Source organism: Klebsiella sp. GW_Kp181 (assembly GCF_040062315.1).
Lineage (GTDB): Bacteria > Pseudomonadota > Gammaproteobacteria > Enterobacterales > Enterobacteriaceae > Klebsiella > Klebsiella oxytoca.
Genome location: NZ_JBEAFR010000065.1, coordinates 1 through 55,104 on the forward strand (window position 1 = coordinate 1; position 55,104 = coordinate 55,104).

Sequence of the window (55,104 nt, forward strand, 5' to 3'; positions counted from 1 at the left end):
CAATACCGGACGCTGCCCATTATTACTAACCTGAACGGTAATTTCTTTTTCATCGCCGGGATAGATAACCCGTGTACCATTAATTACCACGCCAGCCTGAACCGGAAAAGTACACAGCGCACTCATCAGATAACTCAGCGCAGCAGGCAAGAAAATAGTTTTCCTTACATCCATGTGATGTCTCCAGAAATTAATTGGGAAGAGAAAGTGTTCTCTCCCCGCAGAAGCATTACTTATAGATGAGGCTATAGGTCACCTGGGAAGCGACAGTACCGGCTACGACGGCGCCTTCAGCGTAATACTCAACATAGTACGGAAGTGAAGCCGTACCGGAAGATATATCAACATAACCAATAGCTGCGGAATCAAATTGTGCAGCATCGCCAACATTAATAACGCTATTGTTCTGACCATCGCGTAATTGTAGAGAAACATTCTCTGCACCGGACGTCTCTGTATTTATCAGACGTCCGGTCGCGTTATTTACTGTATTACCACCTTCAAAGAAGGCTTTCGCCTGAGTTAATGCACCGGTACAACCGCTCAATTCAAGACTGAAACGAGTTTTACCATTTGTTTTAGTCGCGCCATCAAGTGTATTCGCGCTGACGGTTGGCAGCACTACGGCCGCGTTTGCGCCTGCACCACCGATGTTGACATCACAGGTGGCACCGGTAATCAGGCCGCTGAAACTCACGGTACCGGTCTCAGCCGCCATAACACTGCCAGACATTAATGCAGAAGAAATTGCAGCGGAAAGAATTACGCGTTTAATGTTCATAAATAAACTCCATTTATTAATAATGTGGGGTATTAATAGGGCAGCAAGCCCACACAACACTTTCAGGACATCTCCCGAGGAAATATAAAATATTTATATATCTCACCATGACCGACGGGGTAAATGTACGGTGTTAACTTACACGCCATACAAATTTCAAAAAAAAGTTTAATTTCATCTTCTAATGAAATATCGCGGTAAATAATTTTTTTAGCGCAAATGAGATTAACTAATTATTTGTACTGCCGGTGAAATACGTGCAAAACGATACCTACATCGAAACCAACGATCAATACAAAATATTTAATTGCTATCGCTTATCAATAAATATTAAATCGATCGCTGAAACCGATCCATTCAGCAACAGCAGCGATATATCCATATGATTTACATGGATATGCTTTTTTTATTTGTTTCAAAAGCGCCCTTGCTTATCTTTCGAAATATTGCATCGCATGAGAAAAATCCTAGAAAACGCCAGACCCTCGTTTAAGATGTGTTTAAGTTAAGGACAAAAAATGCCGCAATTATTTAATTAGCCACAATAATAATTAGCACACTTTTTATATTGGCTATCGCTAATTGGCACAGTAAGAGCCATCAAATGGCTGGCCGTCTGAGGGATGACGTTTATGCAAAAGAAAGCTTTCCACGACAAACGATCGGCGTAAAAACGGATACAGTCACCCGACCACCTTTTATTAATACAGGTTCTTATGACTCTTAACGCTATGCGCATCGCCCGGCCGGTCACCGACCTTTCTTTGAGCAGCAGCATGTACTGCACGGGCCTTGGGCTGGAGCAGATCGCGCAGTTTGCCGATCACGCTGGCTTCAGCGGCGTCATGATCGGACGCGGCGATCTCGGCTGGCATCTTGAGTTCACCCTCTGCCACCATCACCCGGTGAAGCCCTCCCCGAGCGAGGAAGATTTGCTGGTGCTCTATTATCCACACACCGCCGAATGGCAGGAACGGTGCGAGAGAATGCTGACCGCCGGCTTTACACCGGTCAGCGCGTTTAATCCGTACTGGAATGTGCACGGCAAAACCTTTGTCGACCGCGACGGTTACCGGGTGGTGCTGCAAAACAGAAGCTGGCGGTAGCCGCTACTCCATCAGCCGGACGTCAGGATGGCGCGGGCTTGCGGCTTCATGAAAAATATCGCCCAGCCAGCCGGGAATTTCTGCTTCCGTGAGGTCATCCGGGATGATAACCCCATGCAGCGGCGAATATTTCCGTTCGTTGAGATCGACGCGGAAGAGTAACCATCGCCCGTCCCGACGCTGGACGCCAATGTGGCGTCCGAATACGTCATAAATCAACATTCCATCACCCTGCTGGTCGCCGAAGTTGATGGGCGGCTAATACATTCCATTTGGCTTTCATGCTTTGCCCTCGCGCAGCCACGGGGTTACGGTAATCCCTGCCAGCAGCCCTTCCGGGCTCAGCAACCGCGTGACGGTCTGCCCCCAGGGCTCCACGCGATTATCCACCAGCAGACGATAGCCTCTGGCCTTCAGCGCGTCGGTGGCGGTATCGATATCGCGCACTTCAAACTCCACCCACGCCTGCGGCACCGGCAGATAGTCCGGCCAGAGATCCGAGTCAAAACAGGAGCGCGCCGCCTGAGCCAGCGGCCACAGCGCAAAATGTTTTACCCCATCGAGGGCATGCTGTTCGGTCAGCAAATACTCTTCGTTGCCGGGCATCGGTTTGAGCGGCAGGCCCAGCGCCGCCACATAAAATTCCCTGCTGGCTGGCGTTGATTGGGTGATCGGTCCAAAGCCCGCGACAAAAAGAACATCCATACCGTCTAAATCGTATTCCATACCCTCTCCTGTCAATATCCATGATGCGTTAACAAATTTTATACTCTGCTGCGCACGACTTGCCCAGATTGCTCTTCTCTCATTACTATTTTTAGTGAGTTTGCCTGAATCATTGAAAAAGCGCATGGTCTGCTCGTCGCGCCCGACGACGCTGCGCTATGCTTAGTCTCCCTTTGGTTTCCAGTACTTAGCGTTATGGCCACATCCGTCAGCACCACCCAGCTTAATCTGCGTATTATTTCTATCGTTGTCTTTACCTGTATCTGCTATCTCTCCATCGGTTTGCCGCTCGCCGTGCTGCCCGGCTATATCCATTATCAGCTTGGCTATAGCACCTTTATCGCCGGCGTGGTTATCAGCCTCCAGTACATTTCAACCTTGCTCAGCCGCCCGCATGCGGGCCGCTATACCGATATCTGGGGGCCGAAAAAAGTCGTCAGCCTGGGGATTATTTGCTGTCTGCTCAGCGGGCTCTTCACCCTGCTCGCGGTCTTGCTGCAATCTGCGCCGCCGCTGGCGGTTGCCGCGCTGTTGGTGGGGCGAATTTTCCTCGGCGTCGGGGAAAGCTTCACTGCCACCGGCGCGACCCTGTGGGGGATCAAAACCGTGGGCGCGATCCACACGTCGCGCGTGATCTCCTGGAACGGCGTGGCAACCTACGTGGCGATGGCGGTTGGCGCCCCGCTGGGCGTCATGCTCAACGGCTATTTTGGCATCAGCGGATTTGCCGCCGTCGTGGTGCTGGCTGCGGCGGTTGGCCTGCTCTATGCCCGTACGCGCCAGGACGTCAGCGTGACGGCGGGAATCCGGGCACCGTTTCACGTGGTGGTACGCAAAATCTGGCCCTATGGGATGGGGCTGGCGCTGGGTACCGTCGGTTTTGGGGTTATCGCGACCTTTATTACCCTCTACTTTTCGGCTCATGGCTGGCAAGGCGCGGCGTTTACCCTGTCGCTATTCAGCATCGGTTTTATCTGCATTCGCCTGATTTTAGGTAACACCATTACCCGCTACGGCGGCGTGCCGGTATCGTTAATCTGTTTTGCGATCGAATGTCTCGGCCTGCTGATCATCTGGTATGCCTCCTCGGCATGGATAGCGGGTATTGGCGCCTTTCTCACCGGCTCGGGCTTTTCGCTGATCTTCCCGGCGCTTGGGGTGGAAGCGGTAAAACAGGTTGAAGAGCAGAATCAGGGCACCGCGCTGGGCACCTATTCGGCTTTTCTCGATCTGGCGCTGGGATTAACCGGACCGCTAGCCGGCTGGGTGGCAGGCTACTACGAGCTGGAGACTATTTATTTGTTGGCCGCAGCGGTGGTCGCGCTGGCATTTATCCTGGTTTTGCGCATTTACCTGCTACAACGCGCTGCTCTGCCGCGAACCTGAGGAATACTCTTCGCGCGACCCCAGACGCAAATATGGGTAAAAAAATAATCAATATTTGACTGCAATTCGGCTTCCGTGCCACCATCGCCCCGGCGCCTGGCAAGCGGCGCGATGGTGGCACGGGTGAATATCAGAGACCGCATGTTTAAGGTCCATGCCCGGCCGCAACCTGATTCTGGCGGGAATAAAAGACATGCACCAAAGTTTTAATCAGCGCGTTCATTTCTATTACTGCATTCTGGTGGCGCTGAAAATACACGCAAAATCGAAGAAATCGGGCGGTATCCGCGGGAAAAATAATTTCCTGCTCAAGTGGCTACGCAAAGCGCAGGACAACAATATCTTTCACCCGGATATTACCAGTGAGATCGAATGGCTGCGGGGCAAAATCATTCAGGCCGGCTACGATACCGACCTCGAGCCGATGCTGGACTTTGTCTACGCCACCGCCAAACGCGCGTCCGATCTCAAAAACGCCGACTGATTCACGCCCGAGCCGCCTGGCCCGGGCGTTGCACTTTAGGGTTTGTTGCGGTGCGTCAGAAGATAGACCGCCGGGATCACCAGCATCGACAGCAGCGGCGCGGTGATCATCCCGCCGATCATCGGCGCGGCAATACGCTGCATCACTTCTGAACCTGTACCGCCACCCCACATAATCGGCAGCAGCCCGGCCATAATCGTCGCGACGGTCATTACTTTCGGGCGCACGCGCAGCACGGCTCCTTCGTGTATCGCTTCGTTGAGCGTCCGGTCATTAAGCTCACCGCGCCGCTTCGCGAGCGCCTGGTTTAAATAGAGCACCATAATTACCCCGAACTCCGCGGCCACGCCGGCAAGCGCAATAAAGCCAACGGCGGCGGCCACCGACAGGTTATAGCCCAGCAGCCAGAGCAACCAGACGCCGCCGATCAGCGAAAACGGCAACGTACCCATAATCAACAGCGCATCTTTAACGCGACCGAAGGTGACGTAAAGCAGGATAAAGATAATCATCAGAGTAAACGGCAGTACGATTTTGAGCTTCGCGGTAGCGCGTTCCAGATACTCGTACTGCCCGGACCACGTCAGCGAGATGCCATCCGGCAGCCTGACCTGTTTGCTGACCTCGCGCTGCATTTCATCAACCGCGGATTTCAGATCGCGCCCGCGAATATCGACGTAGATCCAGTCCGACAGACGGGCGTTTTCGCTTTTTAGCATCGGCGGGCCATCGGTGATAGCAATATCCGCCAGCTCGGCGAGCGTCACCTGTGCCCCGCTGCTGGTTACCACCGGCAGATCGCGCAGCTTCTGCAGCGAGTCGCGCATTTCGCGCGGATAGCGCACGTTTATCGGATAGCGTTCACGCCCCTCGATAGTCTCGCCAATGTTATCGCCGCCCACCACGCTGGCGACCACCGACTGCAGCTCCTTCACCGACACGCCGTAGCGGGCGGCTTTCAGCCGATCGATAGCGATATCGATATAGCGACCGCCGTCAAGGCGCTCCGCCAGCGCCGAGGTCACACCCGGGACATGACGCACGATGCGCTCAATCTCCTCAGCGGTTTTTTCGATCTCCGCCAGATTGTTGCCGTTCACTTTGATGCCGACCGGGCTTTTAATGCCGGTCGCCAGCATATCCAGGCGATTGCGAATCGGCGGTACCCAGACGTTGGCGATGCCCGGCACTTTTACCGCACTGTCCAGTTCGCCGATCAGCTTATCCATGGTCATACCGGGCCGCCATTCGCTTTTCGGCTTGAACTGAATGGTGGTTTCCAGCATGGTCAGCGGCGCCGGATCGGTGGCGCTCTCCGCCCGACCGGCCTTGCCGAACACGCTTTGTACTTCAGGAATCGTCTTGATAAGACGGTCGGTCTGCTGCAGCAGGCGGGCGGCTTCGCGGCTGGAGATCCCCGGCAGCGTGGATGGCATGTACAGCAGGTCGCCCTCGTCGATTTGCGGCAGGAATTCGCTGCCGAGCTGCGCCAGCGGCCATAGCGTGGCGACCAGCAGCAGGCCCGCCGCCGCCAGCGTTGCCTTCGGCCACTGCAAGACCTTATCCAGCAGCGGCTCATAGGCGCGTATCAACCAGCGGTTGAGCGGATTAGCGGCCTCATCAGGGATTTTGCCGCGAATAAAGTAGCCCATCAGCACCGGAACCAGGGTGATCCCAAGCCCGGCGGCCACCGCCATCGACCAGGTTTTGGTGAAAGCCAACGGCGAGAACATCTTGCCCTCCTGCGCCTCGAGGGTGAATACCGGAATAAACGACAGGGTAATGATCAGCAGGCTGCAAAACAGCGCGGGCCCCACCTCCGATGCCGCATGTAGGGCAATTTGCCAGTAGTCGGCGGAAGACGGCTGGCGCTCAGGATGCTCATACCGCCACTGCTCCAGCACCTTATGCATATTTTCAATCATTACGATTGCCGCATCGACCATGGCTCCGATGGCGATCGCAATTCCGCCAAGCGACATCATATTGGCGCTGACGCCCTGATAGTGCATCACGATAAATGCGCCGAGGATCCCCAGCGGCAGCGTGATCATCGCCACCAGCGCGCTGCGGAAATGGAACAGAAACAGCGAGCAGACCACCGCCACAACGATAAACTCTTCGATAAGCTTGTGGGTCAGGGTTTCGACTGAATTTTTAATCAGCTGCGAACGGTCATAAACCGGCACTATTTCTACTCCTGCGGGCAGGCTTTTTTGCACCTCAGCCAGTTTCGCCTTCACCGCATTAATGGTGGTCAGGGCATTTTTGCCCGAACGCATAATGATGATTCCCCCGGCCACTTCGCCTTCACCGTTGAGCTCGGCGACGCCGCGCCGGATCGCCGGCCCCCGGCGCACGCTGGCAACGTCGGACAGCAGCACCGGCACGCCGTCACGCGCAGCGATAACGACCTGCTTAAAGTCGTCGATGGACTTCAGATAGCCGGTGGTGCGCACCATATATTCAGCTTCACCCAGTTCCAGTACCGAGCCGCCGCCCTCCTGGTTGGCGCTCTGAATCGCGCTGATAACCTGTTCGTGGGTAACGTTCAGGGCCCGCAGGCGGTCAGGATTAAGGATCACCTGATACTCTTTGACCATTCCGCCGACGCTGGCGACCTCCGATACGTCCGGCACGGTTTTCAGTTCATATTTCAGGATCCAGTCCTGAATCGCCCGCAAATCCCCGAGGCTATGCTGACCGCTTTTATCGGTAAGCACATATTCAAACACCCAGCCAACGCCGGTAGCATCCGGCCCCAGCGAAGCTTTCGCTTCCGGCGGCAGGCTGCTCTGGATCTGGCTCAGGTACTCCAGCACGCGGGAGCGCGCCCAGTACGGATCGGTGCCATCATCAAACAGTACGTAAACGTAAGCATCGCCGAACATGGAAAAACCGCGCACGGTTTTCGCCCCCGGCACCGACAGCATGGTGGTGGTCAGCGGATAGGTCACCTGATCTTCGACAATTTGCGGCGCTTTTCCCGGATAGCTTACGCGAATAATCACCTGGGTATCGGAGAGATCCGGTAGCGCATCCAGCGGCGCCTGCTGTATCGACCAGACGCCCCAGGCGGCCATAATCAGCGACGCAAGCAGTACCAGCAGACGGTTGCGTAACGACCAGCGGATAACGGCGGCAATCATGGCTGCTCCTTAGCGCCGTTCATCGGCATCATCGAGGTGACTCGCGCTCCATCGTCGGTCAGGACGAAGCTAAACATAACCGACTCGCCGGGGCGCATCTGTCCCTGCTGCTGCGGCGTAATGGCAAAATCCATGATCATCGCCGGCCACTTCAGCGCCGGCACCGGCTGGTGAGCGATGGTCACCGCCCCATCGGTTACAGCTTTGATGACCCCCTGCGTGGTATAGCTTTTTTCCTGCAGATCCTCCCCGGCCATTTGCGGCAGCGCGCTGCGCAGGCTCGCTTCGGAGTCAATCAGGAACTGTCCGGAGGTGACCACCTTCTGGCCCTCTTTGAGGCCGGATTTTATCTCGACCAGACCATTTTGCGTGCGCCCGACGATCGCTTCGACCGGACGGAAATGCCCCTCGCCATCGGCAATTAACACCCGATTGCTGCTACCCGTGGCAATCAATGCCTCTTCAGGGATGGTCAGAACGGCGCGCGCCTGATGCGCCTCGGCCAGCTGAACGTTCAGGTACATACCGGGTTTGAGCTGATGCTGCGGATTGTTCAAAACTACCCGGGCCTTTAAGGTGCGGGTGGTCGCTTCCAGATCGGGAAGTAGCTCGCGCACGGAGCCCTGAAAAACGCTCCCGGGCCAACTGCCGGTGGTCGCCGTCACCCGGCTACCCACGCGCAGCAGGCTGGCCTGGCTTTGCGGATAATCAATCACAACCCATACCGGGTCGAGGCGGGCCAGCTCGAACAGCGGCTGGGCTGGGGTGACCTGCGCGCCGGTGCGCACATCCAGCTTGCTGACATAACCATCGTGCGGCGCGCGTACCGTCATCCGGGTTTGCGGTTTCCCGCTGCGCTCAACGCTGCGGATAATCGCTTCCGGCATAAACTGCAGCTGCAGACGATCGCGAGCGGCGGCGGTCAGCCCGCTGTCGCCCAGCCGCCTCACCGCCAGATACTCCTGCTGCGCCGCCGCCCACTGCGGGATCCACAGTTCGGCCAGCGCCTCGTTCTTTTTCACAAACTGCTGAGAGGCGTTAACGTAGAGTTTCTCAATCAAGCCGTTGGCCAGCGCCGGCACCGTCTCGACGCCGCGTTCGTCCACGGCGACGGTAGCAAAAGCGTTAAGCTCCGGCGCCAGTGGCTGACGGGAAACGCTCGCCGTGCGTACGCCAAGATTTTGCTGCTGGCGGGTGCTAATCTTCACCCCTCCCGCATCATCGTCAGCCTCTTCATCGGCATAACGCGGAACCAGGTCCATATCCATAAACGGCGATTTGCCCGGTTTATCAAAACGGGTACCGGGGGCCATCGGGTCGTACCAGTAGAGCACTTTGCGTCCCGCAGCCGTTTCGGTTCCGCCCGGAGTGACAGTCGAGGCGTTCCGCGATCCCAGCCAGTATCCGCCCGCGGCGGCAAGAGCGACGGCCAGCGCCACAAGGGTAAAAGCAGTTTTCAGCTTCATTATTTAACATCCTGTGGAATAAGGTAGCGAACGGCGGCCCACGCGTCAGCGAGCGCTTTCTCGGCGTTGTTGCTGGCGATTTCCCCGTTCAGCAGGTCGCGACGGGCGGCGAGCAGTTCAGGCAGCGCGGAGCTGCCGCCCCGATACTGGGCATTGACGAGACTCACCTTCTTGCGCAGCAGCGGCAGTACCTCGCTTTGCTGGCGATCGTAAATGGCTTTCGCGGCGTTATACTGCGCGATCAGCTGATACTGCTGCGCCTGATGCTCGCGCATCAATAAGGTCAACCGATCGTTGGCTTCATAGGTTCGGGAGACATCCGCAGCGTGGTCTTTATCCTGACGTTTACCCTGAAAAACCGGCAAATCGACGGTAAACATAACGCCGACCATGTCGTCATAGTCATCTCCGCGTCTGGCGTAATAGACCTCAACGCCTACGTCGGGGATCGCCGCCACTTCCGACTGCCCGGATTTTGCTTTAGCCAGATCAGCCTCACGCGCGGCCTGAATCACTTCTGGATGAAGTTTTATCCCCTCGATTAAGGTCGCTTCATCGGCAGGCAGGCGCTCAATGCGCGGCAGCGGGCCGGAAATAACGCGGATATCCTTACCGGTTAGCTGCATCAGACGCGCCTGAGCGATCTCCACATCGCGCCGGGCGTTATCTTGCTCATTTTTCATAGCATTGAGCGCCAGTTCGACGTCGAGCACGCTGCCGGGGGTAGCGCTGGCGCTGCTGACGGCCGCCTTATGCACGCCAATTTGCCGGGAGGTTTCGCTAATCAGCGCCTGTACCGAGCGCAGCGACTTCTGCGCTACCGCCAGCGCCAGCCATGCCTGAGCGGTTTCCCGCTGTAGCCTGGCGCGGATAACATCGGCGTTGGCGGCGGTTCGTCGCGCGTCGGCGGTTATCGAGTCGGCTTTGCGCTCGCGCTTGGTGCTGCTGACGTAGTCCTGCATTACGCCAATCCGCTGCATGGTCATGCCCTCGCGGGTCAGGCGGCTGGCGTTACTTCCCCCCAACGGGACGTTTTCAAGACCAAACTTAAGCTTCGGATCGGGAAGCTCCATGGCGGAATCCGCCATATTCTTCAAAGCGTTAACCTGATGATCGTTGGCGGAGAGCTCGGCAGAGTAGCTTTCCGCCGCCGACAGGGCCTCAGAGAGCGTCGTCGCCCAGCCGCTGGTGGACGTCAGCGACAGCAAGAGCGGCAGCCCGCAGGCCGCCTTAGTTAAGATGTGCATAATGACTCCGGAATTATTGCGCGGTAATCGAAACGAGCGCGTAGCCGGAGTCGGTCTGGCGGAAGGTGAAATCGACCTGCTGTCCCACCGGCAGCTTTTTATCTTGATGTCCATCGAGCGCAAAGCTCATCGTCATCGCCGGCCAGTTCAGCCCGGGAACCGGAGAATGGGCAATCACCACTGCATCGTCGCGCCAGGCTTTAATCACCCCGCTTGCCGAATAAAGCGCGGCGGTATTCTCGGGCTTATTCATCCCCGGCATTTCCGCCATCGCGGACATATTATGCTGATGCATCGCGCCATCTTCCGCGCTGGCGGAAAATGCGGTGAAAGAAAAGGTCAGAACGCTGGTAAAAAGCAGAAAAATAGAGGTCGAACGCATAATTAATACTCCGAAAAAAACATAAAGTCGCCCGCAGAACGGGCAGTTCTGATGGATGTTTTTTAACGGAGCGTTATTCTCTGAAACGGCAGAAACGTATTTCAGCCGGCGGACCGGTGACCGGCGGCGTGTGCCAGTCCATACGTTCAGCGCAAATCTCCTGCTGCGGCGAAACCACCAGCAGGGTGGTTTCGGCGGGCAATGCATTCAGCTGTAGAGAGGTGGAGGTATTAGGTTGCGCAGTGTCGGGGTCGCAGTGTTTCTCACAGATGACTTTCTGCCCGACGTTATCCATGCCGGACATGGTCATCATGCCATCAACGATGTGATGAATTTGCACCTGCGGCGTGACCGGCTGCTGCTGGCCGCCGTGGTGCGCCGCGACGGCAAGCTGTAGATTGAGTAGCAACCAACAGGCAATAACAAGCCCGGCGCGGATGCGAAGCCGGCGTCGGGTGGCTTGTTTGAATAATGCCTGTAGTGACTGAATCATAGTAATATTCGCAATAGGACGACCGCTGAATTAAAGCACACCCGCCCAAAGAATTAAACGCTATTACATAATTAAAACCGCGAGTTAAATAGAATGAAGTTTCTCGATAAATATTTACACGTCATCGCAAAATTAACGTTTGACCTTCCCCCAGGGGGAAGGTGTATAGCGCGGCGTCGATGTATTTAATAAATAGCCAAAGTGTTATTTATATGTAATCAGCAGCCATACACGTCATCCCTGATCCAGTACTAACGTATCGCCGGTCGCCGGGGCACTATCCGCCGATAACCACCAGCGTCCCCACGAACCGGTACAATGGCAGGCCATCACTTTCTCCACCTTCTGCTGGTGCAAAAATTGCCTTATCTGGCGTATTCTCCACGGAGGCGCGCGGCGCAGATGAAGTCCGCCGATGATGGCGTATATCTGCTGGACGCCGGTAACCTTCTGACAGTGGCGAAGGGTATTGATCAAGCCGCGATGTCCGCAGCCGCAAATAATGATTAAGCCTCGCGTCGAGCGGTAAATCAGTACGCCCTCATCGGCAATATAATCCTCCGCTGGGGATAGCCCCGCCAGCACGCCATAAGCTCGCGGCCTGGCAACCGCGATCTCACCTGACCACATCAGCCGCTCGCTGATAGCCAACGGCTGGCGACTGTATTCCATGCGGTGGCGGGAATAGTCGATCTCTCGCGACAGCTTTTTGAGCTTTACGCGATGCCCGCCGATCGATAACGCCGAATAGCGCGTTTGCCCGACCTGCGGATGGCAAATAATACGGCTATTGTCCGGCAGCCACGGCACGCCGCCGCAGTGGTCATAATGACCGTGAGAAAGTACCGTGGCGGTCAGGTTAGATAAAGAAACCCCCATGCGCTGCGCATTATGCAAAAAGCTGCCGTCAGGGCCGGTATCAAACAGAACCCGGCAGGTTTCATCCTCAACAACAAGGCTTAGCCCAGGTTTCACCTGCAACAGTTTATCCTTGTCCTTACCAAGCCGGTTCTCAAGTAACATCTTAATGATTAAAGCCATTTCATACCCATTGACCAAAGAATTGCGCGCATACTCTAGCCTGTTGTCTACATAAGTACCGTGACCCGCCTGGCACACGCAGAAGTGACAACGTCACAATATGGCTCAGCCGATCTTGCTACTTTGCCAGATACGCATTGCCGTCTATGCTGTTGGACGAGTTTCTCGCAACCAGAGCGTACTATGGCAGACTGGAATCCCTCACTCTATTTGCAATTTGGCGCTGAGCGAACGCGGCCCGCCGCCGAGCTTCTTGCGCGCATTGCCCATTATCCCGTGACGCTGGCCGTTGATTTAGACTGCGGGCCAGGCAACAGCACCGCTCTGCTGCAAGATGCCTGGCCGGACGCGACGATTATCGGCATTGATAATTCCCCGGCAATGCTGGAAGAGGCCTCACAAAGGTTGCCGGACTGTGGGTTCGTTGATGCGGATATTGCCGCTTATCGCCCGGAGCGTCCGGCGGATCTGATATATGCCAATGCTTCGCTGCAGTGGCTCCCGGATCATCAGCGGCTGTTCCCTTTTCTGGTGAACAATCTTGCAGAAAACGGCGTACTGGCGGTGCAGATGCCCGTTAACTGGCAGGAGCCGTCCCATACCCTGATGCGTCAGGTTGCAGAAGAGCTTGGGCACCCGGCCAGCGGACGGCATCCGCTGCCTGAGGTACAGGAGTATTATGATATGCTCACTGCCTGCGGCTGCGAGGTGGATATCTGGCGCACCACCTACTATCACCCGCTGGCATCGCATCAGGCCATTATCGAATGGCTGCAGTCAACGGGCCTGAGACCATTTTTACAGCCACTTGATGAGCCGCAGCGCGAAGCGTTTCTCGAGCGCTATCTGGAAAAGTTGAAACGGCACTATCCGTTACAGTGTAACGGAAAGGTATTGTTATTATTTCCGCGCCTGTTTATCGTCGCACGCCGTTAGCCCGGCGGCTGAAAGTAAAGGAATAAAGGGAGTCAGAACGAGAATACTACGGCGTCAGGAGCGGGCGCCGTAGGGTCTGATTTACCAGGCAAGGTGATGAACCAGGGAGAGATCCCACGCGGTGGCCAACAGCGAAAGAAACATGATTAAATTCACCACCGTTTCTATGCGTTTTTCCATATTTGTTTCTCCTGAGCCGTTTCCCCTGTTTTACAGGGAAAAGCTTAACAACTTCTTAATCTCAGATTGTCAGAGCGTCACGCGGTAACGAACATAGTCATCGGCTGGCGTGAATTCATCATACAGACGCCGGGCCGGATTGTCGGTGCGAGTGTGCCAGTACAAGCGCGACCACCCTTTTTCTTTTCCTTCCGTTTGCAGCGCCTGTATTAAGGTTCTGGCGATGCCTTGCCCGCGCATCTGCGGGGCGACAAACAGATCTTCCAGATAGCAAATGGGCGTCTTAACCCATGTTCCTTCGTGGAGGATACAAATCGCAAAGCCCACCACATTGCCATCCACCACCGCGAAACGACCCAGCATCGGCGAAGCGGCATCAAGCATCCGCTGCCAGGTGTATTCTGTGACCTCCGTTGGCTGCGGGCTACCGTAGAAACGGGTATAACCCTGCCAAAGCGATAACCACTGTGCTTTATCCTGCCGATCGGGTTCGCGAATCTCAATGACCATGGGCCGACTCCTCGTTTGGATAAGGCATTATTTTCCGGTGCAATAATTAGTTCAAGCGCCCGGCACACAATTCATCTTTTTCTCTTAATTGCCCCACCTTTGTTGCCGGACCCATTTTGCACGATCTGCCAGACCTGCGTGAAAGAAAAAACTAAAAGTATGTTGTAACTAATTAAGATTCAAAAATAACCCGGCGGTGGCCGGGTTGAAATTAATGCTAATTCTGCTCAGGCGTTGCGCCCGGATGACGAGCGGACGGCGGCTGGCAGCTTATCTGGCCGATAATCCGTCCTTATCTGCTCGTCGGGCGGCGCCCTGCGCTATATCAGCACAGCGGCTGAACGGCGGCGCGCATGCCGTCGCGCAGAATCGCATCCAGATCCTGCGTCACCTGCTCGACCAGGCCTGAAACTTTGCTCAGGTCCTGCTCCCAGTGGGATTCAACGGACAGTACGGCTTTTACCAGCTCGCCGGTGGTGATTTGCGCATCCCGATGCTGGGCCCATAGCGCCTTGTAGCGCTCCATCCATTCAGCATCATCCTGAACCGGATAGCTCTCACCGTTACGTTCGCCGCGATAAAACGCGATCAGCGCTGCCAGTGCGAAGGTCAGGCGCGACGGGAGCTTGCCCTCTTTCTTCTGCGCCGCCAACAGCTGCGGCAGAATGCGGGTGCGGTATTTGGTCATGCCATTAAGCGCGATAGACAACAGCTGATGCTTAATATACGGGTTGCGGAAACGGCCGGTGACCGCACTGGCGAAAGACTCCAGCTCATCGCGCGGCAGGTCGAGAACAGGAATGATCTCCTGGTAAATCGCTTTCTCAACGAAAGCGCAGATTTCCTTATCGTTCATCGCCTCGCCCACGGTATCGAGACCCGCCTGGAAGGCGACCGGCACCAGCGCGGTGTGCGCGCCGTTAAGAATCGCCACTTTACGCTCTTTATACGGCTTAATATCGTCCACGATCAGGACGTTAAGCGGCAGCTTATCCAGACGCAGCTCTGCGGCCAGGGACTTCGGCCCCTGAATAACAAACAGGTAGAAATGTTCAGCGGTATCGAGGAAACCGTCTTTATACCCCAGCTGTTCTTCAATCTGCGCGGCTTCATCACGCGGATAGCCGGTCACGATACGGTCTACGAGCGTAGAACAGAAGGCGTTCGCCTCATCCAGCCAGGTGATAAACGCTTCCGGCAGCGCCCACTCCTGGGCATAGCGCAGCACCAGTTCACGCAGCGCCTCGCCGTTGTAATCAATCAGCTCGCAGGGAATGATCACCCAACCTTTATCCGCCGCGCCGGAGAAGTGGCTGTAGCGTTCAAACAGCAGGCGAGTCAATTTTGCCGGATAGCTTACCGCTGGCGCATCGTCAAAGCGGTCGCCGGCGTGGTAGCTGATCCCGGCCTCAGTGGTATTGGAAAACACAAAGCGCATATCCGGATTATGCGCCAGACGCAGCAGCTCCTCATAATCGGCATAGGCGCTGATTTCACGATTTACCGATCGAATCAGACGCGCATCGCTCACCGCTTCGCCCTTCTCATTCAGGCCGCGAATAATCGTGGTATAGAGGCCGTCCTGGGTGCTGAGAGACGGCGGGAATGCGCTCTCAATCGGACGCACGATCACCACGCCGGAATTCAGGTCGGTATGCTCGTTCAGCAGATCGATCTGCCAGTCGATAAACGCGCGCAGGAAGTTGCCTTCGCCAAACTGAATGATACGTTCAGGGTACTGCGCGCCCGGGAAATCGCGACGGTTTAGTGTTTTCACAATGGGTTCCCTCATAGAGTAGTCATACAACCTGAGTAATTGGTCCAATAAGTTATCAGGTTTTTAGCCAGGTGAAACCCCGTTTTGATCAAAGCTGTATGCAATATCAAATTTGTCGCCGAAATATTTCTCTCTGCACGACAAAACGGTGAACCGTTTGTACAGCGCTTAGTCGGGCAATAGTCGGAGCGAGGACGTGGCCGGGTAACGCGGCGAGGGAGACAAGCCCCGGCGGCTTATCAACTCAGCTGCCGGGGCGTGTGAATGAGGCAGGTTGCAGTATATGATGAGATTACAAAAGTTTATAGAACAGCGATGTCGCCGTCAGTTCGCCGTCCGGCATCAGCGCATAGCGAGGAATTTCCCCGGCCTTTTCCCAACCGCATTGCACGTAAAAATTCTCGGCTCCGCTGCCGGTCGCCGTATCCAGCACCAGAACGCTCTTGCCCTGCTCGCGCGCGATCGCTTCCAGCCTGGCCATCAGCGCATTCGCCAGACCCAGGCGACGCGCATTTTGGTGAACCAGAAGTTTAGCGACGTCGGCGCGGTGCGGTTGGTTTTCCGGCTGGTCGATAATGAGCTGCACCGTGCCAACGAGCCGCTGCTGCTCATCCGCCGCGGCGATGACGACCCGCTCCCCGGCTGCCACGCTCTGCGCCATTCGCAGCCAGAACGCCGTCGCGGTTTCAGGGGCGAAAGGCAGCATAAAGCTCACCGAGGCCCCGCCGTTGACGCAGCTGACGAGGATATCGGTTAATTCAGGAAGATGTTCGAGAATATCGTCACGCGACAGCGTGCGCAAAGAAAAGGATGTGGTCATCGGTAACTCCTTGAAATTGACCACATCACTATATTTTTTAACTTATATTTAACACAAGTGAATCTATCATCGTATTTTCTTATCGTAGGATTCAGGCCATCTTTTGCGTAAAAATACGATTGCGCCCGGCATTTTTCGCCTGAATCATATAATCGTCGGCAGCCATCAGCAGCTGGTTGAACAGATCCGTAATTCTGGCGGCGCCAAGCGGCTGGCTCTCGAGCCCCATGCTGATGGTCAGCTGGATTTTGCTCTGACCCCAGGTGAAGGTTTGCGCTTCAATACCCTGGCGAATTTTTTCTGCCAGCAGCTGCGCTTCCTGACCGGATGAGGTCAGCGCTGCGACGGCAAACTCTTCCCCGCCGATACGCGCGACCATGCCCTCTTCTCCCACCAGCTGCCGCACCTGCTGCGCAAACTGGGCCAGCATACAGTCGCCGCATTCATGTCCCCAGCGATCGTTGACCTGCTTGAAGCCGTCGATATCCAGCACCATCACCGTTAGCAGCGTATTTTCCGCGATCGGCTGGCGCTTCAGCGCTTCGCTTAACCCAGAGCGGGAATAGACCCGAGTCTGGAAGTCAAAGTCGGCACGCAGGGCCAGCTGTTTGACCAGATTGTTAATCGCCTCAACGCTGGAAGCGACGATAACGGGGCTTATCAGCATCGCAGCGATCCCCAGACGCGTCGAAAACAGCTGCCACGGCTGCATCCGGCTATCGGGCGAAAGGTGGATAAGCGAGTTCGCCACCAGCAGAATTTCGCTAATGCCGGTAATAAAGGTCAGCAGACAGGTCAGCGGCAGCGGGTAGCGAATAGCGCACCAGATCAGCGCCGGTAACGGGAAGGTGATGCTCCCGGCGCCGCCAACCGCTACGCCGAGCACAATCGACAGCACCAGCGCAATCGCCGGCAGCAGCTGGCGCAGGCGAAAACGCCCGAACGCCGAAGGGAGCGTGAGGGTCAAGATAAACGGCAGGATCAGCACGGCGGTTGAGAACTGTTCGCTAAACCAGTCCGCCAGCTGCGGGATAAACGTTGCGCGCTCGACATCTACCGACCCCAGCGCGCCCACGGCGGCGCAGAGCAGCGCCGCCAGCAGGCAGTAGCAAAACAGGCTAAGCGCGTTAATCGGTCCCGGCATCGAGTCCGTCCGGCGCTTGTCCCATAAAATGAGCTGCGCCAGAGTGACAATAAAAACGAGATTGGAGAAGTTGATCAGGAAGGAGGCGAAGCCCATCCCCCAGCGCGAGGTTAAACCGTCATATACCAGCATGGCGGCAAAACAGATGGCGTAAAAATAACTGCGATTTAGCCAGATATAACGCGCAAAAATCCCCGCCATTACCGCATTCAGCGGCCAGAAAAACGACAGTTCTTGTACCAGACGCAGCATCGCGCCAAAGAAATGCAGGAGTAGCGTTAAAGTGAACAACACCAGCGCATCACGCACGGGTTGTTCCTCACGAAACAGCGTGAATGACCGAATCGACAGTGGAGACATTCATGATTATCCGTCTAATTGTTTCAGGCAATTATTATGTTAATAATTAGTTAGCGGTTCATCATATCATGAGAATAATTATCAGGCATATACCGACGCCCGATGAATTACGCTCTGCCGCGGTCCGGCGAGTTCATCTGGATCACCAGCCAGTGGTGAATCACCTGCACCACGTAGCGCTGTTCTGCCTCGCTGAGGCCCCGCCCCCGAGGGATAGCGTGCCACTTTTCCAGGCAGCCGCGGCAGCAGGTCGCGGTGGCGTGCTGGGCGATGAATACCGGGTGTCCGCGCATCGGAGTCTGTTTGCCATCGTTAGGAATTTGCGCCGGAGCCAGGCGCCTGGCGATAAAATCAGCCGCGTGCTGGTCGATAACTTCCGCCCCCTTATCATAGCAATACTGCCGTTCCTTTACGCCGAGGCGAAAGCGGGAGCGAAAAGTGGAACGCTGCAGGCGGGCGAACAGATTTTCTATGGGCACCATCAGAATACCGACCTCCCCAGTTTTTGCGTCAGTTTTTCCAGTAAAGCAATTCCGGCCAACGAGTTCCCCGCCTCATCGAGCTCAGGGCTCCAGACCGCAATCGCCATCTCCTGCGGGACGATGGCCACAATCCCGCCGCCGACGCCGGATTTCGCCGGTAAACCGACGCGCCAGGCAAACTCACCGGCGTTCTGGTACATGCCGCTGGTCATCATCAGCGCGTTGACCTGCCGCGACTGAATCGGCGCGATAATCGGCGTCGCAAGATGCGGGGCGATACCCCGGTCGGCAAGGAACAGAAAGGTACGCGCCAGCTCTACGCAGCTCATCTCCAGCGAACAGTAGTGAAAATAGTTTTGCAGTACCGTGGCAACATCGTTGTGAAAGTTGCCGAAGGATTTCATTAACCAGGCAATGGCGGCATTACGCGCCGAATGATCGAACTCCGAGCGGGCGACCACCGGATCGTAGGCAATATCGCTCACCCCGCTCAGGCGCCGCACGATTTCCAGCATCCGCTGACGGGGCGCGCTAAGACGGCTTTGCAGCATATCGCAGACCACCAGCGCCCCGGCGTTAATAAACGGGTTACGCGGTTTGCCTTGCTCAATTTCCAGCTGCAACAGCGAATTAAAAGGCTGGCCGGAGGGATCTTTACCCACCCGCTCCCAGATCTCCTCTTCCTGATAGTGGTTCATCGCCACCACCAGACTGAGGACTTTGGAGATAGATTGAATCGAGAAACGCTCGTGGGCGTCACCGGCGCTGTAGTGCTGACCGTCCACCGTACAGATTGCCACGCCGAGCTTATCGCCGCTGACCCTGGCCAGGGCAGGAATATAGTCCGCCACTTTACCGCGGCCAATCAGCGGCCTGACTTCAGCCAGAATGGCATCGAGCATTGCGTTATTAATTACCGTCGCCACGCGCGGCTCCTTGCCAACATCAAAATTCGGGCGGTAATTATAGGCGCACCTGGCGCGAAGAAACAGCCTCTTTGTTGCTCCTGCATCGCCAGGGTGAAGGTTCGCTCGTCAGCGGGGCCGTCAGGGCGACCAAACCGGCAAATCGCACGAATCGGTAGCCCGGGTCAGGCGTTAGCCGCAACCCGGGGATTTTTCCGCAGTCTAGCGGCGATCTCTCCAGACGGTCTGTACGTTGCAGAATTCATGCAGACCAAAATGGGAGAGCTCGCGGCCAAATCCGCTTTTCTTCACGCCGCCGAACGCCACGCGGGCATCGCTGGCGCAGTAGCCGTTAATAAACACGCCGCCGCACTCCAGCTCATCGGCAAAGCGTTGGGCCTGTGCTTCGCTGGTGGTATATACCGTTGCAGAAAGGCCAAACTCGCTATCGTTCGCCAGCGCCAGCGCGTGGTCGGCATCGCGAGCTTCGGTAATTGTCGCCACCGGGCCAAACAGCTCCTGGCGGAAGCCGGTCATCTCAGCGGTGACGTTGCCCAGCACCGTCGGCGCATAGTAGTTGCCCGCGCCGGCGATTTTTTCCGCGCCCAGCAGCAGGGTCGCTCCTTCTTTTAAGGTCGCGCGAACCTGCTCATGCAGCTCATCGCGCAGATCGAAACGCGCCATCGGCCCGATGTAGTTTTGTTCATCGCGCGGATCGCCCATTTTGAGCGCGGCGACGGCGGCGACAAATTTCTGCGTAAAGGCCTCGGCAATGCCCGCCTCGACGATAAAACGCTTCGCCGCGGCGCAGACCTGCCCGGTGTTCTGGTAGCGGCCGATCACCGCCGCTTTCACCGCCTCGTCGAGGTCGGCATCGTTGAGCACGATAAACGGATCCGAACCGCCCAGCTCCAGGACGCATTTTTTCAACGCCGCGCCGGCCTGCGCGCCAATCGCCTTCCCGGCCCGCACGCTGCCGGTAACGGTCACCGCGGCGATACGCGAATCGTTGATCATCTGCGAAACGCTATCGTTGGTGGCATTCACCCAACCAAACACCCCGGCCGGAACGCCGGCTGCGGCAAAGATTTCACCGATCATCGCCGCGCTTCCCAGTACGTTTGGCGCATGCTTAAGCAGATAGCTGTTGCCCGCCAGCAGAATCGGTACCGCGCCGCGAAGCACCTGCCACACAGGGAAATTCCAGGGCATGATGGCGAGGATAGCGCCCATCGGCCGGTACTCAATGACCGCTTTATTATCTTCAACCAGCGTCGCTTCGGTTTTGAGCATCGCTGGTCCGTGCTCGGCATACCAGTCGCAGAGATTTGCCGATTTCGCGACCTCCCCGCGCGCCTGAGCGATCGGTTTTCCCATCTCCAGGCTAATCATTTGCGCCAGCGCTTCGCCGCGCGCGCGCATCGCGTTACCGACATGACGCAGCGCTGCCGCGCGTTCCGCAACGCTAACGTTGCGCCACTGACGATAAGCTTGTTCCGCAAGGGCAACGGCCGAATCAACTTCTTGTTCGCTCGCCCAGGGCAGAGACGATATGGTTTCACCTGTGGTCGGGTTCACGGAAACCGCATGAGTGGCAGATACATTCATCGTTAATCTCTCTGTGTTGATTGCGAAGTGACCTTATTCTGGCTTACCCTACCCTTCATTAAAAATGAATAATATTAAGCAACCTGTTCACAAAAGAAGAATGCCATGGACCTGACCCAGCTTGAAATGTTTAACGCCGTCGCCAGCACTGGCAGCATTACCCAGGCCGCGCAGAAGGTGCATCGCGTGCCGTCGAACCTGACCACGCGCATTCGCCAGCTGGAGGCGGATCTCGGCGTAGAGTTGTTTATTCGCGAAAACCAGCGTCTGCGCCTGTCGCCCGCCGGGCATAGCTTTTTACGCTATAGCCAGCAGATCCTCGCCCTGGTAGATGAGGCGAGAATGGTGGTCGCCGGAGATGAACCTCAGGGGCTGTTTTCCCTCGGCTCGCTGGAAAGTACCGCCGCCGTGCGCATTTCACCAACCCTGGCGCACTTTAATCAACGTTATCCCAAAATTCATCTGGCCCTCTCCACCGGCCCTTCCGGCACCATGATCGACGGCGTCCTGGAGGGAAACCTGAGCGCGGCGTTTGTTGACGGCCCGCTGGTACATCCGGGGCTTGAGGGGTTACCGGTATTTCCCGAAGAGATGATGATCGTCGCGCCCTTCGGCCACCCGCCCATTGCGCGCGCCAGTGAAGTGAATGGCGCCAGCGTCTATGCGTTTCGCGCCAACTGCTCCTACCGCCGCCATTTTGAAAGCTGGTTTCATGCCGATCGCGCCACGCCGGGACGCATCCATGAAATGGAGTCCTACCACGGGATGCTGGCCTGCGTCATTGCCGGCGCCGGTCTGGCGCTGATCCCACGCAGCATGCTGGAGAGCATGCCGGGCCATCAGCAGGTTTCCGCCTGGCCGCTGGCGGAAGAGTGGCGCTGGCTGACCACCTGGCTGGTCTGGCGGCGGGGGGCGAAAACCCGTCAGCTCGACGCGTTTATAGCGCTGCTGAACGAAGATCGGCAAGCAGCATCTTCTCCATAAAGATGCTTAACGGATCCGGCTGATACGGCGCAAAGGCGCTGCGGGTCTGGTAGCCATTGCGCGTATATAACGCAACGGCGGCGTGCTGATGGATGCCCGTTTCCAGGCGCACGGTATGGCATTCGCGATTTATCGCCTCTTCCTCCAGCGCGGCCAGCAGTCGTTCTCCCAGCTGCTGCCCGCGATGGGCCGGGTGAATAAACACCCTTTTCATCTCGCCAACCCCCTCTTCGCCGAGTACGATCGCCCCGCAGCCGACGGCGTGGCGCTGCGTATCGCGAATAAGAAGCGCAATAACCGACTCCGCCGGTAGCGCGCTCAGGTCGATCAAATGGTTGCTCTCAGCCGGGTAGAGCGTCTGCTGATACGCGTCCAGTTCGGCAATTAAGGCCATCAGATCCGGGTGGTTTTGCGGGGTTGGGGTGATTGTGTACATAGAGAAGCTCCTTTTTGACCATACTGTAGCGCGGAGCGTCTCGCAGGCGGCCATAGCATTAACTTATCGCTTCACACCTCGCTTGCGCTTCCCCCTAAAGTGGCAGTAATTTTGCGTCATGACGACATTTATCAGGAACAAACCATGAATACCAAAGCGCGCAAGGTCATGATTATCGGGGCAGGCAACGTCGGCGCCTCTGCAGCCTATGCCCTGTTGAATCAAAATATTTGCGAGGAGTTAATCCTCGTGGACCTGAATAAAGCCCGCGCCGAAGCGCACGCCCAGGACCTGAGCGATGCGGCGGCCTACATGCCGGGGATGATGACGATTTCCTCGCGGGAAGCCAGCGACTGCGCCGATGTTGATATTGCGGTGCTCACCGTTTCCGGCGGCGCGCTCAAACCGGGCCAGACTCGACTGGACGAACTGACCAACACGGCGACAATTGTAAAAAGCCTCATTCCGCAAATGATGAGCGGCGGTTTCAACGGTATTTTTTTGATTGCCACCAACCCCTGCGACATCATCACCTGGCAGGTATGGCGGCTTTCAGGTCTGCCGCGCAGCCAGGTGCTGGGTACCGGCGTCTGGCTGGATACCACGCGCCTGCGCAGAGTGCTGGCTCAGGAGCTGGATATCGGCGCGCAGAGCATCGACGCCTTTATTCTCGGCGAGCATGGCGACACCCAGTTTCCGGTCTGGTCGCACTCAGCGGTTTACGGCGCCGCCATCGGCGATGTGTACCAAAAGCATACTGGTCAAATTCTCGACCGGGAGCGGATTGCGGAAAAGGTGCGCAGGCTGGGATTTGAAATTTACGCCGGTAAAGGCTGCACCGAATACGGCGTCGCCGGGACTATCGCCGAAATCTGCCGCCATATTTTCACCGGCAGCCATCGTGCGCTGGCGGTATCGTGCATTCTGGATGGCGAGTACGGCATCACCGGCGCGGCGGCAGGCGTACCCGCGGTGCTTACCCAAAGCGGCGTACAGCAGATCATTGAGCTGCAGCTGGCCGATGATGAAGCAGAGAAGTTCCGCCGCTCTGTGGAAGTGATTAAAGCCAATATCGCCCGCCTACCGTAACCCGCTTTCCCGGCTAGTCGGCAATGATCAGCCGGGGATGGATATGCCCCAGCAGTTCACGCGTCTCTTCCGGCAGATGATTATCGGTGATGATATCGGTGAGCGAGTCGAGATGGGTGATGTTAAACAGCGACCAGGCGCCGTATTTTGAGCTGTCCGCCAGCAGAATGCGCCGCCGGGCGTTCGCGATTAAATCCCGCTTCAGCGCCGCTTTCTCTTCCGTTGGCGAGGTTACGCCCTTCTCCAGATCCCAGCCGTTGCAGCTGACGAACGCCAGATCGGGCCAGATATTTTGCAGCAGACGGCGTCCGTGATCGCCGATGCAGGACTGGCTGCTGTCGTCGATGCGTCCGCCGATGATGGTAACTTCAATTTGCTTAAATTCCGAGAGAAACAGGGCGATATGCAGATCGCTGGTGATCACCCGCAGCGGCAAGTGGGTTATCTGCCGGGCAAGTTCGATCATAGTGGTTCCGGCATCGAGGACGATGGCGTCCCCGGCCTTGACTAACGCCGCCGCCGCGCTGGCGATGGCGTATTTTTCCTGCAGACTGCGCTGGGACTTCTCCTGGGTGGTGGGCTGTGAAGGAATAAACCGGTTGAGCGTGACGCCGCCGTGGGTACGGCTGATGACCCCTTCCTGATCGAGCTTAATCAGGTCGCGGCGAATCGTCGCCGGCGAGGCGTGAGTCGCCGCCACCAGCTGGTCCACTGTCACCAGATTATGGCTCTTCAGAAAATCCATAATCTGCTCTAACCGGTTATATCCCTTCATGTTATTCCTGTGCGATTTGCATGGCGAGCTCAATAGAGGTTGCCATGCTGTCAGACTTAGCTTTACCTGTCCAGGCAATATCAAACGCCGTGCCGTGGTCTGCGGAAGTGCGGATAAACGGCAGGCCGGCGGTAATATTTACCCCATCATAAAATCCAAGTAATTTTAGCGGAATATGCCCCTGATCGTGATACATCGCGACCACCATATCAAACAGACCTTCGTGACACTGCATAAATACCGTGTCCGGCGGGCATGGCCCGGTCACGTTGAGCCCTCTGGCCTTCATCGCTTCAACGGCCGGACCCACGATACGAATCTCTTCATCGCCAAACAGACCGTTTTCCCCGGCGTGAGGGTTCACTCCGGCAACGGCAATGCGCGGATTAGTGAAACCCACCCGGCGCAGGAAGCTATCGGCGATGCCGATCACCGTTTCAACTCGCGGCTGGTTCAGATTATCAAGGAATTTTCGCAGCGCCACGTGGGTAGAGATATGGATCACTTTGAGCTTATCGGTATATAACACCATCGCAAAATCTTTGGTTTGCGTCAGATGGGCGAGCATTTCGGTATGTCCCGGGAAGTTGTGCCCGGCCAGATGCAGCGCTTCTTTATTGAGCGGCGCGGTAGCGATCGCAAACACCTCACCCGCCATCGCCAGCGCGGTCGCTCGCTTGATGCAGCGGTAAGCTAAATCCCCCGCCTGCGCCTGCACTTCCCCCGCGCGTAGTCCTTGCGGATCGGCCAGCGGTTCGTCGATAACGTTAATCGTGCCCGCGCTGAACTGCGCCTGTTCCGGACGATCAATGATACGCAGCTCGGCGGGCGGGGTTATCCCCATCGCCAGGATCCGCCGCAGCGTCTGCGCGCAGCCCACCACCACGACCGGCGCGCCGTTGAGTTTCCCCTCAACCAGCGATTTGATAATAATTTCCGGGCCAATGCCTGCCGGGTCTCCCATCGTTACCGCAATGATGTTAGTCACTCATTTTCTCCTCAATAAAATTCACAACCTCCAGCAGGGTGGTTTCCGTTCCGAATCCGCCTGCCTTGGTCATTACCGGCCGCTGCCAGCTACTACCCAGAAAATTGCCGAACGGCACGCATTGCGCCACCCGGCCTGTAATATGAAATCCGCTGGCGCCCAGCGCCTGCGCCACGGCGATCGCCACGTCGCCGCCGGATAAATAGAGCGCTCCCGGCTGGCTCTGCGCGATGGCCAGCGCGCTGACCCGCGCCAGGTATGCGCAGATGCGTTCGCCAAGGGCGGTGCGATCGACCCCATGCCGACGACACAAGGCTTCAACCGCCTTTCGCGCCTCGCTATCGGGTCGGGTGGTGATAACGCAATGATTATTTTCGCTCAATACCGCCACGATACGCCGGGCATCAAGGGCGGCATCGCCGTCAAAGGCCATAGCCACATCAATGTCGACCCGCCGGACGCGCGGATGCTCATTAAGGCGGGCAACCTGCTGTTGCGCGATTTCGCTCATTGAACCGACCACCGCCAGCAGCGGGCCGTGCGGCATAGTCGCCAGCCGACGCGCCAGGGCGTCGCATAGCCCCGCAGACCCCACCAGCAGCACCCGCTGCTCGCACAGAGCGACCGTGGCGATAATGGCGTCCAGCTGCTGGTTTTCTTCGGCATCGACGATCAGCACCCGCGGCGTCTCAACCGTTTGTTCCAGCTCTGCCGCCAGCCCGGGGACCGTTGTCCCGCGGCACAGCAAATCGCTTTGTTGAGCGACCACGGCGGCGATATCCGCGCTGCTGACCGGCGTTTTCGGGTCGGTCGCGAACTCGGTTTCATTCACCGGCGAGCCGTGCACATAGCACACCCCCCGGCGCGTCACCCGGCCAGCCGCCGGAAAAGCCGGCGCCAGAACTGCTACGGCGCAGTTTAGCGCGCGCATCGTTGCTTCCAGCTCGGCGCCGAGATTGCCGCGCAGCGTGGAGTCGATTTTTTTCACCGTCCAGCGCGGCTGAAAACGCGGCAACACCGCCTGTAAAAGATGCGTGATGCGCCGTGCCGCCTCTGCGGCGGGCTGCGCGCGGCTGTCGCTATTGAGGATCAGCGCCTGCGCCTCTCCCTGGTAGCTGGCGCTAAACGCCACTTCCGCCCGCATCCCCGTCTCCGCCAGGCTGACTCCCGCGTCATTTGCGCCGGTAAAGTCATCCGCCAGAACCAGCACCTTGTTATCGCCGCTGCCCATCATGTTCCCTTTTCAAGCTGTTCGAAATTGGTAATGATTATATTCAATCACAATTGATTAAATGTGAGCAAGCTCAAGTTATTAAATCTCGCTATAAATTATAACTTCATCCCACAATGTGAGTGACCCGAACAATAGATGATTAAGTTTAATCATCCATAAGACAGGAGAAAGAAGTGGCAACCATTAACAGCACCCTGATTAGCGGCGCGGGCGCGTTTACCGCCCTGCTACCGCTGCTGACCGGCAAACAGCGCATTTTGCTGGTCACCGATGCCAACGTTGGCAAACTCGATGCCGCACGGCAGATCCGTACGCTTCTGGAAGACGAAGGGCGTCAGGTTCAGATCGTTGATTCCGTACCCGCAGAGCCAAGCCAACATGATATGACGCAAATTCTGCGCCTCGTCAGCGCAAACCAGCCGGAGCTAATTGTCGGGATTGGCGGCGGTAGCGTTCTGGATGTGGCCAAGCTGCTCTCGGTTCTGCAGCATCCCGACTCGCCGGGGCTTGAGGCGCTGCTGGCCGGCGAAAAGCCGCAGCAAAAGGTGACCTCGTTATTAATTCCCGCCACTGCCGGCACCGGTTCCGAAGCCACGCCGAACGCGATCCTGGCAATCCCGGAACAGAATACGAAGGTGGGGATTATCTCCCCGGTTCTGCTGCCGGATTATGTTGCCCTGCTGCCGGAATTAACCACCAGCATGCCCGCGCATATCGCCTCCTCTACCGGCATTGACGCGCTGTGTCATCTTATTGAGTGCTTTACTTCGACCGTTGCCAATCCGGTTAGCGATAACGCGGCGCTGATTGGCCTGCGCAAGCTGGTGCGCAACATCGAGCTATCGGTGAGCGAGCCGCACAATCTGGCGGCGAAGCTGGAGATGCTGTGGGCCTCTTATTATGGCGGTGTGGCTATTAACCATGCGGGCACTCATCTGGTTCATGCCCTTTCCTATCCGTTAGGCGGCAAATATCACCTGCCGCACGGCGTGGCTAACGCCATTTTGCTGGCGCCTTGTATGAAGGTGGTGCGCCCACACGCGGTGGCGAAATTTGCCCAGGTCTGGGATCTGCTCCCTGAAGCCGACCTGACGCTTAGCGAAGAAGAGAAATCCCATGCGCTGGTCGCCTGGCTCGCCGCGCTGGTGAAACGCCTGCAGCTGCCCGATAACCTTGCCGCGCTGGGCGTACCGCCAGAAAGCATCAGCGAACTGAGCGAAGCGGCGCTGAACGTCAAGCGTTTACTGAATAATGCGCCATGCAGCGTTAACCAGGATCAGGTTGAGGCGGTTTACCGCACCCTGTTCCCCGCACAATAACACCAGGGAAGAGATGAAATGAGCAATTCAATTACCGGCGTTCTGACCGCCATCGTCACGCCTTTTACCGCAGAGGGAGCCGTGAATATCCCGGCGCTAAGGCAGCAGGTGCAGCGCCAGCTCGCCGCGGGCAACGGTATTTTTTGCGGCGGTACCAACGGCGAATTCTTTGTGCTGAATGAAGCGGAAAAAATCGCCGTCGCTAAAGCCTGCGTGGATGAAGTTGCCGGTCGGGCGCCGGTGGTGGCGCATATTGGCGAAGTGTCGACTCGCGAAACGATCCGCCTGGGTCAACAGATCGAACAACTGGGCGTTGACGCGGTCTCCGTGATTACCCCCTGGTTTGTGCCGCTAAAACAGGATGAGCTGATCGCCCACTATACCGCCATTGCTGACGCCCTGAGCGTACCGGTATTTCTCTACAACATCCCGGCGCGCACCGGCAACACCATTGAACCGCAAACCGCGCGCGCGCTGGCGCAGCATCCAAACATTATCGGCGTCAAAGACAGCGCCGGCAGCTACGAAAGCCTGAAGGGTTTCCTCGATGCGGTCCGGGATATCGCCGATTTTGACGTGCTGAACGGCCCTGATTCGCTGATACACCAGGGTTTTGTTGATGGCTGCTCCGCCTGTATTTCCGGGCTGGCAAACGTCGCGCCAAAAGAGATCAACGCCATCTGGGCAAATTTTAAAGCGGGCAATGTTGAGGGCTCCCGCCAGGCTCAGGAGAGCGTCACCGGTCTGCGCACCGATCTTTATAAAGTGGCGTTCTCGCCGGCGGCGGTAAAAAAAGCGCTGCAGCTGATGGGCCACGATGTTGGCGACAGTCGCTACGCGGTGAGCTTCACCTCGGCGCAGTGCGAGGAAATTAATCACATTATTGCCAAATATATTTCCTGACGATAGCGGAAATAGTTAATTAAATTTCCGGCACTGATGTAAGCAAAAAATCAGTGCCGGCAATATTTAATATTTTATATATAACGTCTTACGTAGCGTAAGGGATGTTTCAATGTTTATATGGATGCTTGACCCTGAAATATGGTTGACGCTGGTAACGCTCACCTTTCTGGAGATTATTCTCGGGGTCGATAATATTATCTTTCTCTCGCTGGTAGTGGCCAAACTGCCACCGCATCAACAAAATGTTGCGCGTAAGTTGGGATTAAGCGGCGCAATGGTTATGCGCGTGCTATTGCTGGTATCTATTGCCTGGCTGGCGCATATAACGGTGCCGCTGTTTACTATTGCGCATTTTGTCGTATCGGTGCGCACTATCATTTTATTTGTCGGTGGTTGTTTCCTTATTTACAAGTCACTGCAGGAGATACGCGGTGAACTGCAGCTGGAAGAAGAGTCGCACGGCGGCGGCCAGCGTCAGCTTTCGCTGGCGGGCGCGGTTGTCCAGATTATGCTGCTGGATATTGTCTTTAGCCTGGATTCAGTTATTACCGCAGTCGGTTTGTCGCAACATATTTTCATTATGATTACGGCAGTCATTATTGCTGTTGGCATTATGATGTTCGCGGCAAAGACCATTGGCGATTTTGTCAATAACACGCCAACGATGAAAATGCTCGCTTTAACCTTTTTGTTGCTGGTGGGGATATTATTGGTCACGGATAGTCTGGAGATACACATTGCAAAAGGTTATCTCTATTTTGCCATTTTCTTTTCGCTGGCGGTGGAAACGCTCAATATTATTCGTAATAAAAAAATCATTAAGGCTTCGCAGCCCGCAGAAGCTTACGACTCATTACAGCTAAACAAATAGAACCCTACTGAAAATAACGGAGTATGAATATGTCTGTAACCGCAATTCGTGACGGAATCATTAATCAGCATGAACAGGACGCGCGGGTCGAAACCGCGATGTTACCGTCATCCTGCCCGCAAAACCATGCGGCAAACCTGCTGCCGCTGCCGGACGGCTCCCTGATGTGCGTCTGGTTCGGCGGTACCCAGGAAGGCGTTGCCGACATTTCCGTTTGGGGATCGCGTCTGCTGCCCGGGAGCCGCCAGTGGAGCGATGCGGTCAAATTGTCTGATGACGCCAGCCGTTCCGAGCAAAACCCGGTGCTGTTTCTGGCGCCGGATAACGTGCTATGGCTGCTGTGGACCGCGCAGATTTCCGGCAACCAGGATACCGCCATCGTGCGCTATCGCCAGTCAACGGATCTGGGTCAAACCTGGGGCGAGATTGCCACCCTGCTCGATAAGCCCGGCACCTTTATTCGCCAGCCGATCACCGTCCTCGACAACGGCAACTGGCTGCTGCCGGTCTTCTACTGCCGCACTCAACCGGGTGAAAAATGGGTTGGCAACGACGATATCAGCGCCGTCAAAATCTCCTCCGATTGCGGCAAAACCTGGCGCGACGTCGAAGTACCGCAAAGCCTGGGCTGCGTACATATGAACATCACCGCGCTGCCGGGCGGCACGCTGGTTGCGCTGTTCCGCAGCCGTTGGGCCGACAATATCTACTACAGTCAGTCCGTCGATAACGGCGAAAGCTGGTCAGTGCCGGAACCGACTGAACTGCCCAATAACAACTCATCTATTCAGGTGACTACCCTCGCCAACGGCGAACTGGCGCTGGTCTTTAACCACATGAGCGCCGCCGGCGCGCGGGAACGCCGGGCATCGCTTTACGACGAAATCGACGATGGCGATAACAGCCGTAAAGAGCCGGAAGTGACCAGCGGGCGTTCGGCCTTCTGGGGAGCGCCGCGCGCGCCGATGACCGTAGCCATCTCCGCCGACGGCGGTAAAACCTGGCCATGGCAGCGCAACCTCGATGAAGGCGACGGCTACTGCATGACCAATAACTCGCTGGATAAGCGCAATCGCGAGTTCTCCTACCCGAGTATCAAACAAGGGGCGGACGGCACGCTGCACATTGCCTACACCTGGTTCCGCCAGGCGATTAAATACGTGCACGTTTCGCCCGAGTGGGTGAAGGAGTCCGCACGATGATCGTCGGCAACCTTAACGCCCTGCCGCTGGCAGGGCTTCCCCCGGCGCTGCGGCAGATCCTCTCCCTTCCGCAAGCCACGCTAGCGGCGCTGAGCGGCAGGCCGGACGGCCGCTGGCAGCCGGAAAACTGTCGCTGGTATTGCAATATCGGCGAAGCGCATACCCAGCCGACCGCCCAGCGGCACACCGAATATCACCATCAGTGGGCCGATATTCAGGTGATGCTGGCGGGCTGCGAGGTGATTAACGCCGGAATGCTCTGCGTCGCGCAGGATAGCGATGAAGAGCGCAAACCGGATCTGTTTATCGCCCGCGATTGCCCGTTGCCGGTATCCATCACCCTGTATCCCGGTGATTTTGCGATATTTCTGCCCGGCGAACCCCATCAGGCGCTGTGCGCGGTAGACGTGCCGTCAACGGTACGCAAAGCCGTATTTAAAGTGCCGAGCGACATGCTGGAAGGGTAAATAAGAAGGAGAAATAACAATGACAATGGAAATGATTCTGGCGCTGGGCATTCTGGTGCTAATGATAGTTCTTATTATGTCAGACAAAATGGCGTTTGGCGCACCGCCGCTGCTCGCCTGTCTGCTATTGGTTGTGACAGGGCTCTCCAACGTTCAGCAGGCCTTTGCCGGGTTTGTTAACTCAAGCGTCATTATGATCGCCGGCTTTATGGTGGTGATGGCGGCGCTGCAGAAAACGCGGCTGATAGGTAACGTAAAATCGGCGATGGTTAATCTGGTAAATAAAGGCAGCTATAAAAGCTACGCGCTGCTACTGGTGATTGTCATGATTGGCGCCAGCCTGGCGGGTACCGGTTCAACCGGCTACTACGTGCTGATTCTGTCACTGGTTTCGACCATCCCCTACAGCAAGAAGCTGCCGACCTCAAAGCTGATGATGCCGCTGGGATTCGCTACCAATCATCCTCTGTTCCCGGTTAACGTCGCGCTGCTGTTTGGCGTCACCGCCACGGTACTGCAAACCGCCGGTTTCAACGAGGAGATTTCAATGGTGAAATTTGCTCTGGTCAATCTGGTGATGTCGCTGGCCTTTTTGGCCTGGTGCCTGGTTGCGTATCGTTTTTTACCCGATCACCCGATCGCCGATGCCTCCGAGGAAGCGATGGCGGTACGCGAAGAGGAAGCCGTGGTGCTGCCCGCGTGGAAAGAGTATTGCACCGTTGGCGCCTTTGCGTTCAGCGTCGTGGGTATGATGCTGATGAACCAGTTAGGCAACATCGCCTATGTCGTACCGGGTCTCGCCGCTGCCTTCGTGATGATGATTAACGTCGTCGACTTCAAAGAGGTTCGCGATCATATGGGCGCGCCGGTTATCCTGATGATGGCCGGGGTGATCGGCGTCGCCGATGCGCTGGCAGGCACGGGTTTCACGGCAATGGTCGGCGATGCGGTGGCAGGCGTGCTCGGCGCAAACGTATCGCCCTTCGTGTTTATTTTTATCTTTGCGCTACTGACCAGCACCTGCTCAACCTTTACCGGGTCGAACATGGGCTCGGTGTATATCTTCGCGCCGATCGCGATCGCCGCCTGTACCAGCCTCGGCCTCAACCCTACCGCAGCCGCGATTGCGGTGGTCATTTCTGGCTGGAACGGTGGCTATATGCCGATTGACGGTATGCCGGCAATGATTCTGGGAATGGGGAAATATAAATTACCGGAATTCTGGATATTCTCGGTGCCGATGTACTTAATACGGATTCTGGCACTGTGCGTCGGCGCGATTGTGATATTCCCGATGTAGTTTTCTCTTCAATCTGTTCTGGTCTGACCCGATAGTGGCTCTGGTTTTTCGCCGAGTACGCAGGAGACGTTTGCCCAACAGGCGGGGATGGATAAGGGATCGGCAGGTTTATTGCCGATCCCTTTTTATTTTGCTTACTCGCCTGACGTTATTTCACGTAGCGTGATTACGCCATTTAAATAGGTTACCGCCTGGCCGCTCATTAATACCCGCTCGCCCTTTAGCTCGCAGCGAATATCACCGCCGCGCGCGGAAACCTGCCGCGCCAGCATCTGGGTTTTGCCCAGCTTCGCACGCCAGTAGGGGATCAACATGGTATGCGCAGAACCGGTTACCGGATCTTCCCACACCGCTTCTCCCGGGGAGAAAAAGCGGCTGACGAAGTCATATTCGCCGCTGCCTGCGGCGGTAACGGTAACTTTATGCTCACCCGGGATCATCGCGGTAATATTCGGCCGCAGGGCTTCTAGCAGGTCGCGAGAGGCCAGCTCGATAAGCCATGCGCGTCCCTTACGCGCGTGCAGATAGCTATCAATACCCAGCGCGGAGAGCATCGCGGCGGGCGGCTCACCCTCCTGCGTTTCTCCCGCCGGGAAATCCAGCGTCAGCCACTCGCCTTCACGGCTCACGGTCAGGCGACCGGAAGCGGTCGCGAAGTGAATGACCGCGTCAGGATAATCCAGGTGATGAAATATCACGTGCGCGCTGGCAAGCGTAGCGTGGCCGCAGAGATTGACCTCGTTGCGAGTGGTAAACCAGCGAAGCGCAAAACCATCGCTTTCTGGCACCACGAACGCGGTTTCCGACTGGTTGTGCTGCTGCGCCATGTTGAGCAGCAGCGCATCCGGCAGCCACTCTTTAAGCAGGCATACCGCCGCCGGATTGCCGGCAAAAGGCTGGTCGCTGAAAGCCGCCACCAGATAAAAAGGGATTTCCGTCACCCGGCCTCCTTAACGCAGCGTAATCGTGCCGATTAAATAGGTAGTCGCCTGACCGCCGATCAGAACCCGCTCGCCCCGCCACTGGCAGCGCAGATCGCCGCCGCGGGCCGAAACCTGCCGCGCCTGCATCTCCGTTTTGCCGAGCTTTTCGCCCCAGTAGGGAATCAGCATGCTGTGGGTCGAGCCGGTCACCGGATCTTCCGCCACCGCCTCGCCCGGGCAGAAGAAACGGCTGACAAAGTCATACTCTTCATCCGCCGCGCTGATACAGATCATTTTACCGAGGCGCTGGAGTCTCTGCATATCCGGGCGCACGGCTTCCACCTGCTGGCGGTTGGCCAGAATCACCAGATAATCGCGCGCCACGCGTATCTCCTGCGCTTCGCGCAGTCCGAGCCCGGCCAGCAGTTCCGCAGGCGGCTGCTCAACGGCGGTCGTCGCCCAGGCCGGGAAATCCAGGGTCAGCCAGTCGCCGCTGCGCGTGACGCGAAGCTCGCCAACAAAACGGGTGCTAAAGACAATCGTTGATGACGGGTGATCGAAATATTCAAAAATCACGTGCGATGCCGCCAGCGTCGCATGGCCGCAAAGGTTGATCTCATCCAGCGTGGTAAACCAGCGCAGCTCGTATCCTTCATCGGTGCGGACGAAAAACGCCGTCTCCGACTGATTATGCTGTTGCGCCATTTTCAGCAAAGTTTCGTCCGGCAGCCATTCGGTGAGCGGGCAAACCGCCGCTGCGTTGCCGCCAAAGCTATGGTCGCTGAACGCATCGACCAGATAAAAATTAATTTCCTGCATCGTTCGGTCCCTTCATCTTCTTTACTTATCGATAACATGACATAAACGGGATAATTGCACACCTTTTATAAGAAAATTAATCCGTTAGGTTCAGGTATTTCCTTCAAACAAAAATGAGACTCAGATCACAAAATGGTTGTGTTTTAGGCAGCGATCGTTTTAAGATCGTGCCACTTCTTTCCTCTTTGTAACCAGCCCTGAACTTATGATGACAAATACGGTTTCACGCAAGGTCGCGTGGCTGCGCGTAGTCACGCTTGCGATTGCGGCATTTATTTTTAATACCACCGAATTTGCGCCCGTTGGCCTGCTGTCGGACATTGCTGACAGCTTCGGCATGGAAACGGCGCAGGTGGGGATTATGCTGACGATCTACGCCTGGGTCGTCGCGCTGATGTCGCTGCCCTTTATGCTGTTGACCAGCAAGATGGAGCGCCGTCGTCTGCTGGTTGGCCTGTTTATTCTGTTTATCGCCAGCCACGTGCTGTCGTTCCTGGCATGGAACTTTAACGTGCTGGTGATCAGCCGTATCGGTATCGCTTTTGCCCACGCGGTATTCTGGTCGATTACTTCAGCGCTGGCGATTCGTATGGCGCCAGCCGGTAAACGGGCGCAGGCGCTGAGCCTGATTGCTACCGGTACCGCGTTGGCGATGGTTTTCGGTATCCCGATCGGCCGTATCGTCGGGCAGTACTTTGGCTGGCGCACCACCTTCCTGGTTATTGGCCTGGGAGCGCTGATCACCATGGTATGCCTGATCAAGCTGCTGCCCAGGCTGCCGAGCGAGCATTCAGGTTCGCTGAAAAGCCTACCGGTACTGTTCCGCCGCCCTGCGCTGCTGAGTATTTATTTACTGACGGTGATTGTGGTGACCGCGCACTATACCGCCTATAGCTATATTGAACCGTTCGTTCAGACGGTCGCCGGCCTGAGCGGCAACTTCGCGACCGTGCTGCTGCTGACGCTGGGCGGCGCGGGTATCGTCGGCAGCATTCTGTTTGGTAAGCTCGGCAACCTGCATGCTTCCGGATTAATCAATGCGGCGATTGGCCTGTTGCTGGCGTGTCTGCTACTGCTGCTGCCCGCCTCGCACAACGCTAACCACCTGATGCTGCTGAGCGTCTTCTGGGGCGTGGCGATCATGATTATCGGGCTTGGTATGCAGGTTAAAGTGCTGGCGCTGGCGCCGGATGCAACCGACGTGGCGATGTCGCTGTTTTCGGGGATCTTTAATATCGGCATCGGCGCTGGCGCGCTGGTGGGCAGTCAGGTCAGTACCCATCTGTCGATGGCGTCGATTGGCTATGTCGGCGCGATCCCGGCCGTCGTCGCGTTAATGTGGGCGGTGATGATTTTCCGCCGCTGGCCGATCTCGCTGGACGACCATCAGCCGCATCACTCCTGATCGTTCGACTAAAAAAAGCCTGCCGGTTGCAAAACGGCAGGCTTTTATATTTTTCCTGTCGATGCAAAGTCGTCAGGCGTGATAGGTCGAAATAATCTCCAGCACGCCGTTGATGATGAATTGCACGCCCATACAGACCAGCAGGAAGCCCATCAGGCGGGAAATCGCCTCGATACCGCCCTTCCCGACCAGACGCATAATCGCTCCGGAGCTGCGCAGGCAACCCCACAGAATAATGCCAACCAGCGCAAAAGTAATCGGCGGCGCCGCCAGCACGACCCACTCCGGGAAGTTTGCTCCGTGCTTCACCGTCGACGCCGAGCTGATAATCATCGCGATCGTCCCCGGCCCTGCGGTGCTCGGCATCGCCAGGGGAACGAAGGCAATATTGGCCGTCGGTTCATCTTCGAGCTCTTCCGATTTGAGCTTAGCTTCCATCGAATCATGGGCCTTTTGCTGCGGAAACAGCATCCGGAAGCCGATAAAGGCGACAATCAGCCCCCCGGCGATACGCAGTCCGGGAATCGATATGCCAAAGGTGTTCATCACCACCTGCCCGGCGTACCACGCGACCATCAGGATGGCGAACACGTAGACCGAGGCCATCAGCGACTGCCGGTTACGCTCGGCGTTATTCATGTTTCCGGCCAGGCCAAGGAACAGCGCCACGGTAGTCAGCGGGTTTGCCAGCGGTAGGATCACAACCAGTCCCAGGCCTATCGCTTTAAAAAGATCCATCATAGAGAGTTAAAGTCCTGTAAATATTGGATTATCAAAAAATGACGCGCGCCGAGTATAGCGTTGGTTGTCAGAGTAGCGCGAGTTCCCGGCAGAATGTATCCATCATGCAATAAATCATAAGACAACCGCGCCAAATAGAGTGACCTGCATCACAACTATCCGTTTTAGCAAATCGTGGCATCGGCTTATTCATCAGGTTGACTTATATTTGCCTAGGCAATAATATCTCCCGCAACTAAGTCATTGCCTGGGCAACCATCGTGAAAAGTACAAGCGACCTGTTTAACGAAATGATCCCTCTCGGACGCTTGATCCAGATGGTTAACCAGAAAAAAGATCGCCTGCTCAACGACTACCTCTCACCGATGGATATTACGTCCACCCAGTTTCGGGTGCTCTGTTCCATTCGTTGCGAAGTGTGTATTACCCCCGTTGAGCTGAAAACCGTCCTTTCCGTCGATCCGGGCGCCATGACGCGCATGCTTGACCGCCTGGTCTGTAAAGGCTGGATTGAACGGTTACCCAACCCGACTGACAAGCGTGGCGTACTGGTGCAGCTAACGCCAGACGGCGCAGCCCTTTGTGAGCAGTGTCATCAGGTTGTGGGTCAGAAATTGCACCAGGAACTAACAAAAAATCTGTCGACGGATGAAGTGGCCACTCTTGAGTGCCTGCTCAAAAAAGTTCTGTCGTAATAAGAAGAGGTAAGATGATGTCCAGACGCAATAACGACGCCATCACTATCCATAGTATTTTGTCGTGGATCGAGGATAACCTGGAATCGCCCCTGTCGCTGGAGAAGGTTTCAGAGCGCTCAGGTTACTCCAAGTGGCACCTGCAAAGAATGTTCAAGAAAGAGACCGGTCACTCGCTGGGACAATATATCCGCAGCCGTAAACTGACCGAGATTGCGCAGAAGCTGAAGCAGAGCAACGAGCCTATCTTATACCTGGCCGAGCGCTATGGCTTTGAGTCGCAGCAAACGCTGACGCGGACTTTCAAAAACTATTTCGATGTTCCGCCGCACCAGTATCGTATTACTAACGTGCCGGGCGAGTCGCGCTACCTGCTCCCGTTGAACAACTGTTGTTAACCGCCTGCAAAAAAGACGTATTGAGGAAATCATGAAACTATTCGCTTCCGCCGCCATCGTGCTATTGGCGCTGGTCTCCAGCCAGAGTTATGCGGAGCAGACCACCACTCCGGTTCGCCACAACAACCGGGATGCGATGATTATTCCTTCCGAGCATAATGATTCGCCTTTTGATTTCAATCACATGGCTTCGGGCAGTGATAAATCAGATGAACTGGGCGTACCCTATTACAACCAGCAAGGCCTGTAAAATCCCTTTAGCCCCGTCACCGGGGCTTTTTTTTATCCTCTCGCCATTCCCGGACGCACGATCCGCAGGCCGAAAACGTTGATATACAGCCCGGCCATAATGAGCACGGCCCCCAGCAGTTGCAGGCTATTCAGCGTTTCGCCGAGCAGCAAGGCGGCGCTTGCCATTCCCACCACCGGCACCAGCAGCGACAGCGGCGCTACGCGCCAGGTCTCATAGCGGCCGAGCAGCGAACCCCAGATCCCATAGCCGACAATCGTCGCAACAAACGCCAGATACAGTAGCGACAGAATCGTTACCCCATCGATATGCAGCAGGCTTGCCGCCATGATCTGCGGACCATCGAGAAGCCAGGAGGCCAGCATAAAAGGCAGCACCGGGATCAGCGCGCTCCACACGACTAAAGACATAATCGGCGGCCGGCTCGCATGGGACATGATTTTTTTATTGAAGATGTTGCCGCAGGCCCAGCTCAGCGCCGCCGCCAGGGTCAGCATAAAGCCCACCAGCGGAACATGCTGTCCGCCGAGGCTGGCCTCGACCAGCACCAGGACGCCGAAAATCGCCAGTGCGATACCTGCCAGCTGTTTCGCCTGCAAACGCTCGCCGAAGATAAACGCGCCAAGAATAATGGTAAAAAAGGCCTGCGCCTGCAGCACCAGCGAGGCCAGGCCGGCAGGCATACCGAGGCTAATCGCGCAGAACAGAAACGCAAACTGGCCAAAGCTAATAGTCAGACCGTAGCCCAGCAGCAGAGTGAGCGGAATTTTTGGCCGCGCGACGAAGAGCAGCGCCGGGAAAGCCACCAGCAAAAAACGCAGCCCGGCAAGCATCAGCGGCGGCATATTATGCAGCCCCAGCTTAATCACCACGAAATTCAGCCCCCATACCACCACCACCAGTAATGCCAGCAGCCCGTCTTTTCGCGTCATACCCTGCCTCGGTTGTTATTGGATTTTTTGTGAACAAAATCAAACTACAGAATAATTCGTCCGCCGCCTAGATCATTATTTTCGGTAGGTCGCTGGCGTGCTTTTCATCACCGATGGGAACTATACAAGCGTCGGTTAGCATGCTATTTGTGATCGGGACAACAAAAATAACATCACTTCAGGCAAGGAAAAAATGATACCGACACTCAGGCGCTCAACGGCGGCGCTGCTGGCTTCGTCGTTGCTGTTAACGATTGGCCGCGGCGCAACGTTACCTTTTATGACGATCTACCTCACCCGGCAGTACCAGCTGGAGGTGGATAAAATCGGCTATGCGCTGTCGAGCGCGCTGATCGTCGGGGTGCTGTTCAGCATGGGGTTTGGCATTCTCGCCGATAAGTTCGATAAAAAGCGCTATATGACTCTCGCCGTGCTGGCGTTTATTGGCGGTTTCATCGCTATTCCGCTGGTCAATAGCGTCGCGCTGGTAGTGTTTTTCTTCGCGCTGATTAACTGCGCCTACTCGGTATTCTCCACCGTCCTGAAAGCGTGGTTCGCCGACGTGCTGTCGCCGGAAAAGAAGGCGCAGATTTTTTCTCTTAACTACACCTTTCTTAATATTGGCTGGACCGTTGGACCGCCGATCGGCACTCTGCTGGTGATGTACAGCATTAACCTGCCGTTCTGGCTGGCAGCGGGCTGCGCCGCGCTGCCGCTGGTGTTTATTCAGCTGTTTGTCCAGCGCACCAGCGCCGCGATTGCTGAGGATAATGCGGTCCAGTGGTCGCCTTCGGTGCTGCTGCGCGATCGTGCGCTACTGTGGTTTACGCTCTCCGGCCTGCTGGCGTCATTCGTCGGCGGCTCTTTCGCTTCCTGTATTTCCCAGTATGTGCTGGTGGTAGCGGACAGCGATTTTGCTGAAAAAGTGGTTGCCGTGGTACTGCCGGTCAACGCCGCCGTCGTGGTGGCGCTGCAGTACGCGGTCGGCCGTCGCCTCACCGCGCGTAATATTCGCCCGCTGATGACCTTTGGTACGGTCTGTTTTGTACTCGGACTGGGCGGTTTTGTTATTTCCGATAATAGCCTGCTGCTGTGGGGCCTCTCTGCCGCCGTCTTTACGCTCGGTGAAGTGATCTACGCGCCGGGTGAATATATGCTGATCGATAACATTGCTCCGCCGGGCATGAAGGCCAGCTACTTTTCCGCCCAGTCGCTGGGCTGGCTGGGAGCGGCTTTTAACCCGATGCTGACCGGGACGATTCTGACCCATCTGCCGCACTGGTCGCTGTTTGCAATATTGATGCTCGCTATTATTGCCGCCTGGCTGATGATTTTCCGTGGGATGAACGTACGCCCGTGGAACGGTAGTGCGGTCGCCCGCGCCTGAGCCCAGGCGCCGTGCGGCTGTCAGGTTGCTGTCGCCCCCCTGTCGGGTTTCGATCGTGGTTGCCGGCAGCCCGCTCAACAATACTCCATCTCAGGTTTTTCACCCGGAGAGAGTCACGATGAACAGTAGCAATCAGGTTAAACAATTACGTTTACAGCGCGCCTGGTCCCAGGAGCAGCTCGCCGAGCTGGCGGGCGTGAGCGTGCGGACCATTCAGCGCATTGAGAACGGTGACCGCCCCGGTCTGGAGACCCTTAGCGCGCTTGCGGCAGTCTTTGAAGTTAACGTCGCCGAGATTAGCGGCGATTCGCCGGAAGGCCATGACGAATCGCTGGATTTACGCATTGAGGAAGCCAAAGCGCGTGTCGAACGCGAAAGCCGTTTTTACCGTTCACTGACCGTGGCGGTCGTGGTTTGCGTCCTCCTGGCGGTGCTGAACTGGCTGACCGGCGCGGACAGCTACTGGTCCGCATGGGTGGCGATCATCTGGGGGGCGTTGCTGGCGGTAAAAGGATTACGCCTGTTTGTGTTTGGCGAATGGATCAAAAACTGGCGTCAGGCGCGGCTGCAGCGGCTGCTGCGAAAGTAACCTACTGAGCGATGGTGCGCGCTTCTCCCGGGGGCGGCGCAAAGCGCCTTGCCCGGGCTACGGGCCAGCAGACGGCTGTATACCTGTAGCCCGGCTAAGCGCAGCGCGAGCCGGGGAGAGACCGCCATCCGGGAAAGGCCTATATGGTAACCATCCCGCGGACGCCTTCAGCTTCCATATCGCTGCCGCTGCCCTGTTGGATAATCGCCCCGCGCGACATCACCAGGTAGCGGTCCGCCAGCCCGGCGGCGAAATCGTAGAACTGCTCGACCAGCAGGATCGCCATATCACCGCGATTCGCCAGCTGGCGGATAACTTCGCCAATCTCCTTGATGACCGACGGCTGAATACCTTCCGTCGGTTCGTCAAGAATCAACAGCTGCGGGCGACTGGCCAGAGCGCGGCCAATGGCCAGCTGCTGCTGTTGCCCGCCGGAAAGATCGCCCCCGCGCCGCTGCTTCATGGTTTTCAGCACCGGAAACAGCTGATAAATCTCTTCCGGCACCGCGCGCGCGTCGCGGGCGGGAAAGCGGGACAGCCCCATCAGCAGATTCTCCTCGACCGTCAGGCGCGGAAAAATCTCCCGCCCCTGCGGCACGTAGGCGATTCCGGACTGCACCCGCTGGTGCGGTTTACGGTGGGTGATATTCTTCTCCTGCCACAGCACTTCGCCGCTGCGCGCCGGGATCAGCCCCATCAGGCACTTCAGCAAAGTGGTTTTCCCCACCCCGTTGCGTCCGAGCAGGCAGGTGACCTCCCCCTGACGCGCGGCAAAATCGACGCCGCGCAGAATATGGCTGCCGCCATAATATTGATGTAGTTGATTAACCTGTAACATCCGCGCTCCTTAGCGTCCGAGATAAACTTCAATCACCTGTTCGTTGGCCTGCACCTCGCGCAGCGATCCTTCCGCCAGCACCTGTCCCTGATGCAGCACCGTCACCCGGTCGGCGATGGTCTCGACAAAGCCCATGTCATGCTCAACCACCATCAGCGAATGCTGACCGGCAAGGGTGCGGAACAGCTCGGCCGTATACTCCGTTTCTGCATCGGTCATCCCGGCTGCGGGCTCGTCCAGCAGCAGCAGATGCGGCTCCTGCACCAGCAGCATGCCGATCTCAAGAAACTGCTTTTGCCCGTGCGACAGCAGCCCCGCCGGCCGATAGCGTTCGCCCTCCAGCCGCAGCAGGCGCAGGGTTTCGCTGATTCGGTCGGCCTGCTCGCTGGTCAGGCGCGCCCGCAGGCTGGCCCACACCGATTTATCACCTTTCATTGCCAGTTCGAGATTTTCTGCCACCGTCAGCGCCTCAAAGACCGTCGGTTTCTGGAACTTGCGTCCGATCCCCTGCCGGGCGATGGTGATAGGATCGAGGGTCGTTAAGTCCACCGACTGATCGTAAAGTGCCCTACCGCTCTGCGGCCGGGTTTTGCCGGTGATGACGTCCATCAGGGTGGTTTTACCGGCGCCGTTCGGCCCAATCACGCAGCGCAGTTCGCCAACGCCAATCTGCAGCGACAGGTCGGTCAGCGCCTGAAAACCGTCAAAGTTGACGTTAATCTTTTCCAGCTGCAGCACCGGATCGGTCTGCTCACGAAAACGGTCCGTCGGCAGCTGGCGGGTAAAGAGCTCTTCATCCGGTTGCATCAGCGATCTCCTTTACGCAGCAGGCCGATAACGCCACGCGGTAAAAACAACGTCACGATAATAAAAATCAGCCCCAGAAACAGCTGCCAGTACTCCGGCATCGCCATGGTAAAGTAGCTCTTCGCGCCGTTGACCAGCCCTGCGCCAAGCACCGGGCCGATTAGGGTTCCACGACCGCCCAGCGCCACCCAGATGGCCGCTTCGATAGAGTTGGTTGGCGACATTTCGCTGGGGTTGATGATCCCGACCTGCGGCACGTACAGCGCCCCTGCCAGGCCGCACAGCACGGCAGAAAGCGTCCAGACCAGCAGCTTAAATCCGCGCGGGTCGTAGCCGCAGAACATCAGGCGGTTTTCAGCATCGCGCACCGCCGTCAGCACGCGGCCAAATTTGCTTTGCGCCAGCAAATAGCCAATCCACAGGGTGAGCAACAGCAGCAGCACCGTCGCCATAAACAGCGCCGCCCGGGTACCAATGGCGGTGACGGGGAAACCGAGCAGCGTGGTAAAGCCGGTAAAGCCGTTATTACCGCCAAAGCCGGTTTCGTTGCGGAAAAAAAGCAGCATTCCGGCGTAGGTCAGCGCCTGGGTCATGATCGAAAAATAGACGCCTTTGATTTTCGAGCGAAAGGCAAACCAGCCAAACACCAGCGCCAGCAGACCGGGCACCAGCACCACCAGCAGCATCGCCCAGGCAAAATGCTGGGTGCCCCACCAGAACCACGGCAGCTCGCTCCACGATAAAAACGACATAAAGGCCGGTAGTCCGTCGCCCGCCGCCTGGCGCATCAGATACATGCCCATGGCGTAGCCGCCGAGGGCAAAAAAGATCCCATGGCCAAGCGAGAGCATCCCGGCATAGCCCCAGACTAAATCCAGCGCGACGGCGACAATAGCGTAGCAGAGGATCTTACCGGTCAGCGTCAGCAGCCAGGCGGAAACCGCCAGCGGATGCGTAGCAGGCAGCAGCGCCAGAAACGGCATACTCAGCAGGCCCAACAGCAGCAGAATGCCGATCCACCGCAGCGGGCGCGGCGCTTTGCGCGCCAGCGTTAAGGTAACAGGTTGGCTCATCAGTCAATAACCCTCCCTTTGAGGGCGAACAGTCCCTGAGGACGTTTCTGGATAAACAGGATAATCAGCACCAGTATCAGGATTTTGCCCAGCACGGCCCCCATTTGCGGCTCAAGGATTTTGTTAAAGATGCCAAGACCAAACGCCGCCGCCACGCTGCCGGCCAGTTGACCGACGCCGCCGAGCACCACCACGAGGAAGGAGTCGATAATGTAGCCCTGGCCCAGCTCTGGCCCGACGTTGCCGAGCTGCGATAGCGCAACGCCACCCAGCCCGGCAATACCGGAGCCGAGACCAAACGCCAGCATATCGACCCGACCGGTAGGGACGCCGCAGCAGGCCGCCATCGCGCGGTTCTGCGTCACCGCCCGCACGTTCATCCCCAGGCGGGTTTTGTTCAGCGTCAACCAGGTGAAGAGCAGCACCAGCAGCACAAAGGCCAGTACCGCCAGACGGTTCCACGGCAGGATAAGATTCGGCAGAACCTGCACGCCGCCGGAAAGCCACGCCGGATTGGCGACCTCGACGTTCTGCGCACCAAACAGCATCCGCACCAGCTGGATCAGCATCAAGCTGATCCCCCAGGTGGCCAGCAGCGTCTCCAGCGGGCGACCGTAGAGATGACGGATCACGGTGCGCTCCAGCGCCATGCCGATCCCGCCGGCAATCAGAAACGCCACCGGCAGCGCAATCAGCGGATAGAAGGCCAGCCACTGCGGGGCCAGCTGCGCCAGCGCCTGCTGAACCAGCCAGCAGCTGTAGGCGCCAATCATCAGCATTTCGCCGTGGGCCATGTTGATGACCCCCAGCAGTCCGTAGGTGATCGCCAGGCCGAGCGCGGCGAGCAGCAGGACAGAGCCGAGGGAGAGGCCCATAAACGCCTGTCCGAGCAGATCGCCCAGCAGCAGGCGGTGCTGGATTTTGCTCAGGCTCTCCTGCGCCGCCGCGCGGATCGCCGGGTCTGGCTCATGCCGGGCGTCGGTATAAGGCGTCAGCAGCGCCTGGGTTTCCGGGTCGCCTGAGTGACCGAGCCGTTCAATGGCCGCCAGCCTCTGCGCAGGCTGCGGACTGGTTAGCTGCAGACGAGCAAGCGCAATTTCCAGCAGCGATTTGACCGCGCCGTCGGTTTCCGCCGTCAGGCGCTGCTGTAACAGGACCGCCATTTCTGGCGTCGCTTCGCGCTGGAGGGTTTTTGCCGCAGAGGCCCTTTCCGTGACGTTGTCACTGACCAGCTGATGCGTGGCCAGCGCCCCTGCCGCGAGGTTACGCAGACGATTGGTCAGGCGTACCGGTTTTATTGTTCCTTCGGGAGCCGCAACCGCGCCCAATGCCAGTAGCTTATCACCCTGCTTGCTGAACGCATGACCGCGACTATCCGATTGTAATGTCTCGCTTTTCAGCGCCCTTAGCAGCGGTAAACGCGGCGCTGCAGGCGCGACGGCCCACTGCTCAAGCAGCAGCGCCTGTTGGCTGCGGGTGGCTGCCACGAAATCGTCGGCGTCGGCTGCCTGCGCCCGCCACGGCATCAATACCAGCAGCAGCGCAAAATAACTCATAAGGCGCAATGGGTTCATGGTGGTCCTCCTTACCCGGGAAATCGGGCCGTGCCCGAACGACAGAATCCGTCACCCCGGCTTAGCGCCGGGGTTCAACGTTTAGTTACTGGCGCTTTTTACCGGGTGATCCGGTTTTTTGTCGTTTCCGGCGATCCACGGGCTCCACGGCTGGGCGCGAACGGGTGCTTCAGTCTGCCAGACCACGTTAAACTGGCCGTTGCTTTCGATTTCACCGATCATGACCGGTTTATGCAGGTGATGGTTGGTCGCATCCATCGTCAGGGTGAAGCCCGACGGCGCTTTAAAGGTCTGACCGGCCATGGCTTCCCGAACTTTATCGACATCGGTGGTCCCCGCTTTGGTTACCGCCTGGGCCCACATATGCAGACCGACCCAGGTTGCTTCCATCGGATCGTTGGTGACCACACTATCCGCGTTCGGCAGCTTATGCGCTTTGGCCCAGGCGCGATAATCGGCGACAAACTGTTTGTTGGTAGGGTTATCCACGGATTCGAAGTAGTTCCACGCCGCGAGATTGCCCACCAGCGGTTTGGTATCAATCCCGCGCAGCTCCTCTTCACCCACCGAGAAGGCCACCACCGGAACATCGGTCGCTTTTAGCCCCTGGTTAGCCAGCTCTTTATAGAACGGAACGTTGGAATCACCGTTGATCGTGGAAACCACCGCCGTTTTACCGCCGGCGGAAAACTTCTTAATGTTGGCGACGATGGTCTGGTAATCGCTATAGCCGAACGGGGTATAGACCTCTTCGATGTCTTTATCCTGAATGCCTTTGGCGTGCAGGAACGCGCGGAGAATTTTGTTGGTGGTGCGCGGATAAACGTAGTCGGTACCCAGCAGGAAGAAGCGCTTCGCCCCGCCGCCGTCTTCGCTCAGCAGATATTCCACCGCCGGGATAGCCTGCTGATTTGGCGCTGCGCCGGTGTAGAAGACGTTCGGCGACATCTCCTCGCCTTCATACTGTACCGGGTAGAAAAGCAGGCCGTTCAGCTCTTCAAATACCGGCAGAACCGATTTGCGCGACACCGAGGTCCAGCAGCCGAACACCGCCGCGACCTTATCCTGCGTAAGCAGCTGACGCGCCTTTTCCGCAAACAGCGGCCAGTTTGAGGCCGGGTCAACGACCACCGGCTCCAGCTTTTTACCCAGCACGCCCCCTTTGGCGTTAATGTCGTCGATCGCCATCAGGGCGACCTCTTTAAGCGGGGTTTCGGAAATCGCCATCGTCCCGGAGAGCGAATGCATAATCCCGACTTTGATGGTGTCGGCGGCGTATACCTGCAAGGAGAAGCCCATGCTGATAACAGAGGCGGAGAGAGCAAAAGCTTTTAATAGTGTTCGACGCTGCATGTGTGTCACTCCTGAATAGCGCAAAGACAAAAATGAATTAACGACTAACCGGAAGTGATAAGGCAAAAACAATGCCAGCTTTTGCAGGGGCGTGAAAGCGTGATGGACCAGACGGGAAAAGCGAAGCGACGGGCAGCGTTGCCTTAAAATAGTGCAACGCTGCGCTATAAAAGCGTTACCAGACCTGAGCGGCGATACCGGTGACCAGACGGACCTTGTCCCACTGCTGGGCTTCCGTCAGCGAGTTCCCCTCTTCGGTTGAGGCAAAACCGCACTGCGGGCTAAGGCAAATTTGCTCCAGCGGGACGTACTGCGCCGCCTCCCGCAAACGCGCCTTCACGCCTTCCGGGTTTTCCAGCTCGCCATTTTTAGTGGTGATCAGGCCCAGCACCACCTGCTGATGGCCAGGGCGGATAAAGCGCAGCGGCGCGAAGTCGCCGGAACGGTCGTTATCGTACTCCAGGAAGAAGGCATCGATGTTCACTCCACCGAACAGCACTTCGGCAACCGGCTCGTACCCGCCCTCGGATATCCAGGTTGAACGGAAGTTACCGCGGCATACGTGCAGACCAACGATCAGATCCTGCGGTTTTCCCTCGAGGGCCTGATTCAGCACGCGGGCATAGATGCGCGCCAGCTCATCGGGATCTTCGCCGCGATCGCGTACCTGCTGGCGCTGTTCATCGGAGCACAGATAGGCCCAGACGGTGTCATCAAGCTGTAAATAGCGGCAGCCCGCATCGTAGAAGGCGCGGATGGCATCGCGCCAGGTGGTCGCCAGATCGTCGAAATAGTCAGCGAGGTCCGGATAAACCGTCGCGTCAATATCTTTGCGCCCGCCGCGGAAGTGCAAAACGCTTGGGCTGGGGATGGTCATTTTCGGCTGCGCGCTGCCGCTGATGCTCTTCAGATAGCGAAAATCCTCCAGCATCGGGTGATCGCCAAAGGCCAGTTTACCGGTGACGCGTACCCCGTGCGCTTTGGTTTGTACCCCGTTGAACTGGATACCCTTTTCGGAATCGTAGCGTTCGACGCCCTGCAAACCGTCAAAGAAATCAAAGTGCCACCACGCGCGGCGGAACTCACCGTCGGTCACCACGTGCAGCCCACACTCGCACTGCTGCTGCACCAGATGACGAATAGCTTCATTTTCTATCTGCCGTAGCTGCTGCGCGTCAATAGCGCCTGCAGCCAGCTGTTGGCGAGCCTGTTTGATGGCGTCCGGACGTAAAAAACTGCCGACGATATCTGCGCGGAACGGGGCCTGATGACGTTGCATGGTGTCTCCTTAGCGGCGGGCAAGGTTAATTGCCCGCCGTGATAGTTCATTATTTGAATATTTAGACTTCTGGATGTCTATATGTCCAGATACTGTCATGCAGACGATTCATCGGCAAACGAGAATAATTCATGGCACATGAAATAAATTCATTTTGCGAAAGGTAGCCCTTCATCTTCCCAGCCTGTCAGGCCGCCGAGCATCATTTTTACCGGACGTCCCAGCAGCGCCAGCTTCATGGCGGCAACATCTGCTCCGTTGCAATGCGGCCCGGCGCAGTAAACCACAAACAGCGTATCCTCAGGCCACTGCGCCATTCGGGTTGCATCAATTTGTCGGTGCGGTAAATGCAGGGCCCCCGGCAGATGACGACGGGCAAAGGTTTCCTCACTGCCGACGACATGTAGCAGAACAAAATCCACGTCTTCTTCGCGCATCGCGCTGTAGACATCGGCGCAGTCAGTTTCGAGGCTTAGCTTATGACGAAACCAGGCGGCGGCATCGGTAGAGCTGGCGGGGGTAATCGCGGTTACAACACTCATGGCATCTTCTCCTTGTCTGTGGTACCACTACTTTAATTAACCGCCTGCACGACATCTGCCGATAACCATGACTGAAAACGCTGAAATCATGACAACCCCATCCGTGACGTTGTCACGCCACCGGGTGGTTGCCCTCGCCTACGATGGCCTGTGTACCTTTGAATTTGGCGTCGCGGTAGAGATCTTCGGCCTGCCGCGTCCGGAAATGGGCGAGCGCTGGTATCGTTTCGCCGTGGCCGCGGTGGATGAAGGCGAGCTGCGGGCAACCGGCGGGATACGTCTGATGACCGACGGCGGCATGTCGTTGTTAAGCGAAGCGGACACGATCGTAGTGCCCGGCTGGCGCAGTATCGATTCCCCTGTGCCGCCTGACCTGTGCCAGGCATTGGTTGCCGCCTATGCGCGGGGCTGCCGGATAATTTCGATCTGCTCCGGGGTGTTCGTTCTGGCCGCTGCCGGGTTGCTTAACGGCCGCCAGGCGACCACCCACTGGCGCTACACCGATCAGCTGCGGGCGCGTTTTCCGCTGATTGAAGTCATTGATGACGTGCTGTACGTCGGCGCTGAGGGCGTGATGACCTCCGCAGGCAGCGCCGCAGGAATCGATTTATGTCTGCATCTGGTGCGCGAGGACTTCGGTATTGATGCGGCGAATATTGTCGCGCGGCGTTTAGTGGTGTCCCCCCATCGCGACGGCGGACAGGCGCAGCAGATTGTTCGGCCGGTAGCCAAAGCGCGAGAAAGCCAGCGACTCGGACTATTATTCGATTTTCTGCACCAGAATCTCGCCGCCAACCATACCGTGGCATCGCTGGCGGAAAGAGCCGGTATGGGCTCACGGACCTTTTTACGCCGTTTTGAAGACGCTACCGGTAAAACCCCTGCCCGCTGGCTGCTTGATGAGCGACTGCTGCGCGCGACCCAGCATTTAACCCACAGCCGCCTGAGCGTTGAGCAGATTGCCGAGCTTTGCGGTTTCGCGAATACCAGCACCCTGCGCCATCACTTCCGCCAGCAGTATGCGCTTAGCCCGTTGCAGTATCGAAAAAAGATGCAGAGTGAAACAAACCGAGCGTAATTTATCAGCGATATTGTCGCTCGGAGGAATGTGGTAAATGATTGTTTTGCGGGCTCTGTTACTTCACGTGTCATCTTAGATACGCGCATATCGCTAGTGCGAGACACTGAGCCGTCAATTCATATTCTATGGCCAGTGAACGATAAGCCTGGCCGGAAAAATCGTGCCGGCATATTGATACCGGCCGAAAGCGACTACGCGGTTATTCATTCAAAGGCAAAGTGAAAACCACCGCAATTGTCGTCGTCTTTTATCGATATAAATCAGTCTGCGGAGATGAGCTTTAAAGAAATAAACCGCCCGAAATAAAAGGCGGTTTTTTGAATATCCAGACAGCCGTTATTTAATGACATCCGGGTCTTCAGGGACTACCGGATCGTTTACGTCCGGACTTTCAGGTAAATCTTCGTCAGGTAAAGGGTCAGTACCCGGTAGCGGTTCAGTAATATCTGGGCGTTCTACCATAATGCCTCCTAAACAACGTGTGAAAGGGCTATTTGCTTTTGTTCGGTTTCTGGCTGCCTTTATCATCTTCAGGCATTTTTTTCGGCTGTTTTGGCTGGTCTTTTTCTGAATTTACAGTTGAAGATTTCATAGGAAACTCCATTAGCATATGTAGCGTTGTGCTACTCGTTAACTATAGTGCAGAATGAATTATAGCTAAGGAGTTATTGAGTAAATCGCTATTCAATGAGGTAATTTTTAATATGAGTATTGATATCGTTAAAGATTATTTAAAAAGTATTTTTTTACCGCTTGTGCTTGTTAATTACCAATTTCCTGCTGCTCTGTGTGGTTTCGCCAATGGCTGTATCCTGCGCCATCAATTCCGCCAGCAGTAGATGCTTAGCCCGTTGCAGCATCAAAAGAGTATACAGCCTGACCGATAGGCGGCTTTTTGGTCTGTGAAATAGTCACTTTGGGCAATTTGTTAAGCATTTTTTTTAGATTGCGCAAGTTAAGATATGTTCAACAACCGTAAACCTGTTCAATGAGGACAATTTAGCGCATAGCAAAACTAATGGAGGTTAATCATGCTGGGAAATATGCATGTATTTATGGCAGTTCTGGGAACCATTCTGTTCTTTGGATTTCTTGCCGCGTATCTAAGCCACAAATGGGATGACTGATGAACGACGATAATCCCCACCCGTAAACGCCCCCTGCTGCTGATGCACCAGGGGGCGTTTTTGTTAGCGTGATTTTTCTTGGTAAAGCTATTTAACCTCTGGCCCGTGCCATTCAAGTTTATTTCTCATTTCCTCCGGAACCAAAGAGAACAGAGAAGAAATTCTCTTTAATTGATGCTCGTATAAGAAACTTTTCTTTTCACTACAGTCCTCATAGTACCAGCGAGCATTTTTATTTAAAAAGCAAATATCTAAATCATTAAAATCATCATACTTCAACAGTAAGTAAAACTCATGTATAAGCTGAGATTCATAATATACAGACCTATCCCTTGCTTTAAAAAAAAGCACCATGAGTGGACACGCTTCTTATTTGCAACAAACTCCCTTGAAGGATATCTAAGTCTATATCTTTTTTTCCCATAACATGATAGCGGGGGCTACAACCTTACCAACGCCCCAACCTGCGGCCCACATTGCAGCATCAGCCAGAGCCTCCCTACCCCATAACTTTAATCCGCAGGTATCAGATTCAAATATCGCTGACCGCAGACAGGCTCGTGATGAGCCATGTTATACTTGTTGATTACTGGCAAGGAGGGAGAAATATGCGTATCAATACCAAAATGAGGCTGGCAGCACTGTTATACCTTATGACGGCCTACGCTGTTGCCCTGCCGGCACTGGTGCTGTTCACGGACCTGGTGATAAACGGCGGGATTATTGATATGTGGCAAGGCTCGTATTCATTTTTGAACCTTCTTGATCTGCGTAAAATTCTTTATCTGCAGTTTGCCGGGCTGGGCGCTATCCTGGGTTTTGTCTACTGGCTATTTTTCTTTAGAAAATACCGCCATTACGATCCGCTGGATAAATATTTTAAGTAACGCATGGCCGCTATTCCATGCTCTGCACATCGGCCAGTCAACAGCGGCAATGCTTTCCTGCTATTTTCCGGCTTGATAGCGGCCTGGTAATAAATGGTTAATTCAAGATCATGCGCGTCAGCGATTAACGCGCAGATTATACCGCCGCGCGCATAGATCCGGGTGCTATTTACCCTGAAGTTCCCTGCGGATAATTTCCGCCCCGGCGCTTAACGCATTGAGCTTGCCGGTTGCGACCCGCCGCGATAGCGGCGCCATACCGCAGTTGGTTGAAGGATAAAGCTTATCGGCATCAACAAACTGCAGCGCCTTACGTAAGGTTGCGGCGACCTCCTCCGGCGTTTCGATCGCATTGGTCGCCACGTCGATAGCGCCCACCATCACTTTTTTACCGCGAATCAGTTCAAGCAGATCCATGGGAACATGCGAGTTATGACATTCCAACGAAATGATATCGATGCTGGAGGTTTGCAGTTGAGGAAACGCTTCTTCATACTGTCTCCACTCCGTCCCCAGCGTCTTTTTCCAGTCGGTATTGGCTTTGATGCCATATCCATAGCAGATATGCACCGCAGTTTCGCAGTTAAGCCCTTCAACGGCTCTTTCTAATGCCGAGATCCCCCAGTCATTGACCTCGTCAAAGAATACGTTAAAGGCGGGCTCGTCAAACTGAATAATATCAACGCCGGCGGCTTCCAACTCTTTGGCTTCCTGATTGAGTATTTTCGCAAATTCCCAGGCGAGTTTTTCGCGGCTCTTATAGTGATCGTCATAGAGCGTATCAATCATAGTCATCGGCCCGGGGAGCGCCCATTTGATCGGCTGTTTGGTAAGCTGACGTAAAAAACGCGCATCTTCAACAAAAACGGGCTTTTGCCGCTCGACGGCCCCCACGACGGTCGGGACGCTTGCATCATAGCGATTACGGATTTTGACGACTTCGCGCTTTGCGAAATCCACGCCGCTGAGGTGCTCAATAAACGTGGTGACAAAGTGCTGGCGCGTTTGCTCGCCATCGCTGACGATATCAATGCCGGCGCGTAGCTGATCGAATAAGGACAAACTCAGCGCATCTTTTTTCCCGTCGATTAATTCCTGGCTTTCGAGTTTCCATGCAGACCATAGTTTCTCAGGCTCTGCAAGCCAGGAAGGTTTCGGTAAACTGCCGGCCGTTGAAGTAGGAAGTAATTTTTTCATTATAAATAGCCTTATATCTGCGATGGATTAAAGAGCGGAATAAGCAGACCACTGCTCAAGAATATTTTTATACGGTTTGATAAAGTGCTCTTCAGTAAACTTCCCCTGCTCTATAGCCAGCTGGCTACGCTCTTCCCGGTCATAAACTATTTTGGTTAACGAATGATCCTGATGATTCAGATCGGGCTGATAGCACAGGCCTGCTGCGGAGTTAGCGTTGTAGATCTCAGGCCGGTATATCTTCTGGAACGTCTCCATCGTGCTGATGGTACTCATCAGCTCAAGGCTGCTGTAATCGCTCAGTAAATCTCCGGTAAAATAAAATGCCAAAGGCGCTACGCTGTTTTTCGGCATAAAATAGCGGACCTGCAGGCCCATTTTTGCAAAATACTGCTCGGTCAAAGACGAGGCGTTAGGCCGATACTCAAGGCCTAATACCGGATGGCGGTTTCCGGTCTGCTGATAGGTGTCTTTACTGGACACGCTGAGGCAGATCACCGGCGGCTTTTTGAAATTGGCTTTATATTCGGCGGAATGAACGAAATGCTTAAAGATCTTCCCGTGCAAGTTGCCAAAATCATCTGGGATGCTAAAGCCAGAACGTTGTTTATTATGGTCCGGTAGCAATACGCTGAAGTCATAGTCGCGAACATACGAGGAGAAATTATTGCCAACGATGCCTTCAATACGCTCACCCGTTCTTTTATCAATAATTGTGGTTTGCAATATCTCAATCGCCGGAAAGGTGGTTCCAGTCTCTTCAATAACCATTTCCACGGAAATAATATTCAACGCAACAGAGTAGCGATCGCTTTTGGGATTATCCCAGTGCGCCAGCGTATTGAACCGATTGTCTATCATGATTAAGGTGTTGCGCAAATTCTCCTGCCGATTTTTGCCGCGAGCCAGATTAGCAAAGTTGGTCGTAATACGCGTACTTTCCGAGGGGTTATAGTTTTCATCAAACAGTGTGCTTTTAATGGTAAACGTAAAATCTTTATTCATGGCGATCTGGCATCCTGGTTTTGCAATGAAAAGTGATTATCGGACGAATTCCCGGCGTTAACGGATTTGCTCGCCAGCACTCTTCATGTTGCCAATAAGTTAATATTAGCTAATTTATGCCAGAGCCCCGCAAGGAGGGAAAGCGACTTAATTTCATTGCAACATGAGCCATTTTCATGATCTGGCTCACAGCCTGGTTCAGCATCGCTGTAGGCGGGGATTGAGAGGATTCGCGGCGGGCGCAGGCGCTCAGATGGCCGCTACCGGGCCGCATAAATCGAAGCGCGGCGATCGGAAGGCCGCGCGAAGATAACACGTTTTTACGCCTGTACGAGGCTATCCGCTGTGTTCACCGGCCAGCGTATCTCTCCTACGCCGTTCAGTTCGGGCAGGGCAAACAAGAACCCCTGAAAACGCTTGATACCCGCGGATTCAAGCCAGCACCACTCTTCGATACGTTCAATCCCTTCCGCCACCACCGCAATTTCCAGCTCATGACAGCAGCTGATGATAGAACGGACGACGGCCTGCTTAGGGCCGCTCAGGTGGATATTGGTAATAATCTCACGATCGATTTTGACTTTGTCAGGCTGGATTTTGGTTAACAACGACAGTCCGGCATAACCGGCACCAAAATCATCAATAGCCAGCCCCATTCCGGAGACGCGCAGTTTTTTAATCGCACTACTAAACTGGCTGAAACCGGAGATCATTTCGTCTTCAGTCACTTCTACGATAACCTGTTCAGGCATCAACCCATACTTTTTAATTTCCTGCAGCAGGAATTCCACGGCATCGGGAACCACCACCAAAGACATCGGCAGAATATTAATGGATATTTTATGATCGCCGATGTCTATTTCTTTTGCCAGCGCGAAAGCCACCGATTTAGAGTTGAGGTCAATTTCATAACGTTTATTATGGTCGATTGAAGCAAAAAAGCTCGCCGGACTCCCACCATCTTTATTACGAATAAGCGCTTCCAGTGAAGTGATATGACCGGCCAGGGGCTCAATAATGGGCTGAAATGCAAACTGGCAGCATTGATTATCAACTGGGGAGCGTTCAGGTGTATGAAAAGGCGATCTTTGTGGGCTAACTGACCATTTTTCAGGCTGGAAATACTGGGAAACCGGGAGAGCTCTTTTTTGCGTTATAAACGTATGAATAAATTTATAAACGCGCTCTTCCGTCAGAAGATAGCTCTTCAACTTGCTTAGCTGGCGAACGGTTTTCAGCACGGCATCGGCTTCTAGCGTATCCAGATCAAAGTACATCATACCGACGTTTTCGAAGCGCCTGCGCGGGGCGTAATCTCGCATCAGCTCGACGACACCAAAGTGTCGGCTGTCGTGTTTAATCTTGCTGAAGAGCTGCTCCAGAATACTTTCGTCACCTTCAAGCACTTGAAGGATAACATTATCTTTAAAAAGAAGAATGCCTGAAACGCCATGAGACATGTTATTAACATTCGCTTTTTCAACCAGCAAAGAGAGATTAATTTCATGAGTTAAAGGTATCTGACTTCTGTAAATCAGGGTTGTCAGCATAATCCCATCCAGATTTTTGCCAGGAGAAAAGAGACTGTGTAACACACTTTCACTTTTAAACACAGCTTATTTATAATATTTTGCATCCATCCACAAAT

Annotated in this window: 58 protein-coding genes; 22 read left to right on the top strand and 36 right to left on the bottom strand. The window is 55.9% G+C overall.

Annotated elements, in window-relative coordinates:
• Positions 1-174, bottom strand: a 174-nt coding sequence (locus ABLV11_RS16605) for a fimbria/pilus periplasmic chaperone (RefSeq protein WP_348855506.1), incomplete at its 3' end; no start/stop codon positions are given.
• A 55-nt stretch (positions 175-229) separates the two neighbouring features.
• Positions 230-781, bottom strand: coding sequence for a fimbrial protein (locus ABLV11_RS16610; RefSeq protein ID WP_004102280.1), 552 nt, complete (start codon positions 779-781; stop codon positions 230-232).
• Positions 782-1,497: 716 nt separating this feature from the next.
• On the opposite strand from ABLV11_RS16610, the gene ABLV11_RS16615 reads away from it, so the two are divergent.
• The gene (locus tag ABLV11_RS16615; RefSeq protein ID WP_017145813.1) at positions 1,498-1,887 is read left to right on the top strand and encodes a VOC family protein; all 390 of its coding nucleotides are present in this window, start codon (positions 1,498-1,500) and stop codon (positions 1,885-1,887) included.
• 3 nt (positions 1,888-1,890) lie between these two features.
• Here ABLV11_RS16615 and ABLV11_RS16620 read toward each other — a convergent pair whose 3' ends face one another.
• Positions 1,891-2,109: a hypothetical protein gene (locus tag ABLV11_RS16620; RefSeq protein WP_004113236.1), complete on the bottom strand. Its 219-nt coding sequence runs from the start codon at positions 2,107-2,109 to the stop codon at positions 1,891-1,893.
• 57 nt (positions 2,110-2,166) lie between these two features.
• Entirely contained in the window at positions 2,167-2,613 is a 447-nt protein-coding gene (locus ABLV11_RS16625; protein ID WP_004102284.1) for a glyoxalase/bleomycin resistance/dioxygenase family protein, read from the bottom strand.
• Positions 2,614-2,808: 195 nt separating this feature from the next.
• Here ABLV11_RS16625 and ABLV11_RS16630 point away from each other — a divergent pair, with 195 nt between their 5' ends.
• Both ABLV11_RS16630 and ABLV11_RS16635 read left to right on the top strand, forming a co-directional pair.
• On the top strand, positions 2,809-3,999 hold the full coding sequence (locus ABLV11_RS16630) for an MFS transporter (RefSeq protein ID WP_016807413.1): 1,191 nt from the start codon (positions 2,809-2,811) through the stop codon (positions 3,997-3,999).
• 193 nt (positions 4,000-4,192) lie between these two features.
• Positions 4,193-4,483, top strand: coding sequence for a hypothetical protein (locus ABLV11_RS16635; RefSeq protein WP_026055937.1), 291 nt, complete (start codon positions 4,193-4,195; stop codon positions 4,481-4,483).
• Between the two features lie 35 nt (positions 4,484-4,518).
• Here ABLV11_RS16635 and ABLV11_RS16640 read toward each other — a convergent pair whose 3' ends face one another.
• The 6 genes from ABLV11_RS16640 to ABLV11_RS16665 all read right to left on the bottom strand — a co-directional run bounded on the left by ABLV11_RS16640 (position 4,519) and on the right by ABLV11_RS16665 (position 12,261).
• Positions 4,519-7,632: an efflux RND transporter permease subunit gene (locus ABLV11_RS16640; RefSeq protein WP_004102289.1), complete on the bottom strand. Its 3,114-nt coding sequence runs from the start codon at positions 7,630-7,632 to the stop codon at positions 4,519-4,521.
• Positions 7,629-9,098 carry an efflux RND transporter periplasmic adaptor subunit gene (locus ABLV11_RS16645; protein ID WP_348855473.1) on the bottom strand — a complete coding sequence of 490 codons (1,470 nt, stop codon included), beginning with the start codon at positions 9,096-9,098 and terminating at the stop codon, positions 7,629-7,631. The genes ABLV11_RS16640 and ABLV11_RS16645 overlap by 4 nt, the downstream gene beginning before the upstream one ends.
• Positions 9,098-10,345 carry a TolC family protein gene (locus tag ABLV11_RS16650; protein WP_004113244.1) on the bottom strand — a complete coding sequence of 416 codons (1,248 nt, stop codon included), beginning with the start codon at positions 10,343-10,345 and terminating at the stop codon, positions 9,098-9,100. The genes ABLV11_RS16645 and ABLV11_RS16650 overlap by 1 nt, the downstream gene beginning before the upstream one ends.
• 13 nt (positions 10,346-10,358) lie before the next feature.
• Positions 10,359-10,727 carry a copper-binding protein gene (locus tag ABLV11_RS16655; protein ID WP_004113246.1) on the bottom strand — a complete coding sequence of 123 codons (369 nt, stop codon included), beginning with the start codon at positions 10,725-10,727 and terminating at the stop codon, positions 10,359-10,361.
• Positions 10,728-10,800: 73 nt separating this feature from the next.
• Positions 10,801-11,220, bottom strand: coding sequence for a hypothetical protein (locus tag ABLV11_RS16660; RefSeq protein ID WP_004102297.1), 420 nt, complete (start codon positions 11,218-11,220; stop codon positions 10,801-10,803).
• A gap of 234 nt (positions 11,221-11,454) precedes the next feature.
• Positions 11,455-12,261: an MBL fold metallo-hydrolase gene (locus tag ABLV11_RS16665; RefSeq protein ID WP_196090612.1), complete on the bottom strand. Its 807-nt coding sequence runs from the start codon at positions 12,259-12,261 to the stop codon at positions 11,455-11,457.
• 183 nt (positions 12,262-12,444) lie between these two features.
• Here ABLV11_RS16665 and tam point away from each other — a divergent pair, with 183 nt between their 5' ends.
• Entirely contained in the window at positions 12,445-13,197 is a 753-nt protein-coding gene (gene tam, locus ABLV11_RS16670) for a trans-aconitate 2-methyltransferase (RefSeq protein ID WP_348855476.1), read from the top strand.
• Between the two features lie 249 nt (positions 13,198-13,446).
• On the opposite strand, the gene ABLV11_RS16675 is transcribed toward tam, so the two are convergent.
• From ABLV11_RS16675 to sad, 7 genes are all read right to left on the bottom strand, one after another.
• Positions 13,447-13,887, bottom strand: coding sequence for a GNAT family N-acetyltransferase (locus ABLV11_RS16675; RefSeq protein ID WP_004102305.1), 441 nt, complete (start codon positions 13,885-13,887; stop codon positions 13,447-13,449).
• Positions 13,888-14,212: 325 nt separating this feature from the next.
• Positions 14,213-15,664: a tagaturonate reductase gene (locus ABLV11_RS16680; protein WP_064355693.1), complete on the bottom strand. Its 1,452-nt coding sequence runs from the start codon at positions 15,662-15,664 to the stop codon at positions 14,213-14,215.
• A 292-nt stretch (positions 15,665-15,956) separates the two neighbouring features.
• Entirely contained in the window at positions 15,957-16,484 is a 528-nt protein-coding gene (locus ABLV11_RS16685) for a GNAT family N-acetyltransferase (protein WP_016808765.1), read from the bottom strand.
• Between the two features lie 91 nt (positions 16,485-16,575).
• Positions 16,576-17,988, bottom strand: a complete 1,413-nt coding sequence (locus ABLV11_RS16690) for a GGDEF domain-containing protein (RefSeq protein ID WP_016808766.1) — start codon at positions 17,986-17,988, stop codon at positions 16,576-16,578.
• A gap of 107 nt (positions 17,989-18,095) precedes the next feature.
• Positions 18,096-18,470 carry a DUF4186 domain-containing protein gene (locus ABLV11_RS16695; RefSeq protein ID WP_004102313.1) on the bottom strand — a complete coding sequence of 125 codons (375 nt, stop codon included), beginning with the start codon at positions 18,468-18,470 and terminating at the stop codon, positions 18,096-18,098.
• Positions 18,470-19,396, bottom strand: a complete 927-nt coding sequence (gene glsB, locus ABLV11_RS16700; protein WP_126489164.1) for a glutaminase B — start codon at positions 19,394-19,396, stop codon at positions 18,470-18,472. Before glsB ends, ABLV11_RS16695 begins: the two co-directional genes overlap by 1 nt.
• 201 nt (positions 19,397-19,597) lie before the next feature.
• Positions 19,598-20,983 carry a succinate-semialdehyde dehydrogenase gene (sad, locus tag ABLV11_RS16705; protein WP_016808767.1) on the bottom strand — a complete coding sequence of 462 codons (1,386 nt, stop codon included), beginning with the start codon at positions 20,981-20,983 and terminating at the stop codon, positions 19,598-19,600.
• Positions 20,984-21,088: 105 nt separating this feature from the next.
• Here sad and ABLV11_RS16710 point away from each other — a divergent pair, with 105 nt between their 5' ends.
• Positions 21,089-21,967, top strand: a complete 879-nt coding sequence (locus tag ABLV11_RS16710) for a LysR family transcriptional regulator (RefSeq protein ID WP_004102317.1) — start codon at positions 21,089-21,091, stop codon at positions 21,965-21,967.
• Here the strand turns inward: ABLV11_RS16710 and ABLV11_RS16715 are convergent.
• Positions 21,921-22,403: a GNAT family N-acetyltransferase gene (locus ABLV11_RS16715; protein WP_004113275.1), complete on the bottom strand. Its 483-nt coding sequence runs from the start codon at positions 22,401-22,403 to the stop codon at positions 21,921-21,923. The two genes, ABLV11_RS16710 and ABLV11_RS16715, sit on opposite strands and share 47 nt — an antisense overlap.
• 144 nt (positions 22,404-22,547) lie before the next feature.
• Here ABLV11_RS16715 and ABLV11_RS16720 point away from each other — a divergent pair, with 144 nt between their 5' ends.
• Positions 22,548-23,492, top strand: coding sequence for an L-lactate dehydrogenase (locus tag ABLV11_RS16720; RefSeq protein ID WP_004102319.1), 945 nt, complete (start codon positions 22,548-22,550; stop codon positions 23,490-23,492).
• Between the two features lie 13 nt (positions 23,493-23,505).
• Here ABLV11_RS16720 and ABLV11_RS16725 read toward each other — a convergent pair whose 3' ends face one another.
• Genes ABLV11_RS16725 through ABLV11_RS16735 form a run of 3 tightly spaced genes read right to left on the bottom strand, consistent with a single transcriptional unit; the run spans position 23,506 to position 26,486 of the window.
• Complete coding sequence (locus ABLV11_RS16725) at positions 23,506-24,267, bottom strand: DeoR/GlpR family DNA-binding transcription regulator (RefSeq protein WP_004102327.1); 762 nt, start codon at positions 24,265-24,267, stop codon at positions 23,506-23,508.
• Position 24,268: 1 nt separating this feature from the next.
• Positions 24,269-25,255: a D-threonate 4-phosphate dehydrogenase gene (locus tag ABLV11_RS16730; protein ID WP_004102329.1), complete on the bottom strand. Its 987-nt coding sequence runs from the start codon at positions 25,253-25,255 to the stop codon at positions 24,269-24,271.
• Complete coding sequence (locus tag ABLV11_RS16735) at positions 25,248-26,486, bottom strand: four-carbon acid sugar kinase family protein (RefSeq protein WP_004113281.1); 1,239 nt, start codon at positions 26,484-26,486, stop codon at positions 25,248-25,250. Before ABLV11_RS16735 ends, ABLV11_RS16730 begins: the two co-directional genes overlap by 8 nt.
• 176 nt (positions 26,487-26,662) lie before the next feature.
• On the opposite strand from ABLV11_RS16735, the gene ABLV11_RS16740 reads away from it, so the two are divergent.
• From ABLV11_RS16740 to ABLV11_RS16765, 6 genes are all read left to right on the top strand, one after another.
• Positions 26,663-27,808 (top strand): iron-containing alcohol dehydrogenase, encoded by a 1,146-nt coding sequence (locus tag ABLV11_RS16740; protein ID WP_064355703.1) that lies wholly within the window; start codon positions 26,663-26,665, stop codon positions 27,806-27,808.
• A gap of 18 nt (positions 27,809-27,826) precedes the next feature.
• Positions 27,827-28,711, top strand: a complete 885-nt coding sequence (locus ABLV11_RS16745; protein ID WP_016808770.1) for a dihydrodipicolinate synthase family protein — start codon at positions 27,827-27,829, stop codon at positions 28,709-28,711.
• A 112-nt stretch (positions 28,712-28,823) separates the two neighbouring features.
• On the top strand, positions 28,824-29,585 hold the full coding sequence (locus ABLV11_RS16750) for a TerC family protein (protein WP_126489166.1): 762 nt from the start codon (positions 28,824-28,826) through the stop codon (positions 29,583-29,585).
• 29 nt (positions 29,586-29,614) lie between these two features.
• Entirely contained in the window at positions 29,615-30,787 is a 1,173-nt protein-coding gene (locus ABLV11_RS16755) for an exo-alpha-sialidase (protein WP_126489167.1), read from the top strand.
• Positions 30,784-31,254: a YhcH/YjgK/YiaL family protein gene (locus ABLV11_RS16760; RefSeq protein WP_126489168.1), complete on the top strand. Its 471-nt coding sequence runs from the start codon at positions 30,784-30,786 to the stop codon at positions 31,252-31,254. The genes ABLV11_RS16755 and ABLV11_RS16760 overlap by 4 nt, the downstream gene beginning before the upstream one ends.
• A gap of 19 nt (positions 31,255-31,273) precedes the next feature.
• Positions 31,274-32,554 carry an SLC13 family permease gene (locus tag ABLV11_RS16765; RefSeq protein ID WP_004113290.1) on the top strand — a complete coding sequence of 427 codons (1,281 nt, stop codon included), beginning with the start codon at positions 31,274-31,276 and terminating at the stop codon, positions 32,552-32,554.
• A gap of 134 nt (positions 32,555-32,688) precedes the next feature.
• Here the strand turns inward: ABLV11_RS16765 and ABLV11_RS16770 are convergent, their stop codons facing one another.
• Both ABLV11_RS16770 and ABLV11_RS16775 read right to left on the bottom strand, forming a co-directional pair.
• Entirely contained in the window at positions 32,689-33,495 is an 807-nt protein-coding gene (locus ABLV11_RS16770) for a PhzF family phenazine biosynthesis protein (RefSeq protein WP_004113291.1), read from the bottom strand.
• 9 nt (positions 33,496-33,504) lie between these two features.
• The gene (locus ABLV11_RS16775; protein WP_004102346.1) at positions 33,505-34,296 is read right to left on the bottom strand and encodes a PhzF family phenazine biosynthesis protein; all 792 of its coding nucleotides are present in this window, start codon (positions 34,294-34,296) and stop codon (positions 33,505-33,507) included.
• Between the two features lie 205 nt (positions 34,297-34,501).
• On the opposite strand from ABLV11_RS16775, the gene ABLV11_RS16780 reads away from it, so the two are divergent.
• Positions 34,502-35,701: a sugar transporter gene (locus ABLV11_RS16780; protein ID WP_023321061.1), complete on the top strand. Its 1,200-nt coding sequence runs from the start codon at positions 34,502-34,504 to the stop codon at positions 35,699-35,701.
• Positions 35,702-35,773: 72 nt separating this feature from the next.
• On the opposite strand, the gene ABLV11_RS16785 is transcribed toward ABLV11_RS16780, so the two are convergent.
• A complete protein-coding gene (locus tag ABLV11_RS16785; protein WP_004102348.1) occupies positions 35,774-36,442 on the bottom strand; it encodes a MarC family NAAT transporter in 669 nt (222 codons plus the stop codon).
• Positions 36,443-36,702: 260 nt separating this feature from the next.
• Between ABLV11_RS16785 and marR the strand changes: the two genes are divergently transcribed.
• Genes marR through marB form a run of 3 tightly spaced genes read left to right on the top strand, consistent with a single transcriptional unit; the run spans position 36,703 to position 37,785 of the window.
• Positions 36,703-37,137, top strand: coding sequence for a multiple antibiotic resistance transcriptional regulator MarR (gene marR, locus ABLV11_RS16790; protein ID WP_004102349.1), 435 nt, complete (start codon positions 36,703-36,705; stop codon positions 37,135-37,137).
• 17 nt (positions 37,138-37,154) lie between these two features.
• A complete protein-coding gene (marA, locus tag ABLV11_RS16795) occupies positions 37,155-37,535 on the top strand; it encodes an MDR efflux pump AcrAB transcriptional activator MarA (RefSeq protein ID WP_004102351.1) in 381 nt (126 codons plus the stop codon).
• A gap of 31 nt (positions 37,536-37,566) precedes the next feature.
• Complete coding sequence (marB, locus tag ABLV11_RS16800; protein WP_004102353.1) at positions 37,567-37,785, top strand: multiple antibiotic resistance protein MarB; 219 nt, start codon at positions 37,567-37,569, stop codon at positions 37,783-37,785.
• A gap of 32 nt (positions 37,786-37,817) precedes the next feature.
• Here the strand turns inward: marB and eamA are convergent, their stop codons facing one another.
• Positions 37,818-38,717, bottom strand: a complete 900-nt coding sequence (gene eamA, locus ABLV11_RS16805) for an O-acetylserine/cysteine exporter (protein WP_004102355.1) — start codon at positions 38,715-38,717, stop codon at positions 37,818-37,820.
• A gap of 193 nt (positions 38,718-38,910) precedes the next feature.
• Here eamA and ydeE point away from each other — a divergent pair, with 193 nt between their 5' ends.
• Complete coding sequence (gene ydeE, locus ABLV11_RS16810; protein WP_004102357.1) at positions 38,911-40,104, top strand: efflux MFS transporter YdeE; 1,194 nt, start codon at positions 38,911-38,913, stop codon at positions 40,102-40,104.
• A gap of 118 nt (positions 40,105-40,222) precedes the next feature.
• Positions 40,223-40,693, top strand: a complete 471-nt coding sequence (locus ABLV11_RS16815) for a helix-turn-helix domain-containing protein (RefSeq protein WP_016808778.1) — start codon at positions 40,223-40,225, stop codon at positions 40,691-40,693.
• Positions 40,694-40,832: 139 nt separating this feature from the next.
• On the opposite strand, the gene urtE is transcribed toward ABLV11_RS16815, so the two are convergent.
• The 7 genes from urtE to ABLV11_RS16850 form a co-directional block, all read right to left on the bottom strand.
• A complete protein-coding gene (urtE, locus tag ABLV11_RS16820; protein WP_004113298.1) occupies positions 40,833-41,531 on the bottom strand; it encodes an urea ABC transporter ATP-binding subunit UrtE in 699 nt (232 codons plus the stop codon).
• 9 nt (positions 41,532-41,540) lie between these two features.
• Positions 41,541-42,338: an urea ABC transporter ATP-binding protein UrtD gene (gene urtD, locus ABLV11_RS16825; protein ID WP_126489170.1), complete on the bottom strand. Its 798-nt coding sequence runs from the start codon at positions 42,336-42,338 to the stop codon at positions 41,541-41,543.
• On the bottom strand, positions 42,338-43,411 hold the full coding sequence (gene urtC, locus ABLV11_RS16830) for an urea ABC transporter permease subunit UrtC (RefSeq protein WP_004102363.1): 1,074 nt from the start codon (positions 43,409-43,411) through the stop codon (positions 42,338-42,340). The genes urtD and urtC overlap by 1 nt, the downstream gene beginning before the upstream one ends.
• Complete coding sequence (urtB, locus tag ABLV11_RS16835; RefSeq protein WP_004113300.1) at positions 43,411-44,985, bottom strand: urea ABC transporter permease subunit UrtB; 1,575 nt, start codon at positions 44,983-44,985, stop codon at positions 43,411-43,413. The genes urtC and urtB overlap by 1 nt, the downstream gene beginning before the upstream one ends.
• Before the next feature lie 81 nt (positions 44,986-45,066).
• Positions 45,067-46,338 (bottom strand): urea ABC transporter substrate-binding protein, encoded by a 1,272-nt coding sequence (urtA, locus tag ABLV11_RS16840; RefSeq protein WP_004102365.1) that lies wholly within the window; start codon positions 46,336-46,338, stop codon positions 45,067-45,069.
• A gap of 175 nt (positions 46,339-46,513) precedes the next feature.
• Entirely contained in the window at positions 46,514-47,617 is a 1,104-nt protein-coding gene (locus ABLV11_RS16845; RefSeq protein WP_004102367.1) for a cobalamin-independent methionine synthase II family protein, read from the bottom strand.
• Between the two features lie 149 nt (positions 47,618-47,766).
• Positions 47,767-48,159, bottom strand: coding sequence for a rhodanese-like domain-containing protein (locus ABLV11_RS16850; RefSeq protein WP_004102369.1), 393 nt, complete (start codon positions 48,157-48,159; stop codon positions 47,767-47,769).
• Positions 48,160-48,226: 67 nt separating this feature from the next.
• Between ABLV11_RS16850 and ftrA the strand changes: the two genes are divergently transcribed.
• On the top strand, positions 48,227-49,237 hold the full coding sequence (gene ftrA, locus ABLV11_RS16855) for a transcriptional regulator FtrA (RefSeq protein WP_265782859.1): 1,011 nt from the start codon (positions 48,227-48,229) through the stop codon (positions 49,235-49,237).
• A 339-nt stretch (positions 49,238-49,576) separates the two neighbouring features.
• Here ftrA and ABLV11_RS16860 read toward each other — a convergent pair whose 3' ends face one another.
• Complete coding sequence (locus ABLV11_RS16860; protein ID WP_004102372.1) at positions 49,577-49,702, bottom strand: hypothetical protein; 126 nt, start codon at positions 49,700-49,702, stop codon at positions 49,577-49,579.
• A gap of 242 nt (positions 49,703-49,944) precedes the next feature.
• Here ABLV11_RS16860 and ABLV11_RS16865 point away from each other — a divergent pair, with 242 nt between their 5' ends.
• From ABLV11_RS16865 to ABLV11_RS16875, 3 genes are all read left to right on the top strand, one after another.
• Positions 49,945-50,079 carry a hypothetical protein gene (locus ABLV11_RS16865; RefSeq protein WP_254925826.1) on the top strand — a complete coding sequence of 45 codons (135 nt, stop codon included), beginning with the start codon at positions 49,945-49,947 and terminating at the stop codon, positions 50,077-50,079.
• Between the two features lie 192 nt (positions 50,080-50,271).
• On the top strand, positions 50,272-50,367 hold the full coding sequence (gene mgtS, locus ABLV11_RS16870) for a protein MgtS (protein ID WP_004102377.1): 96 nt from the start codon (positions 50,272-50,274) through the stop codon (positions 50,365-50,367).
• Positions 50,368-50,975: 608 nt separating this feature from the next.
• Positions 50,976-51,254 carry a hypothetical protein gene (locus ABLV11_RS16875; RefSeq protein WP_348855487.1) on the top strand — a complete coding sequence of 93 codons (279 nt, stop codon included), beginning with the start codon at positions 50,976-50,978 and terminating at the stop codon, positions 51,252-51,254.
• A 165-nt stretch (positions 51,255-51,419) separates the two neighbouring features.
• Here ABLV11_RS16875 and ABLV11_RS16880 read toward each other — a convergent pair whose 3' ends face one another.
• The 3 genes from ABLV11_RS16880 to ABLV11_RS16890 all read right to left on the bottom strand — a co-directional run bounded on the left by ABLV11_RS16880 (position 51,420) and on the right by ABLV11_RS16890 (position 55,006).
• Positions 51,420-52,451 (bottom strand): methionine synthase, encoded by a 1,032-nt coding sequence (locus ABLV11_RS16880; protein ID WP_023321068.1) that lies wholly within the window; start codon positions 52,449-52,451, stop codon positions 51,420-51,422.
• A gap of 27 nt (positions 52,452-52,478) precedes the next feature.
• Positions 52,479-53,456, bottom strand: coding sequence for a DUF1852 domain-containing protein (locus ABLV11_RS16885; protein WP_004113305.1), 978 nt, complete (start codon positions 53,454-53,456; stop codon positions 52,479-52,481).
• A gap of 320 nt (positions 53,457-53,776) precedes the next feature.
• On the bottom strand, positions 53,777-55,006 hold the full coding sequence (locus ABLV11_RS16890; RefSeq protein ID WP_126489177.1) for a diguanylate phosphodiesterase: 1,230 nt from the start codon (positions 55,004-55,006) through the stop codon (positions 53,777-53,779).
• Positions 55,007-55,104: the final 98 nt, after the last annotated feature.

What these genes read in the sequence shown, in the direction of transcription:
- ABLV11_RS16695 (WP_004102313.1), bottom strand. Translation starts at nt 18,470, where the DNA reads ATGGTGCCCATAGAAAATCTGTTCGCCCGCCTGCAGCGTTCCACTTTT.
- urtA (WP_004102365.1), bottom strand. Translation starts at nt 46,338, where the DNA reads ATGCAGCGTCGAACACTATTAAAAGCTTTTGCTCTCTCCGCCTCTGTT.
- ABLV11_RS16850 (WP_004102369.1), bottom strand. Translation starts at nt 48,159, where the DNA reads ATGAGTGTTGTAACCGCGATTACCCCCGCCAGCTCTACCGATGCCGCC.
- ftrA (WP_265782859.1), top strand. Translation starts at nt 48,227, where the DNA reads ATGACTGAAAACGCTGAAATCATGACAACCCCATCCGTGACGTTGTCA.
- ABLV11_RS16860 (WP_004102372.1), bottom strand. Translation starts at nt 49,702, where the DNA reads ATGGTAGAACGCCCAGATATTACTGAACCGCTACCGGGTACTGACCCT.
- ABLV11_RS16650 (WP_004113244.1), bottom strand. Translation starts at nt 10,345, where the DNA reads ATGCACATCTTAACTAAGGCGGCCTGCGGGCTGCCGCTCTTGCTGTCG.
- marB (WP_004102353.1), top strand. Translation starts at nt 37,567, where the DNA reads ATGAAACTATTCGCTTCCGCCGCCATCGTGCTATTGGCGCTGGTCTCC.
- ABLV11_RS16845 (WP_004102367.1), bottom strand. Translation starts at nt 47,617, where the DNA reads ATGCAACGTCATCAGGCCCCGTTCCGCGCAGATATCGTCGGCAGTTTT.
- ABLV11_RS16665 (WP_196090612.1), bottom strand. Translation starts at nt 12,261, where the DNA reads ATGGCTTTAATCATTAAGATGTTACTTGAGAACCGGCTTGGTAAGGAC.
- ABLV11_RS16735 (WP_004113281.1), bottom strand. Translation starts at nt 26,486, where the DNA reads ATGGGCAGCGGCGATAACAAGGTGCTGGTTCTGGCGGATGACTTTACC.
- ABLV11_RS16625 (WP_004102284.1), bottom strand. Translation starts at nt 2,613, where the DNA reads ATGGAATACGATTTAGACGGTATGGATGTTCTTTTTGTCGCGGGCTTT.
- ABLV11_RS16630 (WP_016807413.1), top strand. Translation starts at nt 2,809, where the DNA reads ATGGCCACATCCGTCAGCACCACCCAGCTTAATCTGCGTATTATTTCT.
- ABLV11_RS16610 (WP_004102280.1), bottom strand. Translation starts at nt 781, where the DNA reads ATGAACATTAAACGCGTAATTCTTTCCGCTGCAATTTCTTCTGCATTA.
- eamA (WP_004102355.1), bottom strand. Translation starts at nt 38,717, where the DNA reads ATGACGCGAAAAGACGGGCTGCTGGCATTACTGGTGGTGGTGGTATGG.
- urtE (WP_004113298.1), bottom strand. Translation starts at nt 41,531, where the DNA reads ATGTTACAGGTTAATCAACTACATCAATATTATGGCGGCAGCCATATT.
- ABLV11_RS16785 (WP_004102348.1), bottom strand. Translation starts at nt 36,442, where the DNA reads ATGATGGATCTTTTTAAAGCGATAGGCCTGGGACTGGTTGTGATCCTA.
- ABLV11_RS16660 (WP_004102297.1), bottom strand. Translation starts at nt 11,220, where the DNA reads ATGATTCAGTCACTACAGGCATTATTCAAACAAGCCACCCGACGCCGG.
- marA (WP_004102351.1), top strand. Translation starts at nt 37,155, where the DNA reads ATGTCCAGACGCAATAACGACGCCATCACTATCCATAGTATTTTGTCG.
- ABLV11_RS16780 (WP_023321061.1), top strand. Translation starts at nt 34,502, where the DNA reads ATGATGACAAATACGGTTTCACGCAAGGTCGCGTGGCTGCGCGTAGTC.
- mgtS (WP_004102377.1), top strand. Translation starts at nt 50,272, where the DNA reads ATGCTGGGAAATATGCATGTATTTATGGCAGTTCTGGGAACCATTCTG.
- ABLV11_RS16865 (WP_254925826.1), top strand. Translation starts at nt 49,945, where the DNA reads ATGAGTATTGATATCGTTAAAGATTATTTAAAAAGTATTTTTTTACCG.
- tam (WP_348855476.1), top strand. Translation starts at nt 12,445, where the DNA reads ATGGCAGACTGGAATCCCTCACTCTATTTGCAATTTGGCGCTGAGCGA.
- ABLV11_RS16815 (WP_016808778.1), top strand. Translation starts at nt 40,223, where the DNA reads ATGAACAGTAGCAATCAGGTTAAACAATTACGTTTACAGCGCGCCTGG.
- ABLV11_RS16875 (WP_348855487.1), top strand. Translation starts at nt 50,976, where the DNA reads ATGCGTATCAATACCAAAATGAGGCTGGCAGCACTGTTATACCTTATG.
- ABLV11_RS16755 (WP_126489167.1), top strand. Translation starts at nt 29,615, where the DNA reads ATGTCTGTAACCGCAATTCGTGACGGAATCATTAATCAGCATGAACAG.
- ABLV11_RS16745 (WP_016808770.1), top strand. Translation starts at nt 27,827, where the DNA reads ATGAGCAATTCAATTACCGGCGTTCTGACCGCCATCGTCACGCCTTTT.
- sad (WP_016808767.1), bottom strand. Translation starts at nt 20,983, where the DNA reads ATGAATGTATCTGCCACTCATGCGGTTTCCGTGAACCCGACCACAGGT.
- ydeE (WP_004102357.1), top strand. Translation starts at nt 38,911, where the DNA reads ATGATACCGACACTCAGGCGCTCAACGGCGGCGCTGCTGGCTTCGTCG.
- ABLV11_RS16725 (WP_004102327.1), bottom strand. Translation starts at nt 24,267, where the DNA reads ATGAAGGGATATAACCGGTTAGAGCAGATTATGGATTTTCTGAAGAGC.
- ABLV11_RS16765 (WP_004113290.1), top strand. Translation starts at nt 31,274, where the DNA reads ATGACAATGGAAATGATTCTGGCGCTGGGCATTCTGGTGCTAATGATA.
- ABLV11_RS16615 (WP_017145813.1), top strand. Translation starts at nt 1,498, where the DNA reads ATGACTCTTAACGCTATGCGCATCGCCCGGCCGGTCACCGACCTTTCT.
- urtD (WP_126489170.1), bottom strand. Translation starts at nt 42,338, where the DNA reads ATGCAACCGGATGAAGAGCTCTTTACCCGCCAGCTGCCGACGGACCGT.
- ABLV11_RS16720 (WP_004102319.1), top strand. Translation starts at nt 22,548, where the DNA reads ATGAATACCAAAGCGCGCAAGGTCATGATTATCGGGGCAGGCAACGTC.
- urtC (WP_004102363.1), bottom strand. Translation starts at nt 43,411, where the DNA reads ATGAGCCAACCTGTTACCTTAACGCTGGCGCGCAAAGCGCCGCGCCCG.
- ABLV11_RS16715 (WP_004113275.1), bottom strand. Translation starts at nt 22,403, where the DNA reads ATGTACACAATCACCCCAACCCCGCAAAACCACCCGGATCTGATGGCC.
- ABLV11_RS16675 (WP_004102305.1), bottom strand. Translation starts at nt 13,887, where the DNA reads ATGGTCATTGAGATTCGCGAACCCGATCGGCAGGATAAAGCACAGTGG.
- ABLV11_RS16885 (WP_004113305.1), bottom strand. Translation starts at nt 53,456, where the DNA reads ATGAATAAAGATTTTACGTTTACCATTAAAAGCACACTGTTTGATGAA.
- ABLV11_RS16690 (WP_016808766.1), bottom strand. Translation starts at nt 17,988, where the DNA reads ATGTCTCCACTGTCGATTCGGTCATTCACGCTGTTTCGTGAGGAACAA.
- ABLV11_RS16655 (WP_004113246.1), bottom strand. Translation starts at nt 10,727, where the DNA reads ATGCGTTCGACCTCTATTTTTCTGCTTTTTACCAGCGTTCTGACCTTT.
- ABLV11_RS16775 (WP_004102346.1), bottom strand. Translation starts at nt 34,296, where the DNA reads ATGCAGGAAATTAATTTTTATCTGGTCGATGCGTTCAGCGACCATAGC.
- ABLV11_RS16635 (WP_026055937.1), top strand. Translation starts at nt 4,193, where the DNA reads ATGCACCAAAGTTTTAATCAGCGCGTTCATTTCTATTACTGCATTCTG.
- ABLV11_RS16640 (WP_004102289.1), bottom strand. Translation starts at nt 7,632, where the DNA reads ATGATTGCCGCCGTTATCCGCTGGTCGTTACGCAACCGTCTGCTGGTA.
- ABLV11_RS16620 (WP_004113236.1), bottom strand. Translation starts at nt 2,109, where the DNA reads ATGTTGATTTATGACGTATTCGGACGCCACATTGGCGTCCAGCGTCGG.
- ABLV11_RS16890 (WP_126489177.1), bottom strand. Translation starts at nt 55,006, where the DNA reads ATGCTGACAACCCTGATTTACAGAAGTCAGATACCTTTAACTCATGAA.
- ABLV11_RS16685 (WP_016808765.1), bottom strand. Translation starts at nt 16,484, where the DNA reads ATGACCACATCCTTTTCTTTGCGCACGCTGTCGCGTGACGATATTCTC.
- ABLV11_RS16880 (WP_023321068.1), bottom strand. Translation starts at nt 52,451, where the DNA reads ATGAAAAAATTACTTCCTACTTCAACGGCCGGCAGTTTACCGAAACCT.
- ABLV11_RS16760 (WP_126489168.1), top strand. Translation starts at nt 30,784, where the DNA reads ATGATCGTCGGCAACCTTAACGCCCTGCCGCTGGCAGGGCTTCCCCCG.
- ABLV11_RS16710 (WP_004102317.1), top strand. Translation starts at nt 21,089, where the DNA reads ATGGACCTGACCCAGCTTGAAATGTTTAACGCCGTCGCCAGCACTGGC.
- ABLV11_RS16645 (WP_348855473.1), bottom strand. Translation starts at nt 9,098, where the DNA reads ATGAAGCTGAAAACTGCTTTTACCCTTGTGGCGCTGGCCGTCGCTCTT.
- urtB (WP_004113300.1), bottom strand. Translation starts at nt 44,985, where the DNA reads ATGAACCCATTGCGCCTTATGAGTTATTTTGCGCTGCTGCTGGTATTG.
- ABLV11_RS16750 (WP_126489166.1), top strand. Translation starts at nt 28,824, where the DNA reads ATGTTTATATGGATGCTTGACCCTGAAATATGGTTGACGCTGGTAACG.